45 protein-coding genes are annotated in these 52,430 nt (G+C 58.9%); 12 read left to right on the forward strand and 33 right to left on the reverse strand.

The genetic code is table 11. The features are described 5' to 3' along the window. Window positions 1-132: 132 nt before the first annotated feature. Window positions 133-2,499: a glycogen/starch/alpha-glucan phosphorylase gene (locus HMPREF2562_RS04250; protein WP_049172083.1), complete on the forward strand. Its 2,367-nt coding sequence runs from the start codon at window positions 133-135 to the stop codon at window positions 2,497-2,499. Between the two features lie 38 nt (window positions 2,500-2,537). Here the strand turns inward: HMPREF2562_RS04250 and ligA are convergent, their stop codons facing one another. Further along, window positions 2,538-4,658 carry an NAD-dependent DNA ligase LigA gene (gene ligA / locus HMPREF2562_RS04255; RefSeq protein WP_141744765.1) on the reverse strand — a complete coding sequence of 707 codons (2,121 nt, stop codon included), beginning with the start codon at window positions 4,656-4,658 and terminating at the stop codon, window positions 2,538-2,540. A gap of 96 nt (window positions 4,659-4,754) precedes the next feature. On the opposite strand from ligA, the gene HMPREF2562_RS04260 reads away from it, so the two are divergent. Both HMPREF2562_RS04260 and HMPREF2562_RS04265 read left to right on the forward strand, forming a co-directional pair. Beyond that, complete coding sequence (locus HMPREF2562_RS04260; RefSeq protein WP_048735295.1) at window positions 4,755-5,423, forward strand: 3'-5' exonuclease; 669 nt, start codon at window positions 4,755-4,757, stop codon at window positions 5,421-5,423. A 140-nt stretch (window positions 5,424-5,563) separates the two neighbouring features. Next, window positions 5,564-6,724 carry an ATP-binding protein gene (locus HMPREF2562_RS04265; RefSeq protein WP_070549670.1) on the forward strand — a complete coding sequence of 387 codons (1,161 nt, stop codon included), beginning with the start codon at window positions 5,564-5,566 and terminating at the stop codon, window positions 6,722-6,724. A 5-nt stretch (window positions 6,725-6,729) separates the two neighbouring features. On the opposite strand, the gene HMPREF2562_RS04270 is transcribed toward HMPREF2562_RS04265, so the two are convergent. The 8 genes from HMPREF2562_RS04270 to HMPREF2562_RS04305 all read right to left on the reverse strand — a co-directional run bounded on the left by HMPREF2562_RS04270 (window position 6,730) and on the right by HMPREF2562_RS04305 (window position 15,431). Then, on the reverse strand, window positions 6,730-7,782 hold the full coding sequence (locus HMPREF2562_RS04270) for a uroporphyrinogen decarboxylase/cobalamine-independent methonine synthase family protein (protein ID WP_070549671.1): 1,053 nt from the start codon (window positions 7,780-7,782) through the stop codon (window positions 6,730-6,732). After that, window positions 7,779-8,918: a tRNA 2-thiouridine(34) synthase MnmA gene (gene mnmA, locus HMPREF2562_RS04275; protein ID WP_049190095.1), complete on the reverse strand. Its 1,140-nt coding sequence runs from the start codon at window positions 8,916-8,918 to the stop codon at window positions 7,779-7,781. Before mnmA ends, HMPREF2562_RS04270 begins: the two co-directional genes overlap by 4 nt. Window positions 8,919-8,981: 63 nt before the next feature. Then, window positions 8,982-10,133, reverse strand: a complete 1,152-nt coding sequence (locus HMPREF2562_RS04280; protein WP_049190139.1) for a cysteine desulfurase family protein — start codon at window positions 10,131-10,133, stop codon at window positions 8,982-8,984. A gap of 254 nt (window positions 10,134-10,387) precedes the next feature. Next, window positions 10,388-11,332, reverse strand: coding sequence for an electron transfer flavoprotein subunit alpha/FixB family protein (locus HMPREF2562_RS04285; RefSeq protein WP_070549672.1), 945 nt, complete (start codon window positions 11,330-11,332; stop codon window positions 10,388-10,390). 54 nt (window positions 11,333-11,386) lie between these two features. Beyond that, window positions 11,387-12,172: an electron transfer flavoprotein subunit beta/FixA family protein gene (locus tag HMPREF2562_RS04290; protein WP_049194091.1), complete on the reverse strand. Its 786-nt coding sequence runs from the start codon at window positions 12,170-12,172 to the stop codon at window positions 11,387-11,389. 337 nt (window positions 12,173-12,509) lie between these two features. Beyond that, window positions 12,510-13,694 carry a THUMP-like domain-containing protein gene (locus tag HMPREF2562_RS04295; RefSeq protein ID WP_070549673.1) on the reverse strand — a complete coding sequence of 395 codons (1,185 nt, stop codon included), beginning with the start codon at window positions 13,692-13,694 and terminating at the stop codon, window positions 12,510-12,512. Window positions 13,695-13,748: 54 nt separating this feature from the next. Beyond that, window positions 13,749-14,588 carry an NUDIX hydrolase gene (locus HMPREF2562_RS04300; RefSeq protein WP_049172068.1) on the reverse strand — a complete coding sequence of 280 codons (840 nt, stop codon included), beginning with the start codon at window positions 14,586-14,588 and terminating at the stop codon, window positions 13,749-13,751. Window positions 14,589-14,594: 6 nt separating this feature from the next. Continuing rightward, window positions 14,595-15,431 carry an ABC transporter ATP-binding protein gene (locus HMPREF2562_RS04305; protein ID WP_048735276.1) on the reverse strand — a complete coding sequence of 279 codons (837 nt, stop codon included), beginning with the start codon at window positions 15,429-15,431 and terminating at the stop codon, window positions 14,595-14,597. Between the two features lie 140 nt (window positions 15,432-15,571). Between HMPREF2562_RS04305 and HMPREF2562_RS04310 the strand changes: the two genes are divergently transcribed. Together HMPREF2562_RS04310 and glgB are read left to right on the forward strand one after the other, a co-directional pair. Beyond that, on the forward strand, window positions 15,572-17,602 hold the full coding sequence (locus HMPREF2562_RS04310) for an alpha-1,4-glucan--maltose-1-phosphate maltosyltransferase (protein ID WP_049172064.1): 2,031 nt from the start codon (window positions 15,572-15,574) through the stop codon (window positions 17,600-17,602). 180 nt (window positions 17,603-17,782) lie between these two features. Further along, window positions 17,783-19,978, forward strand: coding sequence for a 1,4-alpha-glucan branching protein GlgB (glgB, locus tag HMPREF2562_RS04315; protein WP_049190093.1), 2,196 nt, complete (start codon window positions 17,783-17,785; stop codon window positions 19,976-19,978). A 128-nt stretch (window positions 19,979-20,106) separates the two neighbouring features. Here glgB and HMPREF2562_RS04320 read toward each other — a convergent pair whose 3' ends face one another. Next, window positions 20,107-21,279, reverse strand: coding sequence for a serine hydrolase (locus HMPREF2562_RS04320; protein WP_070549674.1), 1,173 nt, complete (start codon window positions 21,277-21,279; stop codon window positions 20,107-20,109). A 333-nt stretch (window positions 21,280-21,612) separates the two neighbouring features. Between HMPREF2562_RS04320 and HMPREF2562_RS04325 the strand changes: the two genes are divergently transcribed. Next, on the forward strand, window positions 21,613-22,008 hold the full coding sequence (locus HMPREF2562_RS04325) for a TIGR02611 family protein (protein ID WP_016422463.1): 396 nt from the start codon (window positions 21,613-21,615) through the stop codon (window positions 22,006-22,008). A 51-nt stretch (window positions 22,009-22,059) separates the two neighbouring features. On the opposite strand, the gene HMPREF2562_RS04330 is transcribed toward HMPREF2562_RS04325, so the two are convergent. Both HMPREF2562_RS04330 and HMPREF2562_RS04335 read right to left on the reverse strand, forming a co-directional pair. After that, window positions 22,060-23,109, reverse strand: a complete 1,050-nt coding sequence (locus HMPREF2562_RS04330; RefSeq protein ID WP_049172058.1) for a co-chaperone YbbN — start codon at window positions 23,107-23,109, stop codon at window positions 22,060-22,062. Between the two features lie 84 nt (window positions 23,110-23,193). Next, on the reverse strand, window positions 23,194-23,499 hold the full coding sequence (locus HMPREF2562_RS04335; protein ID WP_049172056.1) for a thiamine-binding protein: 306 nt from the start codon (window positions 23,497-23,499) through the stop codon (window positions 23,194-23,196). Between the two features lie 31 nt (window positions 23,500-23,530). Between HMPREF2562_RS04335 and mce the strand changes: the two genes are divergently transcribed. Further along, window positions 23,531-23,983, forward strand: a complete 453-nt coding sequence (mce, locus tag HMPREF2562_RS04340) for a methylmalonyl-CoA epimerase (RefSeq protein WP_005509354.1) — start codon at window positions 23,531-23,533, stop codon at window positions 23,981-23,983. 364 nt (window positions 23,984-24,347) lie between these two features. Here mce and nucS read toward each other — a convergent pair whose 3' ends face one another. From nucS to rho, 16 genes are all read right to left on the reverse strand, one after another. Further along, on the reverse strand, window positions 24,348-25,040 hold the full coding sequence (gene nucS, locus HMPREF2562_RS04345) for an endonuclease NucS (RefSeq protein WP_005509457.1): 693 nt from the start codon (window positions 25,038-25,040) through the stop codon (window positions 24,348-24,350). A 77-nt stretch (window positions 25,041-25,117) separates the two neighbouring features. After that, window positions 25,118-25,621: a DUF2550 domain-containing protein gene (locus tag HMPREF2562_RS04350; protein ID WP_016422460.1), complete on the reverse strand. Its 504-nt coding sequence runs from the start codon at window positions 25,619-25,621 to the stop codon at window positions 25,118-25,120. A gap of 217 nt (window positions 25,622-25,838) precedes the next feature. Next, window positions 25,839-26,210: a F0F1 ATP synthase subunit epsilon gene (locus HMPREF2562_RS04355; protein ID WP_049172054.1), complete on the reverse strand. Its 372-nt coding sequence runs from the start codon at window positions 26,208-26,210 to the stop codon at window positions 25,839-25,841. 11 nt (window positions 26,211-26,221) lie between these two features. Then, on the reverse strand, window positions 26,222-27,661 hold the full coding sequence (atpD, locus tag HMPREF2562_RS04360) for a F0F1 ATP synthase subunit beta (RefSeq protein WP_005509621.1): 1,440 nt from the start codon (window positions 27,659-27,661) through the stop codon (window positions 26,222-26,224). A 2-nt stretch (window positions 27,662-27,663) separates the two neighbouring features. Continuing rightward, on the reverse strand, window positions 27,664-28,644 hold the full coding sequence (locus tag HMPREF2562_RS04365; RefSeq protein ID WP_005509705.1) for a F0F1 ATP synthase subunit gamma: 981 nt from the start codon (window positions 28,642-28,644) through the stop codon (window positions 27,664-27,666). 53 nt (window positions 28,645-28,697) lie between these two features. After that, the gene (gene atpA, locus HMPREF2562_RS04370) at window positions 28,698-30,341 is read right to left on the reverse strand and encodes a F0F1 ATP synthase subunit alpha (protein ID WP_005509387.1); all 1,644 of its coding nucleotides are present in this window, start codon (window positions 30,339-30,341) and stop codon (window positions 28,698-28,700) included. Window positions 30,342-30,395: 54 nt separating this feature from the next. Next, window positions 30,396-31,214, reverse strand: coding sequence for a F0F1 ATP synthase subunit delta (locus HMPREF2562_RS04375; RefSeq protein WP_048735245.1), 819 nt, complete (start codon window positions 31,212-31,214; stop codon window positions 30,396-30,398). Between the two features lie 5 nt (window positions 31,215-31,219). Beyond that, window positions 31,220-31,783: a F0F1 ATP synthase subunit B gene (locus HMPREF2562_RS04380; RefSeq protein ID WP_005509352.1), complete on the reverse strand. Its 564-nt coding sequence runs from the start codon at window positions 31,781-31,783 to the stop codon at window positions 31,220-31,222. A gap of 32 nt (window positions 31,784-31,815) precedes the next feature. Then, window positions 31,816-32,067 (reverse strand): ATP synthase F0 subunit C, encoded by a 252-nt coding sequence (locus HMPREF2562_RS04385; RefSeq protein WP_016422456.1) that lies wholly within the window; start codon window positions 32,065-32,067, stop codon window positions 31,816-31,818. Window positions 32,068-32,208: 141 nt separating this feature from the next. Then, window positions 32,209-33,003: a F0F1 ATP synthase subunit A gene (gene atpB / locus HMPREF2562_RS04390; protein WP_016422455.1), complete on the reverse strand. Its 795-nt coding sequence runs from the start codon at window positions 33,001-33,003 to the stop codon at window positions 32,209-32,211. Between the two features lie 390 nt (window positions 33,004-33,393). After that, window positions 33,394-33,843 (reverse strand): Cg1360 family ATP-synthase-associated protein, encoded by a 450-nt coding sequence (locus HMPREF2562_RS04395; protein ID WP_005509564.1) that lies wholly within the window; start codon window positions 33,841-33,843, stop codon window positions 33,394-33,396. Then, window positions 33,840-35,072: a glycosyltransferase family 4 protein gene (locus HMPREF2562_RS04400; protein WP_224783720.1), complete on the reverse strand. Its 1,233-nt coding sequence runs from the start codon at window positions 35,070-35,072 to the stop codon at window positions 33,840-33,842. The genes HMPREF2562_RS04395 and HMPREF2562_RS04400 overlap by 4 nt, the downstream gene beginning before the upstream one ends. 82 nt (window positions 35,073-35,154) lie before the next feature. Further along, complete coding sequence (locus tag HMPREF2562_RS04405) at window positions 35,155-35,811, reverse strand: L-threonylcarbamoyladenylate synthase (RefSeq protein ID WP_005509411.1); 657 nt, start codon at window positions 35,809-35,811, stop codon at window positions 35,155-35,157. Between the two features lie 37 nt (window positions 35,812-35,848). Then, a complete protein-coding gene (gene prmC / locus HMPREF2562_RS04410; protein ID WP_049172049.1) occupies window positions 35,849-36,793 on the reverse strand; it encodes a peptide chain release factor N(5)-glutamine methyltransferase in 945 nt (314 codons plus the stop codon). Next, on the reverse strand, window positions 36,780-37,853 hold the full coding sequence (gene prfA / locus HMPREF2562_RS04415; RefSeq protein ID WP_005509382.1) for a peptide chain release factor 1: 1,074 nt from the start codon (window positions 37,851-37,853) through the stop codon (window positions 36,780-36,782). Before prfA ends, prmC begins: the two co-directional genes overlap by 14 nt. 66 nt (window positions 37,854-37,919) lie before the next feature. Further along, window positions 37,920-39,872 (reverse strand): transcription termination factor Rho, encoded by a 1,953-nt coding sequence (gene rho / locus HMPREF2562_RS04420; protein WP_049172046.1) that lies wholly within the window; start codon window positions 39,870-39,872, stop codon window positions 37,920-37,922. A 515-nt stretch (window positions 39,873-40,387) separates the two neighbouring features. Between rho and HMPREF2562_RS04425 the strand changes: the two genes are divergently transcribed. Next, window positions 40,388-42,106: a long-chain fatty-acid--CoA ligase gene (locus tag HMPREF2562_RS04425; protein WP_049172045.1), complete on the forward strand. Its 1,719-nt coding sequence runs from the start codon at window positions 40,388-40,390 to the stop codon at window positions 42,104-42,106. Window positions 42,107-42,151: 45 nt separating this feature from the next. On the opposite strand, the gene thrB is transcribed toward HMPREF2562_RS04425, so the two are convergent. The 4 genes from thrB to argS form a co-directional block, all read right to left on the reverse strand. Beyond that, a complete protein-coding gene (gene thrB / locus HMPREF2562_RS04430; RefSeq protein ID WP_049190091.1) occupies window positions 42,152-43,078 on the reverse strand; it encodes a homoserine kinase in 927 nt (308 codons plus the stop codon). After that, complete coding sequence (locus HMPREF2562_RS04435) at window positions 43,079-44,413, reverse strand: homoserine dehydrogenase (protein ID WP_016422448.1); 1,335 nt, start codon at window positions 44,411-44,413, stop codon at window positions 43,079-43,081. Beyond that, window positions 44,410-45,828 carry a diaminopimelate decarboxylase gene (gene lysA / locus HMPREF2562_RS04440; RefSeq protein ID WP_070549675.1) on the reverse strand — a complete coding sequence of 473 codons (1,419 nt, stop codon included), beginning with the start codon at window positions 45,826-45,828 and terminating at the stop codon, window positions 44,410-44,412. Before lysA ends, HMPREF2562_RS04435 begins: the two co-directional genes overlap by 4 nt. Before the next feature lie 65 nt (window positions 45,829-45,893). Further along, window positions 45,894-47,546 carry an arginine--tRNA ligase gene (gene argS / locus HMPREF2562_RS04445; RefSeq protein WP_049172039.1) on the reverse strand — a complete coding sequence of 551 codons (1,653 nt, stop codon included), beginning with the start codon at window positions 47,544-47,546 and terminating at the stop codon, window positions 45,894-45,896. A gap of 213 nt (window positions 47,547-47,759) precedes the next feature. Between argS and HMPREF2562_RS04450 the strand changes: the two genes are divergently transcribed. Genes HMPREF2562_RS04450 through HMPREF2562_RS04460 form a run of 3 tightly spaced genes read left to right on the forward strand, consistent with a single transcriptional unit; the run spans window position 47,760 to window position 50,814 of the window. Continuing rightward, the gene (locus tag HMPREF2562_RS04450; protein WP_042388597.1) at window positions 47,760-48,548 is read left to right on the forward strand and encodes a (Fe-S)-binding protein; all 789 of its coding nucleotides are present in this window, start codon (window positions 47,760-47,762) and stop codon (window positions 48,546-48,548) included. Further along, complete coding sequence (locus tag HMPREF2562_RS04455; RefSeq protein ID WP_070549676.1) at window positions 48,548-50,095, forward strand: LutB/LldF family L-lactate oxidation iron-sulfur protein; 1,548 nt, start codon at window positions 48,548-48,550, stop codon at window positions 50,093-50,095. Before HMPREF2562_RS04450 ends, HMPREF2562_RS04455 begins: the two co-directional genes overlap by 1 nt. Before the next feature lie 2 nt (window positions 50,096-50,097). Then, a complete protein-coding gene (locus HMPREF2562_RS04460; protein ID WP_016422443.1) occupies window positions 50,098-50,814 on the forward strand; it encodes a LutC/YkgG family protein in 717 nt (238 codons plus the stop codon). Window positions 50,815-50,830: 16 nt separating this feature from the next. On the opposite strand, the gene HMPREF2562_RS04465 is transcribed toward HMPREF2562_RS04460, so the two are convergent. Next, complete coding sequence (locus tag HMPREF2562_RS04465; protein ID WP_016422442.1) at window positions 50,831-51,235, reverse strand: hypothetical protein; 405 nt, start codon at window positions 51,233-51,235, stop codon at window positions 50,831-50,833. A 171-nt stretch (window positions 51,236-51,406) separates the two neighbouring features. Between HMPREF2562_RS04465 and HMPREF2562_RS04470 the strand changes: the two genes are divergently transcribed. Next, window positions 51,407-52,375 (forward strand): pirin family protein, encoded by a 969-nt coding sequence (locus HMPREF2562_RS04470; protein ID WP_070549677.1) that lies wholly within the window; start codon window positions 51,407-51,409, stop codon window positions 52,373-52,375. Window positions 52,376-52,430: the final 55 nt, after the last annotated feature.

Here is a 52,430-nt window from a genome sequence, read left to right on the forward strand (position 1 = left end):
GGCTGCTCCCTTCTGTGGGCTGCTCCCTTCTGCTCGAAGCTCTTACCCTATGGCTCCTCCCCTATGGAGCGCAGTGATTCACGCTTAGCGGTAAAGTCTGGAAATGATACCAGTCAATAAGGAGCTTCTTTGATGTCGAACTTGAGTGACCTCGTCGGATCCCACGTGCGTGCCGAATCCGGCCGTGTCCCCCAGTCGTCCACTGAGATGGAATTCTGGTCCGGTCTGTCACGGGTTGTTGTCGATGACCTAGCGGACAACTGGCAGCGCACCACGGAGGCATACGCTGCTACCCGCCAGCAGCACTACTTCTCCGCCGAGTTCCTCATGGGTCGCGCCCTGCTGAACAACCTGCTCAATGCAGGCCTCGTGGATGAGGCCTCCGCTGCGGTGGAAAAGTACGGCAAGAATCTGACAGACGTGCTCGAGGCCGAACACGACGCCGCTCTCGGTAACGGTGGCCTGGGGCGTCTGGCCGCCTGCTTCCTGGATTCCTGTGCCACGCAGAATCTGCCGGTGACCGGTTATGGCATCCTCTACCGCTACGGTCTGTTCAAGCAGAGCTTTGAAAACGGCTTCCAGGATGAGCACCCGGATCCGTGGATGGAAGAGGGCTACCCCTTCGTTATTCGTCGCGAGGAACTGTCCAAGATTGTCACCTTTGATGACCTGGTCGTGCGCGCTGTTCCATATGACATGCCAATTACCGGCTATGGCACCGATAACGTCGGCACGCTGCGCCTGTGGCACTCGGAGCCAATGCGTGAGTTCGACTATGACGCCTTCAACTCACAGCGTTTCACCGACGCCATTGTCGAACGGGAGCGCGTCCATGACCTGTGCCGCGTGCTCTACCCGAATGACTCGACCTATGACGGCAAGGTCCTGCGCGTTCGCCAGCAGTACTTCTTCGTCTCGGCTTCGCTGCAGACGATGATTGATTCTTACATCGAGAATCACGGCGAGGACCTGCGCGATTTCCACAAGTACAACTCCATTCAGCTCAATGACACCCACCCGGTGCTCGCGATCCCAGAGCTGATGCGTCTGCTCCTGGATGAGCACGATATGAGCTGGGACGACGCCTGGAACGTCGTGTCCAACACCTTCGCCTACACCAACCACACCGTTCTGGCAGAAGCGTTGGAGACCTGGGAATACTCCATTTTTGACCGTCTCTTCGGCCGCGTTCTGGAGATCACCCGTGAGATCGACCGCCGCTTCCGCGAAGACCTCGCGGAGCGCGGCTTCGACCAGGGCAAGATTGACTACATGGCGCCGATTTCCCACGGGCGTATCCACATGGCATGGATTGCCTGCTACGCCGCGTACTCCATCAACGGTGTTGCCGCTCTGCACACGGAAATCATTAAGCGCGAAACGTTGAAGGACTGGCACGATATCTGGCCGGAGCGCTTCAACAACAAGACCAACGGAGTCACCCCGCGCCGCTGGCTCAACCAGTGCAACCCGCGCCTGTCGGCACTGCTGACTCGCCTGTCGGGTTCGGACGCCTGGGTCACCGACCTGGACAAGCTCGCTGAGCTCGAAAAGTTTGCTGACGACGAGGCCGTGTTGCGTGAGATTCTCGACATCAAGCACGAGAACAAGAAGGACTTCGCCACCTGGCTGGAACACCGCCAGGGTATTTCGGTGAACCCGGACGCCATCTTCGATACCCAGATTAAGCGTCTGCACGAGTACAAGCGCCAGCTTCTCAACGCGCTCTACATCCTCGATCTCTACTACCGCATCAAGGAAGACCCAGCGCTGGACGTGCCACCGCGCGTGTTCATCTTCGGTGCCAAGGCCGCCCCAGGCTACGTTCGCGCGAAGGCCATCATTAAGTTCATCAACGCTATCGCGGACAAGGTCAATAACGATCCGGACATGGACGGTCGCCTGCAGGTCGCTTTCGTTGAGAATTACAACGTCACCCCGGCAGAGCACATCATCCCGGCCACCGACGTCTCCGAGCAGATTTCCACTGCCGGTAAGGAGGCTTCGGGTACCTCGAACATGAAGTTCATGATGAACGGCGCACTGACGCTGGGCACCATGGACGGCGCAAACGTCGAAATCGTCGACGCCGCCGGCGAAGAGAACGCCTACATCTTCGGTGCGCTGGAAGAGGAGCTGCCGGAGCTGCGTCGCACCTACAGCCCGCGTGGCACTTACGAAACGGTGCCGGGTCTCAAGCGCGCGGTCGATTCGCTTGTCGACGGCACTTTTGCTGACGGTGGCAGCGGAATGTTCCACGACCTGCACTTCTCGCTGCTGGAGTCCAACGGGTACGAGCCAGCCGATGTCTACTACGTCCTCGGCGACTTCGCTGACTACCGCGAGACCCGCGACCGCATGGCCGAGGACTACCGCGACGAGCTGGCGTGGGCCAAGAAGTGCTTCCTGAACATCATCCGTTCGGGCCGCTTCTCCTCCGACCGCACTATCCGCGATTACGCCAATGAGGTCTGGAAGCTGGAAGAGACCAAGATTTAGGCCCGGCTGGGTCAAATCCTGGCTGGGCCAAGCCCCAGCTAGGCCTGACCAGTTTCCAGCAACCGCTTGAACCCATCCTCGTCGAGGATGGGCAAGCCCAGTTCCTCGGCCTTTGTGGCCTTGGAACCGGCGTTTTCGCCAACCACCACGTAGTCGGTCTTCTTCGACACCGACCCTGCGGCCTTACCGCCACGGGAGATAATGGCTTCCTTCGCGCTGTCGCGAGTGAAGTCCTCCAAAGAGCCGGTGACTACCACGGTCAATCCCTCTAGCACCTGATCTGGACGATCGGCGACCTCATCGGCCATACGCACACCGGCAGCTTCCCAGCGCTCGACAACCTCGCGGTGCCAGTCCACCTCGAACCAGTCAGCCACGGAATCGCCGATGATCTCGCCAATGCCATCGATGGCCGAAATCTCCTCGCGGCTCGCAGCGCGCAGCGCCTCCATCGAGCCGAACTTCTGTGCCAAGGTCCGCGCCACTGTTGGACCCACATGACGAATGGACAGGCTGACCAATACGCGCCACAGCTCTTTATCCTTAGCTGCCTCGATGTTGGCCAACAGTTTCTTACCATTGGCGTTCAGGGTTTTCCGCGAAGCCGTAGTGTAGACCTCAGTGCCGAGCAAATCTTCCTCGGTGAGGTCGAAGAGGCGGGACTCGTCGGCAAGCACGCCGCGATGAATCAAATCGGCAGCGCCCCTCTCCCCCAGGTTTTCGATATCGAACCCGGAGCGGGAGGCGAGGAATTCAATTCGACGCCGCAGCTGACCTGGGCAGTAGCGGGTATTGGGGCAACGCCAATCGGCATCGCTGTCCTTTGCCGGAGCCAAACGAGTACCGCACTCGGGGCAGAGAGTCGGGTAAATGTACTTTCGCTCGCTACCATCTCGGAGATCGGCCACGGGGCCGAGTACCTCTGGAATCACGTCACCGGCCTTGCGGATGGTCACACGGTCCCCGATGAGCACACCCTTTCGGTGCACCTCGGAAGGGTTGTGTAGCGTCGCCATCTCGACAGTTGACCCGGCCACGAAGACCGGCTTCATCACGGCATATGGCGTCGCACGACCAGTTCGGCCGATGGAGACTCGAATGTCCAGCAGGTCCGTGGTGACCTCTTCTGGCGGATACTTGTAGGCAATCGCCCAGCGCGGCGCCCGCGAGGTCGCGCCCAACGCGCGCTGCTCGGAAAGGGAGTCAACCTTGACCACAAGCCCGTCCATCTCGTGGATGGCGTCGTGGCGGTGCTCGCCCCAGTACTGCATCTGCTTAACGACGTCATCCGCGGAATGAACCTGCTTTGTATACGGCGACACGTGGAAACCCCACTCGTCCAAGGCACGATATGCCTCGTGCTGGGACTGTGGACGCCAGCCCTCGATATGACCAATTCCATGGCAAATCATGGACAACCGGCGCTTGGCCACTTCTGCAACATCCTTCTGTCGCAGGGAACCGGCGGCGGCGTTACGGGGGTTGGCAAACGGCTTCTGACCCGCTTCGACGCGATCGGCGTTGATGCGTTCGAACTCTTCCAACGAGATAAAGACTTCACCACGCACCTCGAGCACGTCGGGGATGTTCTCGCCGCTGATTTCATGCGGAATATCTTCGATAGTGCGCGCATTGGCGGTGACGTTCTCCCCCACGCGGCCGTCTCCGCGGGTGGCCGCCCGGACAAGGCGGCCATTCTCATAGACCAGATCGATAGACAGGCCATCGATTTTCAGCTCGGTCAGATACGTGCTGGCCGGGGTGCGGGCCAGCCAGCCGCGCAACTCCTGCTCATCGAAAACATTGTCCAAGCTGTAAAGGCGTTCGAGGTGCTCAACAGGCTCGAACACTTCCCCGTCGGCAGGCGTGTCGACCTGCGCACCGACCTGCTGCGTGGGGCTGTCCGGCACCACCAGATCGGGCCACTGCTCCTCTAACCGCTGCAGTTGACGGAACATCTCGTCGTATTCAGCATCGGAGATAACCGGCTGCGCGGTGTAGTACAGCGCAGCGTTTTCACGAATGCGAGTTGCTAGATCTTGCCACTTCTCCCGGACGTCCGCCGGCGCTGGCTCGGAGGCGGGGGCGCTGGAAAACGAAGACAAATCGGAGGTTGACAGGTCGGAGTTCTCATCGGTCGAGGAAGTCACGTCGCTCATTCTATGTCATTGCCCGGATGCGCCGGAGGACACGGAAATTCTCTTGACCTTGTTCCTGCCCCTCAGCGAATCCGCACTCTCCGCTACAGTTGAGACATGCATAATTTCGATCCGCGACGCATGCTCGCGTTTGATCTGGAGACTACCGGCACGGATCCTCGCACCTGCAAGATTGTCACTTCCGCACTGGTCCGACTGACTGAGCAGGGCAAAGATTCCACCATCATGCTCGCTAATCCCGGTGTCGAAATTCCGCAAGCTGCGTCTGATGTGCATGGCATCACCACTGAAAAAGCTCGCGCGGAGGGACGCCCGCACGATGAAGTGCTAGCGGATACCATTGCCGGCCTTCGAGCTGCCTGGCGCGATGGTCTGACCGTAGTGGCCTATAACGCGGCCTATGATCTGACGGTACTGCGCTCGCAGGATCCCAGTTTTACCGTTGACGGCCTCGTCGTCGACCCCTTTGTGCTGGATAATTACTTCGACCCGGAACGTCGCGAAAAACGCACATTGACTGATGTCTCCCGCCATTATCAGGTGCGCCTGGACGGGGCACATGATGCCACCGAAGATGCTCTGGCGGCTGCGCGCATCGCATGGGTGATGGCGCGCCACTACCGGGAGCTAACCGAAAAATCGGGAGAAGAGCTGATGGAGCTGCAGGCCGTCGCGTACTACCAGTACAAGAAGAACCTGCAGCAGTACCTGACCGAAAAGGGTAAGGATACGTCGGACTTCACCTTTGGGTGGCCGATGGACTGAGCAGCGACCCCCTCACCCTCCCCGGCCCTCCCAATATCCAGAGTTTTGTGATTATCCAACGAAAACCGAATATCCAAAACATCGGCGGAATATCCAAGTTATCCAAGCCGATGTGGATTATCCATTGCTATGATTGATGCGTGACCACTCGCAGCGACAAGGCCATCTCCATCCCACGCAATCCTTTCCACCCCACATTCGGCCGATCCCCGGCCATCATCGGTGGGCGCGATGTCGAGCTGGACTCGTTTGAGCTGGCCCTGGCGGAAGGCCCCGGTAATCCCTGGCGAACCGCGCTAATTTCCGGTACCCGCGGAATCGGCAAGACGGTACTTCTCAACGAGTTTGAAACCGCAGCAAAGCAACTGGGATGGATTGTGCTGCGTGCTCACATCGGCTCTGAAATGATTTCTGAGCTCACCGATGTCACCATTCCGCGCGCTTTCAGTGCCATTGACAGTGCACCGACGGGCAAGGGCCGTCACCTCACCGGCCTGTCCATCGCCGGCATTGGCGGGTTTAAGACGGAAGTCAGCACTTCTCAGCCCGAGCCCGGCAGGAATCTGCTCAGCCAACTTCAGGATCTCTCGGCTCTCCTCATGCCGCAGGAATCCGGCATCTTGCTCACTCTCGACGAGGTGCAAAGTGCAGACCCCGCACAGCTCAACGAAATTGCCCATGCAATCCAGGACCTAAATCGCGACGATGCGGAGATTGCCTTTGTCGCAGCCGGGCTGCCCAGCGGTATCGAAGACTTGCTCCAGCTAGAGGGCGCAACATTCTTACGCCGTGCCGAGCGCGTGTCTCTGGGCCGATTGGACGTGGAGACCACCAAGGACATCATTCGCAGAACTGCAGAACTCGGCGAACGCGCGATGACTGAGGATGCCGTCGAGCTGGCCGCTGAACTCAGCCACGGCTACCCGTATCTCATACAGACCATTGGCTCAGTCGCTTGGGCTAAGGCCAGGTTGGCCCACTCGGACACCATTACCGCTCAGCATGTCTCGGATGCGGCAGCGGAATCCATCCGCCGCATCGGGCTGCAAGTTCATGCGCCCAGCCTGCGAAAAGTACCACCTCGCCAGATTGATTTTCTCAAAGCGATGGCGCGCCTCTCCCCCAATGGAAAGCCCGTGGCCACGAGCGCCATCGCAGAGACCATGGGACGCAAACTCTCTGGCATCTCACAGCTTCGCCATGACCTGATTTATCGCGAGCTGATTGTGTCAGCGTCGACCGGATACGTGGAATTCACACTTCCCTACTTCGCCGACTACCTCAATACGCTGGTGGAATAAGGTCGCTATTCGTCGCGAGCCAAGTCACCGGCTGCCCGACGAAGAAGCTCCGTGGCATTGCGGCCTGCGCCGAGTTGCGCCTGTGCTTCTTCATTGGAGCTGGCAGCAAAGCCGCCCATCGGCGCCAGATTCAGGCTCTCAGCAATCTGTAGGCGCGAATAGCCCAGCTCATCCCAGAACAGCGCTGCTTGCTCAGCGAGTGCTCGAGCCGGTGTCGCCACCGGGACGCCCGTGTGCTCTTCTCGCTCCGTGACCGTCACTGGCACAATACCCAGCTCCAGGGACATATCGGCACCGACCACGGCAGCCGCAAAATCCAGTTGCTGCGTGGTGGTCAGTTCTTTGCGAGGTAGCCACACTCCGGCCGCACCGGAATCCGCCAAGGCCTGAACAGCCAGGCCATCGGGGCTCGACAGCGCGATGGTCACTTCGATGTCGTCGTCACGCAGCGGCCCCGTGACCTCGAGGAAGATCTCCGCGATCTCGCGGTGCCCCTGGGCGGGGAGATAGCCCGCGTTGCCCATCAGCATGGACGGAGCCTTGATCTTGCCCTGTACGACTGCGCCGAGTGCGGGTTCTGCCAGAAGTACCTCGATGTCGCTGTCGAAACGCCGACGGACATCGGCGATGTGGGAAGCCAATCCCGCGGCCAGCGACTGCGCGAAGTACTTCACGGCGCCGCGGTCAACGGCGATGAGATGGCCTGCGGCATTTTCCACCGAAGTCGCCATCGTCCATGGGCCGAGAGCGGTCAGGCGAATCTTCTGCGGGGTGCGTCCCCACGCTTCCTCGCACGCGTCGATGTCTCGGTGGAGATAATCAGTGGCCAAGGCACTCGCGCGACCACGACGGTCGGCGACTTTCCAGGAGCGCGCTCCCCTGTCCACGACGAGGTCAGCCATGAGGGCGGCCGTGCGACCGACGGCATCGGCGCCGAACCCACGGGCGGGCAACGTCGGTAGCGTGACGTGACCTTCCAGGCATTCGCCAATGACAATCTCTGCCGCCTCGTGTGGATTGCGGCCCGGCATCGGGCCAAGGCCGACAAAGGAGGTCACGACAAGTCCTCTTCACGGGCGGTCGAGACAATCGTGCCGGAGCCCAGCACGTAGTCGCCCGCAGTGTCAGTGTGGTACAAAACAGCGGCCTGACCAGGAGCGACACCACGAAGCGGATCGCTCAGGCGCAGCCGGAAGGCGCCACCGCGTCCGGTGACGTCATCGTCAGGTCCTGCCAGCACTTCAATGCGGCAGTCGATGGGGCGACCGTGCGCACGCACCTGCACCTGCAGCTTGCCGGCCTCCGAGGCAGCGAGTACCTCATCCGGGTTGGCCAGCCAGATGGCACGGTCAGCCTCGAGCACGTTGACATTCAAGTCCGCAGCCGTGCCGATTGTCACCGTGCCGGTCTCTGCGTCAATGCCGGTGACATAGCGCGGCTTGCCATCAGGCATCGGCCCCGCCAGGCCAATCCCCTTGCGCTGACCAATGGTGAAACCGTAGACACCGTCGTGCTCAGCGACAGTGTCGCCAGTTTCCTTATCCACAATGGTGCCCGGGCGACGGCCAATCTTCGCGCCCAGGAACGCCTTGGTATTGCCATCCGGGATGAAGCAGATGTCGTAAGAGTCCGGCTTGTTGGCAGTGCCTAGTCCCATCCCGCGGGCTTCTTCACGAATCTCTGGCTTCTCGGTGTTTCCTACCGGGAACATCGAGCGCTGCAGCTGCTCGCGATCCAGCACGCCCAGGACATAGGACTGGTCCTTCTTCGCATCGCGGCCGCGGCGCAACAGGCCGTCGTCGCCAAGCAAAGCGTAGTGCCCCGTGACCACAGCGTCGAAGCCGAGCGCGATGCCACGCTCTAGTAGAGCGGCGAACTTGATGCGTTCATTGCAGCGCAGGCATGGGTTCGGCGTCTCGCCGCGCTCGTAGGAGTCGTAGAAGTCATCCATGACCTCTTCTTTGAAGCGCTCGGAGAAATCCCAGACGTAGAAAGGAATGCCCAGCTCATCGCAGACGCGGCGGGCATCGCCGGAGTCCTCTAGCGAACAGCAGCCGCGGGATCCAGCGCGAACGGACTGCGGATCTTTCGACAGCGCCAAGTGCACGCCGACGACCTCGTGACCTGCGGCCAATGCACGCGCCGCAGCCACGGAAGAATCCACACCACCGCTCATTGCTGCAAGAACTCGCATTGCGTTGCAACCTTTCCCCTCTAGATTTTGTGCACGTGTCACCGTACCACCACGGGGCAAAAACTAAGCCATGCCAGCACGCCGCGCCCGCTCGACCGTTTCCGGCAGCGCCGAAATGACGGCGTCGACATCCGCCTGCGTCGAGGTGTACCCCAGCGTAAAACGAATCGACGATCGCGCTTCCGGCTCCGAAACGCCCATCGCCATCAGCACGTGCGAGGGACGGTTAACGCCCGCGCTACATGCCGATCCCGTAGAGCAGTCAATTCCCGCCGCATCGAACAGCATGATCAAACTATCGGCCTCCGCGCCCGGGAAGCTAGCGTAGACGTGCCCCGGCAAAGCGAGCTCGCTGGTGTGGATAATCGCACCGTCGATGTGCACGATTGCCCTGATGAGCTGCTGCGTCAGACCGCGGATTCGCTCATTGTCCGCCGCCATCGCGTCCACCGCCGCGCGCAGTCCTGCCGCCATGCCCGCCGCCGACGCCACGTCCTGCGTGCCCGAACGCAGTCCGCGTTCCTGCCCGCCGCCGTTGTTATGCGGGGTAAGTTTCGCTTCACGACGAACAAGCAGCGCCCCAATCCCACGGGGACCGCCGAACTTGTGCGCGGAGATGGCCATTGTAGTGGCGCCACTTGCGTGGAAATCAATTGGCAGATGTCCGGCTGCCTGCACAGCATCGATATGGAAAGGCACGCGAGCCTCCTTCGCCCGCTTGGCAATCTCCTCCACCGGCTGGATAGTGCCGGTCTCATTGTTCGCCCACATGCACGTCACCAGCGCGGTGTTCTGCCGACTCATCGCCGGGAACTGCACCATGTCAACGCGACCATCAGCACCTACAGGAGCCTCAACAATCTTGGCCCAGTGTTCCTTTTCCAGATGGTGGCATGTCTTCAACACTGCATCGTGCTCGATTGGTGGAACCACAATGTCCGAGCCAGAGGCCTTGAAGTACAGGCCTGAAATCGCTAGATTGTCGGCCTCAGTTCCACCGGAAGTAAAAACTACCTCGATGGGATCGGCACCGAGCAGCTCTGCAATTTCCTCTCGGGACTCTTCCAGAACCTTTTTCGCAATGCGTGCGGTGGCGTACTGCCCCGAGGGGTTGGCCAGACCTAGGTTCTCGACCATTGCCGTGCGCGCTTCTGGGCGCAATGGTGTAGTCGCGGCATGATCCACAAAGTGACGGGTCTTCGCAGCAGACTTCATTTCACTCTTCTCGTCCGGAGCGGCAACGATGTGGTCATTAAGCATGCAGGCAGTATAACGCTGCGTGCGGCTTATGCTCACTATCCGCCATAGTTAAACCTCACTGTCTGCACGAACAGATGAGTAGGACCAAAAAATGCTCGGGGCGGGAGCAGACTTGAAAAATCTGCGCCCACCCCGAGCAGGTAGTTGCTAACCGAGTTGACTCTCGGCCAGCAGCCTTACGCAACTAGTAGCCTTAAGGCAAGTGCGTATTACTTCAGGTTCTCGATGGCCTGCGGGACAACGTCGAACAGGTCGCCGACGACACCGAAGTCAGCAATCTCGAACAGTGGAGCCTCTTCGTCCTTGTTGACCACAACGATGGTCTTGGAGGTCTGCATACCTGCCTTGTGCTGGATAGCACCGGAAATACCCAGAGCAACGTAGAGGTCCGGGGAAACGGTCTTACCGGTCTGGCCAACCTGGAACTGACCCGGGTAGTAACCAGCGTCAACAGCAGCACGGGAAGCACCAACAGCTGCGCCGAGAACGTCTGCCAGCGGCTCAACAACGTTCTTGAAGCCATCCTCGGATGCGACACCGCGGCCACCGGAAACAACCAGCTTAGCCTCGGTCAGCTCCGGACGGTCGCCGCCCTCAGCCGGTGCGAAGGAAACGATCTCGACAGCGTTGTTGCCGATCTCTGGGAATGCAATCTCGGTAACGTCAGCGGAACCGGACTTCTCCTCCGGGTCAACGGAGCCCGGACGCAGAGCGTAGACCGGGGATGCGCCGTAGCCGACACCGTCAACGATGTACTCGCCACCGAAGATGGAGTACTTAACGGAAGCGTCATCGTTGATAGCAACAACGTCGGACAGCAGACCGGAACCGGTCAGCGCAGCGACGCGGCCAGCGATTTCCTTGCCGGTTGCGGAAGCGGAAACCAGCACCGGAACCTCACGCTCGGAGGCCAGGCCGACGAGAACGTCAACCTCAGGGGTGATCAGGTACTTGTCGGCATCGTCGGACTCAGCAGCGAGAATCTCGCCAGCGCCGTAGGAGGCCAGGGTGTCTGCGAAGCTAGCAGCGGTACCCGGGGTACCCACGACAACTGCGGCCGGGGTGCCGAATGCGGAAGCAGCGGTCAGCAGTTCAGCGGTGGTGTTCTTCAGCTCGCCATTTGCGTGCTCGACGAGAACGAGGACGTCGGTCATAGTGATCTTTCTCCTACTTGTATCTCTATTTGTCTTCTATTCGCGTCAAGCGCCTTAGATGAACTTCTGGGCCTTGAGGTACTCGGCCAGCTTGGCGCCGCCGTCTCCCTCATCGTTAATGCGCTCACCAGCGGTCTTAGCCGGCTTCGGAGTGGAGCCAGTGACACCGGTAGCAGCGTTTTCGAGACCAACCTGCTCTGCCTCAGCAGCAACATCGTCCAGAGTCAGCTCGGTGACCGGCTTCTTCTTAGCGGCCATGATGCCCTTGAAGGATGCGAAGCGCGGGCTATTAGCCTTCTCAGTGACGGAGACGACTGCCGGCAGGGATGCCTTGAGCTGGTAGATGCCGTCTTCGACCTCGCGCTCACCGGTGATGGAGTCACCGTCGATAGCGACGGAACGCAGGTGAGTCAGAACCGGGAGGTCGCGGTAAACACCGAGGATAGCCGGGACGGAAGCGGTGCCACCGTCGGTGGAGGCGTTACCGGTGACGATGAGGTCAACATCTTCGAGGGTGTCAATGACGTTGGACAGAGCCCATGCGGTCTGAACAGCGTCGGAACCTTCAAGTGCGTCGTCCGAAAGAATGACGGCGTCGTCTGCGCCCATGGACAGAGCCTTGCGCAGTGCCTCGATGGCACGATCCGGGCCAACAGTTGCGACGGTAACGTTTCCGCCGTGCTCTTCCTTCAGCTGCAGGGCAGCCTCAACAGCGTTCTCATTAATTTCGTCGAGAACTGCGTCTGCAGACTCACGATCGAGGACAAACTTGTCATCGGTGAGCTTACGCTCGGACCAGGTGTCCGGAACCTGCTTGACCAGAACCACGATGTTCGGCATTTTTCTGTCGTCCTTACTGGTTGATTACTGGTGAACGTTTATCTGACCTTACTTCGCAAGCCGCCTCACAATAAAGTGAACCAGGCCACGCTCTAGGTCGTCTGTGTTGAAGATAACAGAACCTATCGCCAATGCGAAGGTGATCCAGATAACAATGTCGTTATTTTTTTAAATTTTTTTCTACACCACGAGCACAGCCCGCCCGCCAACATGCCATTTCCGCATGTCAGAGGTTAATAATACGCAACCGATCGCAGTTGCCTCCGTGGTATTCGCCAACAGCAAACACCGATCCCCAACGGGCTACCCCCACCAATTTTCCGTCGTAAAGCGGTCCTCAACCGATCTCCCGGGGCTGACAGATAAACGCCGTCGCGCTCCGTCCGATGCGCGTGACCACCACCGCCAACGCCCTGGAGCCCTTAAGCTTCCACTGCTTGCGCAACGCGTCGGGGTTGACGTCTACGCCGCGCACGAGAATCTCCACCGATCCGCAATCCAACGCTGCCAGTGCCTTGCGAACCTGCTTCAAATTCACTTGCTCAATAACTTCAAACCCGGCAATGCCCTGTGGCAACGCATCACCGCTAAGATGCGCAATCCGTTCATCGAGCTGCCACAGCCCATGTGCCGCCGCAAAATGCCGCACCAGCCCGGCGCGCACGATTGCTCCGTCCGGGTCAATGATGTACCGACCGGCCGCCCGTACGTCGATGTCGTCAGGCATGGTGTCGTCGTATGTCTGCACGTTCACCGCCGACAACTCTAATGGCCTGTGCTTATCGACGGTCTGGACAACCATCGCCGACCGCGTTACGGATTGCCCCTCGGTAACTCTGACCAGCCCCGGCGTATATAGACACGCCTCCTTGACCGCACCGTCGACCGAAGTGACAGCTACTTCCCCGCTCCACTCGCTGAAGTCGAGGCCCGGCGCACATTTGATAGCTAGTTCTTTGTCGGGCCAGGCGGCTATGAGCGCCGACAGTGGCGGAAGCAGGTCCTCCGGGTTGGTGATCCTACGCCCACCGGAACGGCGTGCAGGGTCAGCGACAATGACAGGTGCGTCAAAGGCCGGTTGCAAAGCATCGGCCTGCGCGAAGATGTTCTTGCCGACGTTATGCCGCGCCATGGCCAGCCGTGCAAGGTCGAGATCAGACCCGACGACGGTCAGGCCCTCGTGGTCAATTGCTGCCACTTCAGTACCAATGGAGCAGGTCACATCGGCCACTGCTTCGACACCGAGATCCGCAAGCCTACGGGCGCGAGCCATCGCGACGACAAAGGGCGTGGCCTGTTGCGCTGCTTCGGAAGAGAAGATCCAGTCCCCTGGCAGTTTGCTGACCGCCGAACGCCGAGCTGCCGCAACTTCAATGACCGCGCGACCAAACTCGCCACAGTGTTGGCGTAGATGCGCGGAGTCTGCAATCAGAGACTTTTTAGTGAGCGCGAGCTGGTCGGCCTCATCTAGCCACTCCGGGTGAGCAGCAACAGCGGCCACCTCTGCAGCGGACAGGGACACTCGTTATCTCCTTCCAACTAGGGATCAGCCGGTTAACGGGGGTTGAGTAGTCGGCTAACGGTTCATACGTTTGCGCAAATGCCCCATGTGGGTGGCAACGGCAAAGTACTCATCCATAAAAGGTTCCCCGAGGAAGTCACTACTGGTGCGTCGCACCGGAGTGTTTCTGGCCGCCTCGAGAGCCTCGGCCACAGTACTGACGCCGTCCAAGCGAGTTAGTTGCGCCCAGGTCGGAGGCATGAGGCCAAGTAGCCCACGGCGCCATCCATCCAAAATCGTAGTCGGTCGGAACCAACCTGAAGATGATGCCTCAGAGGTGTCACCGTCGGCCCTTTGACCGTCGGGAAGCGCGGCGAGGAAGAAATAGGTGTCGTAGCGAATGGGGTTGGATTCGGGTGTCACCCAGTTAGCCCAAGGACTGACGAGTTCGGCATCGAGCGCCAGATTTTCATTGCTAAGGAAATCCGTCAATGACAACTCGTGGGCTTCCAACTGTCGTCGCTGACGGTGGAAGCGGTGACCATCTGCGACAATCTCACCGCCAGCATCGCGAACCAACAGAGTGCCTGTTTCCTCAAAGGTCTCACGCACGGCCGCGCAGGTGAGCGCGTGCGCCCGCGCGCAGTCGACGTTAAAAGCCTGCGCGATCCGCGACTCGGGGTCGGCCTCCAACAGCTCGGTCACGGCCATGACCTCATTCGCGACAGCGGGGAAATCACGCTGGTCTACTCCACCGCCGGGGAACACGGTCATGTTGGCCGCAAAACGCATTGAGGATACGCGTTCTTGAACGTAGACCTCGAGCCCGCAGTGGGTGTCGCGGAGCAGCAACACAGTCGCAGCCAGTTTCGGCGACGCGGGTGTATTCGGGGTTTCAGGTGTCGGAACCGCCATGAGCGTCTACTTCTTCCGGTGCTTTCCAGCAGGCCGTGCCCGGCGCGCAAAGTAGCGATCATCGATGCGATCGACGACGATTTCCTGGTGGAAAGCCTTGGTCAGGTTCTCACTGGTCAGGACGTCGTCAATAAGCCCCTGTGCGATGACATTGCCTTCGTCGAGGAGCATCGCATGGGTGAAGCCGTACGGAATTTCTTCCGGGTGGTGCGTAATCATCACCATCGCCGGCGCATCCGGGTCGAGTGCGAGTTCGCCTAAGTAACCGACGAGGTCCTCGCGACCGCCGAGGTCGAGTCCGGCTCCCGGCTCGTCGAGAAGCAGCAATTCGGGGTTGACCATCATGGCTCGTGCGATGAGTACGCGCTTGCGCTCTCCCTCACTGAGAGTGCCCCAGGTGCGGTCTGCAAGATGCTCAGCACCCATGCGCTCGAGAATCTCGGAGAGCTGTTCGAAATCCATCTCTTCATAGGTCTCACGCCAGCGCCCCAGGACGGAGTAACTGGCGGAAATAACAAGGTCCGCGACCTTTTCGTCATTGGGAATGCGGTGAGCAATCGACGATGATGTCAAACCAATCATGGTGCGCAGATCACGCATGTCGGTGCGCCCAATCTGCTCGCCCATCACATGGGCCACCCCTGAAGACGGGAACTCCTCCGCTGCAGCAATGCGCATCAAAGAAGTTTTGCCTGCACCGTTCGGCCCCATGATGACCCAGCGTTCGTCAAGTTCTACTTGCCAATCGACCGGCCCGACCAGCGTACGGCCACCACGGATGAGGTTTACGTCGCGAAAGTCGAGTAGCAAATCTTCGTTAAAGTCTTCTTCCAATTCAGCCACACATCCATGGTGCCCTAACTTTGCCCAAATGTGCGCTTGGACATTCTCATCTATCCTCGGTAGAGAGCAAATCGAGTTCACTCGAGATGGTTTTGCTTCGATTTTCACCTAGCTCGCCGACAATTAGGAGAACGTCTTTTATGACTGGTCGAATCGGTATTGATGACATCCGTCCTCAAATCAACGGTGGTGCAACTCCATCGAAGGCCGTAGTGGGTGAAGTCGTCCCAACCTTTGCCGTCATTTGGCGAGAAGGCCACGACGCGATGAACGCCACGCTCAACGTCAAGGGGCCGAAGGAATCAGCTTTTGCTTCCCGCTCACAGCGCATCCCAATGCACTTTTCTGACCATGATCCAAATCAGGTCAATGCCACCTTCGTCCCAGATGTTCCCGGGCTGTGGACCATTCGCATTGATGCCTGGTCCGACCCGATGGCAACGTGGCGCAACGCTATCACCAAGAAGTTCGAGGCCGGTCAGAGCGAAGCTGAACTCGCTAATGATCTAGAAATTGGCGCCGCTCTCTTCGACCGCGCCGCCGCTGGTGCCGCTGCTATCCACCGCAACCACCTACGCTCCATCGCCGCAGGTCTGCGCGGCGACGGCGATCTTCGCGCCCGCATTGCAGCCGCGCTTTCCGACGAGACCCGCGCCATTTTGCAGGCGCACCCGGTGCGCGACCTTTTGACCCGCGGAAAGACCCGCAAGATCAAGGTTGACCGCCGCGAAGCCCTGTACTCCTCTTGGTATGAGTTCTTCCCTCGTTCCAACGGTGGTTACGGCGAAAATGGCGAGCTGCTGCACGGCACATTCAAGACTGCGGTTGCACAGCTTGATCGCGCTCAGCGCATGGGCTTCGACACGGTCTATCTGCCCCCGATTCACCCAATCGGTGAAATCAATCGCAAGGGTCGCAACAACACCCTGACCCCGGAACCGGGCGATGTCGGATCTCCGTGGGCTATCGGCTCCGCAGAAGGTGGCCACGACGCCATCCACCCGAGCCTCGGTGACGAAAAGGACTTCAAGGAATTCATCAAGGCTGCTAAGGAGCGCGACCTCGAGGTCGCTATCGACCTAGCGCTCCAGTGTGCACCGGACCACCCCTGGGCTAAGGCTCACCCGGAGTGGTTCACCGTGCTGCCGGACGGCACCATTGCCTACGCCGAGAATCCGCCGAAGAAGTACCAGGACATCTACCCGCTGAATTTCGACAACGATGCCAAGGGCCTGTACGCAGAGGTTCTGCGTGTAGTGAAGTTTTGGGTCAAGCGTGGAGTCAAGGTCTTCCGCGTGGATAACCCCCACACCAAGCCGGGCAACTTCTGGGAATGGCTGATTGAAACCGTTCACGAAACCAACCCGGAGGTCATCTTCCTCGCCGAGGCCTTCACCGCCCCAGCCCGTCTCTACGGTCTGGCCAAGGCTGGCTTCACTCAGTCCTACATCTACTTCCCGTGGAAGACTACGAAGGAAGAGCTGACCGAATTCGGCGAGGAGATTACCCGCCATGCGGACATCGCTCGCCCATCCCTATGGGTCAATACCCCAGATATTCTGCATGACTTCCTGGTCAAGGGCGGCCGTGGAGCCTTCGCCATCCGCGCCGCGCTGGCTTCCACCCTATCTCCGCTGTGGGGCATGTACTCCGGCTTCGAGCTGTTTGAAAACGTTCCGGTCAAGGAGGGCTCCGAGGAGTACCTCGACAGCGAGAAGTACCAGCTCCGCAGCCGCGATTACGACCAGGCACTGGCCACCGGCAACTCGCTGGAGCCGTTCATTGCCACGCTGAACAAGATTCGCCGCGAGCACCCGGCTCTGCAGCAGCTGCGCAACCTGCACTTCCACGACATCGACAATGACAACCTGCTGGCTTACTCGAAGCTCGATCCGGTCACCGGCGATGCCATCCTCGTTGTTCTCAACCTCGATCCGTGGAATGCCCAGGAAGCTACCGTGCACCTCGACATGGATCGCATTGGGCTCCGCAACCACGACCGCATGGATGTCACTGACCTGATTACCGGCAACCAGTTCAACTGGGGCAAGGACAACTACGTCCGCCTGGCACCGTGGGAAAACGTCGCGCACATCATCAAGCTGCCGGAAATCGATGTCAAGCTCCGCCACAAGTTGGCTTGGCGCGACGTCCCCGACTACGAGGGCTAGAACGCTTGCTGGGAACTTTCGGGGTTAGTGGGCCGCTGACCTGACCACTGTCGCAACGATTCGTCGTTAGGCTGGCGGGTGAGTTAGCAGCCCACTGTCCCCTACCTCCCTCTATTTCTTTAAAACTGAACTCAACAACTTCACATTCACCTACCTAGAAACGCTTCGGAAGGACCTTCCATGGGAGCCCACACAGATCCCCGCCTCGCAATTGATTCCGGCGATATGGATCGCCTGCGCTACTGCACCCATCACGATCCGCACAGCATCTACGGCGCACACGTCGTGGACGGTGACACGGTTATTCGCACGAGGGTCTTCGGCGCTCAGGCAGTTACTGTCGTCAGCACGCGCGGCGAGTTTGAAGCGGAGAACCTGGGCGACGGTTTCTTCACCGCCCTCGTCCCAGGCGGCGATGACTTCGACTACCGCCTGCGCATTACGTGGGACTCCGGCGAAACCGTAGAGCGTGCCGACGGCTACCGTTTCCTCCCCACTATTGGCGCTGGTGACCTGCACCTAATCGGCGAAGGACGTCATGAGGAACTGTGGAAGGTTCTCGGTGCTCACCTTCGCAGTTACGACACAGAGCTGGGTACGGTCGAAGGCACCTCGTTTACGGTCTGGGCTCCGAACGCACGTGGCGTAGCCGTGGTCGGTGACTTCTGTATGTGGAACGGCGCGCAGTACCCAATGCGCTCTATGGGTGGTGCAGGTATCTGGGAGCTGTTCATCCCGGGTGTGGGTGAGGGCGAAGTCTACAAGTTCGCCATCACGACACCGGAGGGACAGCGCCGCGATAAGGCCGACCCGATGGCGCGTGCTGCTGAGCTCCCACCGGCTACCGGGTCGATTGTCGCGACCTCCGACTACACCTGGGGTGACCAAGCGTGGATGGAAAAGCGCGCCAACACAGACTGGACCGAAGAGCCCATCTCTATCTACGAGGTCCACTTGGGTTCCTGGAAGCAGGGCCTGAGCTACGAAGTTATGGCGGAGAAGCTGGTGCGCTACGTGGTCGACATGGGCTACACCCACGTGGAGTTCATGCCAGTATGTGAGCACCCGTTCACCGGTTCCTGGGGTTATCAGGTTTCCGGCTACTACGCTCCGACCAGTCGCTTCGGCACCCCAGACCAGTTTCGCGGTCTAGTTGATGCCTTCCACGCCGCTGGCATCGGTGTCATCATGGACTGGGTTCCGGGGCACTTCCCGAAGGACGAGTTCGCACTTGCCCGCTTCGATGGCACGGCTTGCTACGAGCACCCGGACTGGCGTCGCGGCGAGCAGCGCGACTGGGGCACCTACGTTTTCGACTTCGGCCGCAACGAGGTACGCAACTTCCTCTACGCCAACGCACTGTACTGGGCAGAAGAGTTCCACATCGACGGTCTGCGCGTCGACGCAGTGGCTTCCATGCTGTACCTGGACTACTCCCGCAATGAAGGCGAGTGGCTGCCGAACCAGTACGGTGGCCGTGAAAACCTCGATGCTGTTCAGTTCCTGCAGGAATTCAACGCCACTGTACACAAGCACAACCCGGGCTTCCTCACCGTGGCCGAAGAATCCACTTCTTGGCCGGGAGTGACCGCACCTACCGAACACGGTGGCTTGGGCTTCTCTATGAAGTGGAACATGGGCTGGATGAATGACACGCTGGAGTACTTCAGCAAGGAGCCGATTTACCGCTCCTACCACCACCATGAGCTCACTTTCGCTATGGTCTACGCCTACTCGGAAGAGTTCATTCTGCCGATTAGCCACGACGAGGTCGTGCACGGCAAGGGCTCGCTGTGGGAGCGCATGCCGGGCGGCGATTGGGATAAGGCCGCAGGCCTACGTACTTTCCTGACCTTCATGTGGGCGCACCCGGGCAAGCAGCTTCTATTCCAGGGTCAGGATCTTGGCCAGAACCACGAGTGGAACCACGATGAGTCCGTGGCTTGGGACAACCTCGAAGGTTGGAGCGGCGAATTCCACCGCGGCATTCAACTGCTGGTTAAGGACATCAACGCCATCTACAAGGAAAACCCAGCGTTCTACACCCAGGATGACCGCCCAGAGGGCTTCCAGTGGATTAACGCGGATGATTCCACAAACAATGTTGTGTCCTTTGTCCGTTACGGCACCGATGGCTCGGTCGTCGCCTGCGTCTATAACCTGTCGGGAACCACGCAGGAAATCTACAAGATTGGCGTACCGCGCGGTGGCCAATGGACGGAGATTCTGAACACAAACGCATCGCGTTACGAGGGCTCCGGCTACGGTGAAAACGGTACTGTGACCGCGGTCGAGCACGGTTGGAACGGCCAGGCTCACTCGATTGATTTGGTGCTGCCGGCCAACACCGCCGTTTGGCTGAAGTGGCAGGGCTAGTCCCGAATCCAGCCAAACAAAAGACAATCACATAGGAATTGCCCGTGCTGCACGGTTTTCAGTGATCTGAGTTTCAGCCTGAAAACCTGACACACGGGCAATTTTGTTTTGGGGAGCGTATCCAGGTCCTATCCACGGAACGGATTGAACCAGTCAGGTTCCAAAGATTCGTTGTAATTCGCAGAATCTGAATCATCGATGTACCCGGATCCATCCATGCTGTCGGTTCCGATACGATCAGGAATGCCGTCGCCATCCTCATCCGCGCTCCACGTCGCAGCCTGCTTAGCAGTCAGTGGCTTGCCATCCTTACCAAGGCGATTGTAATCCGGCAGAAGCTGGGCTATTTGGGAACCCAGCTGGCCGAGCAGGCCGTCGGTAAGCTCATTGAGCGGCACCTCATCAAAGCGCGTCGTAATGGCGTAAGCGATGGGGCCGGCTGCGGTGTACAAAATACCGTGGTCATTAACGCCCTCGGCAGTGTCACCGGTCTTCTGGACTGCGGAGCCGACGTACATCACAAACTTCTGCGAACCACCGTAAGTGAGGTAGGTCAATGCAGTTTGTGCCGTGTCCTTGGTAATGAAGTTGTGCTTTGAGGTGCCATCGGCCACTTCCTGGAGACGTGCCATGAACAGCGCAGCTTGAGAGGGAGTAAACCAGGACCGATCACCGCTGGGATTGGGGATGTTGAACTTGTTGCCCAGGTGGTAGCGCTTGTCATCAACACCGGCTTCCTTGATGGTTTTGTTGACCTCGTCGAAACCAGCGACAGCGTCAATCAACCCATTCGCCGCGGTGTTGTCCGAATACCGCATCACGTACTGCAACAGCCCGTCGAGCGTGTATTGGCCAGGGCCAATCACGCTTCCGCCAACACCATTGTCCCAATCGACCGTCACCGTCTTGTCTAGGTCATCGCCGAATTTCTTCAGCGCAGTAACCACTAACGGAGCCTTGATGGTCGATGCGGAGTACTCCTTCGTATCCTCGCCTACCGACGCCGTGAGCCCTTTGTATGGACCGTCAATGACACGCAAATAGACACCTAAATCAATGCCATAGTTGTCGGAGAAACTCTTAGCCGCAGTATCGAGGACGTCCTGTGCATCAGACCAGGTGACTTCCTCGGAAGCATCCCAACCGTTATCTGGAGCATTAGGTTTTGTGGTAGCAGTGGTGGCCTTGGACCCGGTGGTGCTTGGGACATCGATGGTGCACCCCGCCAACAGAGTCGAGGCCGAAAGCGCAACAATGACCGAGGCGGAAGTAGCGCGAAGGGCTTTGGGGCGAAGTCGCATGCAAAACTCCTGGCTGCAGAAAACTGAAGACCAAAGGCACCTAGCGCAGTATGAACTGTCTGAGGTGAACAGGTGGATGAGATGCAGTGGTAACTGCTGTAAACCACTGAGAACTGTTGGAAGATTACCACCTTCCGAAAAATCTCGTTGCACTGGGGCGCAGCTTTTGTGCAACAATGGATTAAATATAGACATGATTAAAAGAATCAATGTCCAACGGTGCACCCAGGCAGTTGAGCTGCACATTTGATGCTTAATGCTTCAACGATGCCTCGTCCGAGACCGCTGCTAGAAATAGCGCACGGCACCGAAAATCGGAGGAAGTGAATCGCAATGAAGGAAAAGGTACATCGCTTGATGGACCGCATGCAGATTCGCCATGCCCATATGCGCAACACCTGGTATGGGCCGGTACTCTCCCCGGTTCTTCTCGTCGCAGGCTTCGTATTGCTCATTGTTGGCATTATCATTTTGCCAACTCCTGCTCCCGGATGGCTCTGCATCTTTGTTGCACTGGGAATTCTCTCGTTGGTGCATCCGCCGACACGTCGCCTGAACATCTGGTTGGCAGCAAAATTGGACGCCTTTTACGCCTGGTATGCGGAGCGTCATGTGGCAATGAAAGCAACACTTTTCCTGTTGCTAATGGCGTTTATGGCCGCTGTAATGGGCAGCGTCTACTACTTCATGGCTCCGGATGACTGGCCATACACCGACGCTTCAAGCTAGGAGCCTGAGCGCTTTCCAGGCTCCTAGTACAGTGCCCCTAGTCCAGTACTCCTAGTACAGTGCGCTAGCCATCCTCCGGCGTGCATCCAATGCCACTGGATCTGCGGTATCGAATAGCACAAGCAGCTCTAGTAGACGCGACTTGATGGCCTCACGGTCATCGCCAAACACCTGCGGGAGCAACTTCAACAAACGATCGAGCGCCTTCGCTGGATCGTCGACAAGCATCGTGACATCCGCGGCATCGAGGGCGAGCGCGACGTCCTTCGGCGCAGCGTCGGCCTTTGCAATTGGATCTGCGCTGCGATCGATTTTGGCAGCGCGGGCGAAGAAGGACACATTCGCGTGAGCGCGCTTCAGCCCCTGATTTGCGGGCTCGGACTGCAGCATAGCGTCATACAGCTCCAACGCTCCGTCGAAATCGCCCTCCTCGAGCAACTCTTCAGCCTGCTCCAAACGCGGGTCATCGGTGGGTACGGGATTGCCGAAGAAGTCAGTCGGCTCCGGAGCCTCCGGCCCGCTGCCCTCCCCAGCCATACGAGTTCCCGCCGGCAACCCCTTGAGACGACCCCGAGTGGCCTTCATAACCTGCGCCAGCCACTGCTCCAGCCAATCCCTGGTTTTCTCGCCGACAAACATGCCAATGGGACTGCCCATAGCCACAGCCGTGACTGTCGGCACTGCCTGCACACCGAATGCCTGGGCCAGCTGCGGATGCTCCTCAGCATCTGCCCACGCCAGGATCCAGTTCAAATTAGCCTCACGGGCCATGCCTTCTAGCTCAGCCCGAAGACGCAACGAATCAGCTGCTCCAGCCATGCCGATCAAGACAATAACCGGGACCTGCTCCGAGCGCAGAACGACTTCTGCCTCAAGGGTCTGCGGGACAATCTCAACTACAGGAGGAAGCCCATTTCCCTGATCACTGGTTGCCCGCTCGATCTCCTCTCGGCGCTTACGTTCGGCTTCGGCGCGCTGGTGGAGCTGCTCCAAATCAACCGTGCCGGGTGGTGGCGGCGGAGTCGAGCACTCGCGGTGACCGTGTGCTCCATGCGAGTGACCATGAGAATGGCCATGTGCGTGACCATGTCCAGCTGGCATCGTCAAAGGGGTTCCTCTCCAGTGTCGTCGTAAAGCCTATGTAAAGACCTATGTAGAGCCTACGTGTCCAATCCGAACAAGAGACTAGTCGGTGGCTTTCAGCGCATCCTCGACCGCATCCACTTTCGCACGCAGCTGCCCGGTGTATCCGTTGCGAATGTCCGCTTTGATGACCAGAGAAGTACGCGGACTGACACGGCTGACTGCTTCCGTGGCTCGCTTAATGACATCCATCACCTCATCCCATTCGCCTTCAACAAGGGTGAACATGGCATTGGTCTCGTTGGGCAGGCCAGATTCGCGCACAACACGCACGGCTTCAGCAACGGCCTCAGCCATTCCCTGCTCAGGATCGGAGAAAGTGGGGGCAACAGAAAATGCGACAATCATGGCGCCGATAATAGCGAGTACCCTGGAAACTATGAGTGAGACACAGATTCCCGTTCCCCATAAGTACGTAGTCGCTGTTGATCACGTCGGCGTCGCAGTCCCGGATTTTGATGCCGCTATTGAGTGGTACCGCGCAAACCTTGGTTTCATCAACTACCACGATGAAGTCAATGAAGAGCAGGGTGTCCACGAGGCCATGGTCGGCCCGGCCGACAAGGTTGAAGGTGGCACTCTGGTTCAGATTCTCGCGCCACTGAATGACCAGTCCACGATTGCAAAGTACCTGGACAAGAAGGGTCCAGGAATCCAGCAGTACGCAGTTCGTGTCACTGATCTGGAGGCGCTGATGGCGCACCTGAAGGAGCAGGGCACCCGGGTGCTGTACCCGGAGCCGAAGATCGGTACCGCAGGTTCGCGCATCAACTTCATCCACCCGAAGGATGCCGGCGGCGTCCTGCTGGAGCTCGTTGAGCCGGCTAAGTAAATCTATCCCCAGCGGCGCGTGATAGTGCGGTGAGCTCTATTGCGCCAGCAGTTAGTGTGCCAATGGCGCCGGTCATCGGCGCCTGCACCATAATCCTGCGGCCAAGCTACGATGTGCGAGGTCCCGGGCATGATTTCCTGGTCGCACCCTGGACAGCGATAAACCTTGTTCGACTGTCCAGCGCTGATGTTACGCACCGCAAAGTCCACGTCCTGCCAACCGGCAGGCCCAGATTCAGTGCGGGTGTTTTGGAAAGAACTGCCAAATGTGGGCAGGCTGCCGCGATTCTGGCCGTGGTTATTACGCCCGCCGCGTTGGTTGCCTCGTTGATTACCGCGCCGCTTGTGGTTTCGCCTAGGCATGGCTAGAACAACCGCAATTCATTGGACTCCAGGCCACGCAGGGCGTCGTAATCCACGGTCACACAGCGAATCCCACGATCCTCTGCCAGAGTCTTGGCCTGTGGCTTAATCTCCTGGGCAGCAAAAATCCCTTCCACCGGTGCCAGCAGCTCATCGCGGTTCAGCATCTCCAAGTAACGGGTTAGCTGCTCAACGCCATCGATACCGCCCCGACGCTTAACCTCGACTGCAACGGTGGCGCCGTTTTCATCGCGGCCAAGCAGGTCCACCGGTCCGATCGGGGTTGGGTATTCGCGCCTAATCAGGGTGTAGCCCTCGCCAAACGTTGTGAACTGATCTGCAAGCAGTTCCTGTAGATGCGCTTCTACCCCGTCCTTCTCCAGGCCAGGGTCCTCTCCCAGTTCGTACGTGCTATCAGCCAGCACCTTGCCGATAGTTATACGAAGCTGCTCGCCCTTCTTATTCTCGACGACCCAGAGCTTTTCACCAGTGTCTTCACCCGACTCGTCGAGAATATCCTTCTCCGTCAGCGTGCACGGCGGTGTCATCCAGTTTAGAGGCTTATATGCACGGTCGTCGGCATGCACAGAAACAGACCCATCGGCTTTCACCAACAGCAAGCGCGGGGCATGAGGCAGATGGGCATTCAAGCGACCGACATAGTCAACGGTGCATTCAGCAATCACAAGGCGCATTCCCCTACCCTAACGTGACTGCCGCGCGGGAGAAAACAATACCCACTAGAGCCTTAGCAATAGCCTGTCGTCCGAGGCTAATACTGACTTCCTCGGCCACGGTTATAAGCCGAACGGAAACGGCGCTCAATGTCTGTAGGAAACTCACGAGTCTGGCGTGACGACGGCTTCGACTCCACCCACGCCACCAGCGCAGTGTCCGAGGACGAGTCCACAGCAAACTCCCATTCGGTATTTTTCCCCGTTTTAATCCTGACTACCCGAAGCCCGGGCGCGAAAAAACCCGCCTCGATGTCAGTCGGATCTCGGCGATCCACAATAGTGACATCGTGACGGGCAAATTCGGCATCACAGCCAGGACGCAGCGAACGTAGCTTGTACATCTTCAACGTCGACTCGGAATAAACAATGACACCATGGCGCCAATGACTGCCATCACCTGCAGGAAGGCGACGAGCAATAACAGGAGTACCTTTTGCATGCAGGCTGGCGAAACGCCACAGGGCAAGGACCCCGCCGACGATCAACATCGCACCGATAATCATGAACATGATTGACATCATGGTTACGCTTGAAAACACTATCTGCCAGCCTCGCATCCGGGTGAATAGACGACGAACCTTGGTTCAAAAGCGCATTAGAGGCTTTTTACAAACCCTACCCGATTGTTGCACTGACATGAAAAATAACTAAGAAAAACGGGGCGGGAAGCTGGCAAGATTTCTCTTGCGAGCTCCCCGCCCCGTTTAAAGAAGCAGGAAGAATACGGTCGTGCGACCGGATGTTCAGGCGAACAGACTAGTTGGTGGAAGCGCGACGAGCCGCGCGGACCTCCGACTCAGCCTGAGCCTTTACTGCAGGGTCATCCGAAGTCAGGTTGGACTCGGCCTCGGAGAGGTTAACCTCGTCAGCCCAGACTGCCTTATCCGCGAGGATCGAAACCTTCGAGGTAGACACGGAAATGAACCCACCCTGTACCGAAGCGACAAGAACCTTGCCGTCTGCGGTCTTGATGGTCACCGTGCCGTTGTTGACCAGCTGGCCAAGCAACGGCTGGTGTCCGGGCAGCACGCCGATCTCACCCTCGGTGGTCTGGGCAGAGACCAAAGTGGCCTTGCCCTTCCAGAGCGGTCGCTCAACGGCAACCAGTTCAGCGGTGATTTCAGCCATGAGGATGCCCCTTACTTCTTCTGCATTTCAGCGTACTTCTTCTCGACATCGTCGAGGCCACCCAGGCCGTCGAAGGCCATCTCCGGGTAGTTGTCGAAGTCGCCCTTGCAGATGCGGTCGAAGGCAACGATGGTGTCCTTCAGCGGGACGTACGAACCAGGCAGACCCGTGAACTTCTCAGCAACGAAGAAGTTCTGACCCAAGAATCGCTGGATACGACGTGCACGCTGCACGGTCACCTTGTCCTCCTCAGACAGCTCGTCCATACCGAGGATGGCGATGATGTCCTGGAGTTCCTTGTTCTTCTGCAGGATGTTAATAACCTGCTGAGCAACTCGGTAGTGCTCCTCACCGACGATCGACGGCTCGAGGATACGAGAAGTCGAAGTCAGCGGGTTCACTGCCGGGTAAATACCCTTCGATGCAATCGAGCGGTCGAGCTCGGTGGTTGCATCGAGGTGGGCGAAGGTCGTTGCCGGAGCCGGGTCGGTGTAGTCATCGGCAGGCACGTAGACGGCCTGCAGAGAGGTAATCGAACGGCCCTTGGTGGACGTAATGCGCTCCTGCAGAACACCCATCTCGTCAGCCAGGGTCGGCTGGTAACCCACGGCGGAAGGCATACGACCCAGCAGGGTCGAAACCTCAGAACCGGCCTGGGTGAAACGGAAGATGTTGTCAATGAAGAGCAGCACGTCCTGGTGCTGAACATCGCGGAAGTACTCCGCCATGGTCAGACCCGACAGCGCGACACGCATACGGACTCCCGGCGGCTCGTCCATCTGGCCGAAGACGAGGGCGGTGTCCTGGAGAACGCCCATCTCTTCCATTTCCAGGAAGAGGTCGGTGCCCTCACGGGTACGCTCACCAACACCGGCGAAGACCGAAGTACCGGAGAACTCGCGTGCAATACGAGTAATCATCTCCTGGATCAGAACGGTCTTACCGACACCGGCACCACCGAACAGACCAATCTTGCCGCCCTTAACGTACGGGGTCAGCAGGTCGATGACCTTAATACCGGTTTCCAGAATCTCGGTCTTGCCCTCGAGCTGATCGAAGGCCGGCGGCTCACGGTGGATGCCCCACTGCTCGCCATCGCGACCCAGGCCCGGCTCGTCCAGGCAGTCGCCCATTGCGTTAAAGACGTGACCCTTGACGACGTCACCAACCGGAACCGAAATCGGCTTACCGGTGTCCTTGACCTCTGCACCGCGGACCAGGCCGTCGGTCGGGGCCATAGCAATGGTACGAACCATGTTGTCGCCGAGGTGCTGTGCAGTCTCGAGGACAATGGTCTTGGCGACCGAAGGAAGGGTAACTTCCACGGTCAGCGCGTTGTAAAGTGCCGGCAGTTCGTTACGCGGGAACTCCACGTCGACGACGGCACCGATGACACGCACAACACGGCCCACAGCCGTGGTGGTGTTCTGCTCACTTAGAGCTGTGCTCATATCTAGTCACTTTCTCCGCTGTCGTCGAGCGCACCGGCGCCACCGACGATTTCTGTGATTTCCTGGGTAATCTGTGCCTGACGTGCCTGGTTAGCAACACGCGAGAGGTCCTTGACCAGCTCGGTAGCGTTGTCCGTCGCGGACTTCATAGCGTTACGACGGGCAGCGGACTCAGAGGCAGCGGCCTCGAGCATCACTGCGAACAGGGTACGGGACACGTACTGCGGCAGAAGCTCTGCCAACAGGGTGTCTGCATCAGGCTCGAATTCGTAGTCCGGCTTGAGGTCATCTGATCCATCGGACAGCATGTCCTCGCCCTGAGCAATCTCGACATCCTCGTACACAGGCTCAATCGGGAGCATCTGGTGTGCACGCGGAATCTGAGAAAGCATGGACACGAATTCCGTGTAGACAACGTGGACCTGGTCGAAGCCCTGAACGGCCTCGCCGTTGGTGCCACGCAGGCCTTCGCGGTACTTGGCAGTGCCCTCGGCCGTAGCGTTGAAACCATCAATGAGGTGACGACGCACGTCGTGGGTTGCGGCGTAGTCCGGATCCTGGGAGAAGCCCTCCCACGTACCGGCGAGCTCGACACCACGGAAGTCGTAGTAGTCGGTGCCCTTACGGCCAGTCACGTAGAGAACGACCTCATGCCCCTGCTCTTCCAGAGCGGTACGCAGCTCTGCAGCCTTCTTCAGGACGTTGTGGTTGTAGCCGCCACACATGCCGCGGTCACTGGTGACAACCAGGACTGCAACACGCTGGTTACCCTCACGCTTTACGAGCATCGGGTGATCCAACGACGAAGCCGATGCGAGACGTCCGATGACCTTCTCGATTTCGTCGGCGTACGGCTGGGAGTCTGCTACGCGACGCTGCGCCTTGGTAATGCGCGAGGTTGCGATAAGCTCCTGGGCCTTGGTGATCTTCTTGGTCGAGTTCACCGACTTGATTCGGGCTCGAAGTTCACGAAGATTCGCCATGTCCTATTCCCTCCCTTCAATTGCGAAAACGGTCATTGAGTAGCTCAACCTGCCTAGTTCTGGGCAGTCTTGCGGGAGACCGTAATCTGCTGCTTCTTGAGCTCGCCCTCGTCGAGTGCCTCGACCGGAGCCTCGGAAGCCAGCGGTGCGCCCTCAGAAGTCTGGAAGGACTTCTTGAAGTTAGCGGTAGCGGACTTCAGAGCAGCCTTGGACTCGTCAGAGAAGGCGACGCCGCCGTCAATCTGCTCGAAGACTGCAGGCTGAGTGTCCTGCAGGTGCTCAAGCAGCTCGGCCTCGAAGCGACGGACGTCCTCAACCGGGACATCGTCGAATTCGCCCTCACCAGCGAGGTAGATGGAGGTCATCTGGTACTCGACCGGCTGCGGGTGGTTTTCCTTCTGCTTCAGCAGCTCAACCAGACGCTGACCGCGCTCCAGCTGACGCTTGGAGGCATCGTCCAGGTCGGATGCGAACATTGCGAATGCTTCCAGGTCGCGGTAGGACGCGAGGTCCAGACGCAGGTTACCGGAAACCTTCTTCATGCCCTTGGTCTGTGCGGCACCACCAACACGGGAAACCGACACACCGACGTTAATAGCCGGGCGGACACCCTGGTTGAACAGGTCGGACTCGAGGAAGACCTGGCCATCGGTAATGGAAATGACGTTGGTCGGAATGAAGGCCGACACGTCGTTTGCCTTGGTCTCGATGATCGGCAGTGCGGTCAGCGAGCCTGCACCCATGTCGTCGGAGAGCTTCGCAGCACGCTCCAGCAGACGGGAGTGGAGGTAGAAGACGTCACCCGGGTAAGCTTCGCGTCCCGGCGGGCGACGCAGCAGCAGCGAGATGGCACGGTATGCCTCTGCCTGCTTAGTCAGATCATCGTAAATGACCAGGACGTGCTTGCCCTGGTACATCCAGTGCTGACCCAGTGCGGCGCCTGCGAATGGTGCAAGCCACTTGAAGCCTGCGGCATCCGACGCCGGGGCAGCAACGATGGTGGTGTACTCGAGTGCGCCCTGCTCCTCGAGGGTCTGGCGCACACCAGCAATGGTGGAGCCCTTCTGACCGATAGCAACGTAGATGCATCGCACCTGCTTGCTCGGGTCACCGGACTCCCAGTTAGCCTTCTGGTTCAAAATGGTGTCCAGGCAGACCGCGGTCTTACCGGTCTTACGGTCACCAATGATCAGCTGACGCTGACCACGACCAATTGGGGTCATTGCGTCGATGGCCTTAATACCAGTAGCCATCGGCTCTTCAACCGGCTGACGCTGCAGCACGGTCGGTGCCTGCAGCTCGAGGACGCGGTCCTCTTCAGCCTCAATGTCGCCCAGGCCGTCAATCGGCTGGCCCAGGGGGTTAATTACGCGACCGAGGAACTTGTCCCCGACCGGAATCGAAAGGACGTCACCCGTCCGCTTTACCTCGTCACCCTCTTTAAGCGACTCGAAGTTACCCAGCACCACAACGCCGACCTTGTCGGTGTCAAGGTTCTGAGCGACGCCAATAACGCCGCCCGGGAACTCCAGAAGCTCATTCGTCATGACCGACGGCATTCCCGAAACCTGGGCGATACCATCAGCTGCACTGATAACAACGCCAACCTCCTCACGGGAGGCCTCCGGGGAGTAGCTCGAGGTGTAGTTCGCAATCGCGCTACGGATCTCGTCGGAGGAGATCGTCAGCTCCGCCATGTTCTTCCTGCTCTCGGTAATATTCTTCCAGTGATTAATCGTCTAAACCATCCGTCAGCCGAGGCCGACGCGCAGCTTCTCAAGCTTTGTTGAAAGGCTACCGTCGATGACCTCGTCGCCAACCCGGATGACCAGTCCACCGAGAATCGACTTGTCGATCACGGTGTGGATGGACATCGCCTTGCCGTAGACTCGGCCGAGCTTGTCCGCCAGTGCTCGCTCTTGCTCGTCAGAGACGGCCGTGGCACTGGTCACGCGAGCGACGACGTGGTTCCGCAGGCCGGCGGCTAGCCGGGACAGGGAGTCAATGTCGTCCGCGGGGCGCTTGGATGGGCGGCCAACAGCCTGCAGTGCCAGGGTTTCGGTCACGGAAGTGACCTTGCCGTACAGCACAGAGGCGAGGAGCCCACGCTTGGCTTCGGGGGTTGCGGCCTTGTCGGCCAGCAGCTGTTCAAGCTGCGACTGCTCAGCCAGGATGTGTCCCAGTTGGAACAGCTCAGACTCAACAGTCTCAAGCTGTCCCTGGCCTTCGGCAGAGCGAAGGAGGGCTCGACGGCCCAGCTCTACCAAACCCTCACGCATTTCACGCGGGGTGGACCATACCTGCGCGGCAGCATCCACGACGAGGTTAAGAGTCGTCTCAGATACCTTGCCCGCGAACAGGCTCCGGACAAGGCCGGAACGCTGTTCCGCAGTCGCCGAGGTGTCGGCGACAGCGACACGCAGGCCGCGGTCGGAGTCCAGGACCTCGACGATGTCGAAAAGCTCGGAACCAGTCTGAGCAGCCTGAGCAACAGCGACATTGTCGCCACCGATAGCGGCGTCCAGTCGCTGGCTAAGGGCTGCCAGGGATTCGCGGCTTGCTGCGTGCATGTCGCCTACTTTCCGGCCGGGGCCACGGTGTCAAGGTTGGACAAGAAGTTGTCAATCGTCGACGAGTTACGAACGTCGTCGGAAAGCTGCTCGCCCAGAAGGCGCTCAGCGAGATTGATGGAGTTCTGGCCCATTTCCTTACGCAGCTCTGCGACTACCTGCTCACGCTGGGCAGCGAGCTGCTTCTCACCGGACTCGATGATTCGTGCGCTCTCGTCATTAGCCTTGGTCGTAGCGTCTGCAATGATGCGCTGACCCTGTGCACGGGCTTCGTCGCGAATCTTTGCTGCTTCAGTACGGGCCTCTGCGAGCTGACTGTTGTACTTTTCCAGAGCGGCCTTGGCTTCAGCCTGTGCAGCTTCAGCGCGTTCAATGCCGCCCTCAATCCGGTCCTCCCGCTCGGTCAGGACCTCCTGGAACTTCGGAAGAACGAGCTTCCAGAAGAGAACCAGGATAACTACCAGCGGGACAACGGACCAGACGATGTCATAGGTCTTTGGCAGCAGCGGGTTAATGGACTCTCCCATCGGGAGGTCACCCGCCGCTAGCAAAAAGGTGAAATCTGTCATGGTTTACGTGTTCTCCGCTTGAAGGTCCGGACTTAGAAAACGAAGCCTGCGACCAGGCCGATCAGGGCGAGAGCCTCAGTGAAGGCGATACCCAGGAACATGGTGGTACGCAGCTGGCCGGCCATCTCAGGCTGGCGTGCCATACCCTCAACGGTCTTGCCGGCGACGATACCGATACCGAGGCCCGGGCCCAGGGTGGACAGACCGTAACCGATGGTCTTCAGGCCAGCGTTGGTGTCGACAGCCTGGACAGCGTCCTGGGCGGAGAGGATGACGTCGTTCATTATGAACCGTTCCCTTTCTTAAAGGATGGCCCCGGATTAAAGATTGTTCTAAGTAGGCCCGGGGCTTTTGTGGGTCAAGTGGGTCTTGCTATTAAATTTGCGAGGCCTTGTTGCCGAAGTTGCGGCCTCATTAGTTATGGGTTAGTGCTCGTCTGCGTGCAGCGACAGTTCGATGTAGACGGCGCTCAGCAGGGCAAAGATGTATGCCTGCAGGAAAATCACCAGCATCTCGAACAGCGTGAATGCTACCGCAGCGACAAGGGTCAACCCGGACAGGGCGGTCCAACCATTCAGCTGCCAGAAGAAGAAGTTCGTGGCACCGAAAAGCAGGACTAGAACCATGTGGCCCGCCAGCATGTTGGCCATCAGACGGATGGTCAGCGTAACTGGGCGGAGAACGAAGTTGGAGAAAATCTCGATCGGCACCACGATGAGGTGGAGTACCGGTGGCAAGTTCGGAATAACGACTGCCGACTTCACAAACTTGAAGAAGCCCATCTTCTTCGAGCCCGCGTAAATGAAGGCAACGTATGCGAACAGGGCCAGAACCAGTGGCATACCGATTCGGGCGTTCGGCGAAATATTGAGGCCAGGAATAATAGCCGCAATATTCATCGAGATAACAAGGAAGAAGATGGTGGCCAGAACCGGAAGGAAACGACGCCCCTCCTTCTTACCCAGAATCTCCTCCGCGATGTGGATGCGGACGAAGTCCAGCATCAACTCCGCAACGTTCTGCAGACCAGTCGGCACGAGCTTCGGACGACGCATTGCGACGACGAAGAACACGGCGACGATCACGGCCATCAAAAGACGAACAATCATCAGGCGGTCCATGGCGTACCAGTCGCCACTGCCACCTAAAATGAAGTCGCCAAATTGTTCACCCGGGAAATACTCCTCCTGCAAGTTGGGTGAGTGAAACTCACCCCGCATCTCGGCAAGTGTTGTAACGCTCAGCGTTCTCTCCCGTGATTGGGCCGCTAGAACTATTGTCAAGCGGTGCGAAGGACGTCATTTAACGTGTCGCGCCGCGGATTCCATTCGCTCATCAGCACGGCGCTCACGGGGACCGTACCTGTGGAAATGATAGTTATTTCGCTACAGGCCGTCTTACCCGAAACTCAGGATAACAGTTCTGACTCATTTTCCCCACCCGGTACACCCCCGCGTTTCCGACCCCGAAACCAACAAAGAGGCCGACCCCCGCTGTGGGTTTCGGCCTCTATTTGTGGCATCTTCTGCACAAACTGGACAATATGCTTATTACCTGCGGTTTTAGAGGCGCATTGCAGCCTCTCAGCAGGTCAACAAGTTATTAACGAGCTATTCGTCCTTCATTGGTTGCACATAAGTGAGGTTAGATTGCGACATTCCCCACACTTCTGCACCCAGCGTCACCATCAGCGTGAGTACAACAGTGACGAAGAAAGTCATGTTGTCATAAAACTCAAGATTTCTAATAACAACCAGGACACCGATCAATACGACAATCTTCAACAACCAGCCACCCAGTACAACGGCAAGCGTGACGGACGGCGAAGTTCGAGCAGTAAAGAGGATGCCTAGAACGGTAAGCAATACGAAGCTTCCGCTAATGCCCGCACCAAGGAGTACGCCCCAGACACCGGGCATACCGTTTTTGCCACCCCAGACCAGCAGCGAAAGCACGGTAATCACAGCGAGCGCGATTGCGCCCGAGCGAGCAGCAGCCAGCAGCGGTCGCCGCGAATCGTCGTATTTAGACTCGGGCTCCGGAGTTGTTTTTTCAGTCACGGTCGAAGATTGTACCTTCTGCGTCCACGTCGACGTCTTATAACCTGCCGGACCCCACTTCCACTTCTGGGACGCGCTCCCGTTGAACGGTCGTCGGCAAGCGCATTGCGACGGCGGAGGGTGAAGACAACCGCGATGATAAGCAGGATCCCGAAGGTGAGAGCGACAAATTCAAAGGGGAAAATGGTGGTGGCAACGGCGGCGTACGCGACGACCGACACCCATAGGTAAAGCACTAGCACCACGCGGCGATGACTGTGTCCCATCGACAGGAGGCGGTGGTGAATATGCATTTTGTCGGGTGAGAAGGGTGACTTGCCCTGGCTGACGCGGCGAACGACAGCAAGCAGCAAGTCGAGCATTGGCACGCTAATTGCTGCGATGACGACCACAACCGGCGAGATTAGAGCGATGACGTCAGCGGTGCCGTACATGGAGGGCGCGATGCGTCCCGACGCCGACACCGATGCCGCTGCGAGCAGCAAGCCGATCATCATGGCACCGGAATCGCCCATGAAAATGCGTGCGGGCTCGAAGTTGTGCGGCAAGAAGCCCAGGCAAGCGCCGAGGAGGCACGCGGAAATCATCGCGGGTGGATAGGCAGACACGGTTCCGCCTTGGTCGTGAAGCATGACCATCGAATAGACAAGGATTGCAGCTGCGGCGATCATGCCGAGTCCAGCTGCGAGACCATCGATGCCGTCAACAAAGTTGAAGGCGTTAATCAATGCCACAGTAAATAGGACAGTCAAGACTGTGGACATGATTGGATCGAGAATGAGCGTGGCGCCGCCACTGAACGGGATATAGAGCAGATACCAATTGACGCCCATAAATGACATCAAAAGTGCCGCCGCGACCTGCCCCACCAACTTCGTGAGGGCATCTAAGTCAAAGAGGTCATCCCAAATACCGACGATTAGCAAGAGCGACGCGGCCGCCACAACTGCCCTCATATCTGGAGTCATGGGCGGAAAACCACGGTTGAGAGCCGGCATCACCGAGGCAAGGGCGATAGCTGCGACCACCCCGGAGTACATCGCCACGCCTCCGAGCCTGGGCTTCGGAATATCGTGGACATCGCGCGTGCGGGGCGCATCCAACCAGCCCGAGCGGACCAGCACATAACGCACCACTCCAGTGAGCAAATAACTGACAGCAGCGGAAACTAAAACGAGCATGGCGAGCTCGCGGATGGGCACACCTGCCCCACCCGACTGGGCTGCCAATAAGCTCATGTCCGCCACTAGGTACTACTCACCCACACAATCGCTGCAGATACTAAACAGGAAAAGCCTTAGGTAGACAAGACTACTGCCCCAGCAGTCGCTCGGGCGTAGTACTCAAAACCTCGGCAACCGCCGCTGCTGACACAGCGCCTTCGCGCAGAATCCGCGGCACTGGAGTCGAGATATCGACAATCGTCGATGGGGTGCCAATCGTGGCTTCGCCGCCGTCGACGTAGACAGCCGCTTCCCCACCCAACATCTGCTTGGCACGCACGGCATTGGTGGCCGGTGCCTGGCCGGAGATGTTCGCACTGGACACGGCCATCGGACCGGTGCGGCGCAGAATCTCGATAGCAATTGGGTGCAGCGGCATGCGCAGCATGACCGTACCCGCGGTATCACCAAGGTTCCACGGCAAGCTCGGCGCCTGGTTCACAACCAGCGACAGTCCGCCCGGCCAGAAAGCCTCCACCAGCGTGCGAGCAGCTGGCGAGTATTCGCGGACGAGCCCCTCAATCGTGTTCCAGGAACCCACGAGCACCGGTACCGGCATATCCGGGCCGCGGTGCTTGGCACGCAGCAAGGAGGCAACGGCCTGGTTATCAAAGGCATCGCAGCCAAGGCCGTAGACGGTATCGGTAGGCATAACGACCAGCCGTCCTGCCTTCACTGCATCTACTGCTGCTGCAATTGCGCGTTCGCGGTTTTCATCTGTGCTGCAGTCCATAATCCTGCTCATCAGATTTGTGCTCCTGCTTCAAAGTTTGCTTTTAAGATCAATTTTTGCGTCCCACCGTAAAACGGTCACGGCCCGCAAAGTCACGGTGGACCTCTACATCAGCGTAATCCCAGGTGTCCTTTAGCAGTGAACTGACATCGTCTCCTGAAGAGTCATCGTGCTCGATGCCGATGACTCCACCCGGCCGCACCAGCGCATCCACTAGGTTCATCATAGGTCGAATGACATCTAGCCCATCGTCGCCGCCGAAGACCGCAGAGTGCGGATCAGCTCTCACTTCGGGGTCAACTTCGGTGTCTTCGGGCACATATGGAGGGTTGGACACAACAATGTCGGTCTCGCCTACCCATTCTGCGAGCTCAGCGCCATCATCAATCAGCTGAACATCCGTGACATCGCCAGCAATCAGACGCACACGCCCATCGCCGTACGTCTCGATATTCTTCGCAGCCCACGCCCGTGCCCGCTCAGAGAGCTCCACAGCCACCACGTCCGCTTCGGGTACGGCATCGGCGATCGCCAACGCCAACGCACCGGATCCAGTACACAAGTCAACGATTTTCGGCTTGACGACGCCACTTGCGACCAGTTCACGGGCTCGATCGATTGCCCACTGCGCGAGCAGTTCCGTCTCCGGCCGGGGTACAAAAACACCGGGCCCGACCTGTAGTTCCAGGCTCATCATCGGCGCCGTACCGAGGATGTGCTGCAGTGGCTCACGAGCCACTCTGCGGGCCAGTATCTCGGCCAGATACTTGCGACCGTCCTCATCGGTGTACGGTTCGTCTCCGCGGAAGATAATGTCTGCCGATCCCGCATCGACTGCGGCTGCAAATAGCGCCCGTGCGTCGGCATCCGGAGAAGCCAGCGCCGCGTCGTCAAGCGTGCGACGCGCATAGCGAAACAGCTCGCCGAGAGTACGGACGGAATCCGGTAACGTCGGCGAGCTATTTTCTGCGGGCGTGGGGCTACTCGGCTTCAAGACGCTCAGCGCGCTCCGCGTCGTGGAGGGCCTTGAGCAGGTCATCCATGTCGCCGCCCAGCACCGAGTCCAGGTTGTGAGCCTTGTAACCGATGCGGTGATCGGAAACGCGGTTCTCCGGGAAGTTGTAAGTGCGGATGCGCTCGGAGCGATCCATGTTGCGCACCTGAGACTTACGCTGGTCAGAGGCAGCCTCGGCGATCTCCTCTTCCTTCATCTGCTGCAGTCGAGCAGCAAGGACCTGCATAGCGCGGGCCTTGTTCTGAATCTGCGAGCGTTCCTTCTGACAGGTAACAACGAGACCAGTCGGAAGGTGCGTCAGGCGAACGGCGGAGTCAGTCGTGTTAACACCCTGACCGCCCTTACCGGAGGAGCGGTAGACGTCGACACGCAGATCCTTTTCATCAATCTGGATGTCTTCGACCTCGTCGGGCTCCGGGTAGACCAGCACACCAGCGGCGGACGTTTGAATACGGCCCTGAGATTCGGTAACCGGCACGCGCTGCACGCGGTGGACGCCACCTTCAAACTTGAACACGCTCCACGCACCGTCGCGGGACGGAGTCTTGGCTCGGATGGACATAGTCATGTCCTTCACGCCGCCGAGATCAGACTCGGACAGACCGAGAATCTCGGTGGTAAAGCCGTGCTTTTCTGCATAGCGCTGGTACATGCGAGCGAGCTCACCTGCGAAGAGCGCAGCCTCCTCACCGCCGGCACCGGACTTGAGCTCCATAACGATGTCATCGCTGTCGTGCGGATCGCGCGGAGCCAGCAGGTCGGCGAGCTTCTCCTCGAGTTCCTCTGCCTCGGCAGCGAGACGCTCAGCCTCAGCTGCGAACTCGGAGTCCTCGTATGCCATCTCGCGAGCTGCCTCCAGGTCATCCTGGACCTCAGTCAGCTTCTTGTGAGTCTGAATGACCGGCTGCAGCTCATTGAAGCGCTTGCCGACCTTACGGGCAGCCTTCGGGTCGTTGTGCAGCTCGGGGTCAGCCAGCTGCGCCTCGAGCCCGTGGTATTCGGAGAGGATGTCGTCAACTGCGGAAACCTGATTAGCCATTGAATATTCCTTCAGATTGTGATGGGTGAAATGCTGGTTGGTGCTGTGGTTTGCGGCTAACCCCAGCTAAAGCATGTCGTCCACATCAACGTCGGCGGCCATTGGTGCAGAAGAAGCCACCTGCATCAGGAATTCCTTGTTATTCCGGGTCTTCTTCAGCTGCTTAATCAACAGGTCAATAGCAGCCTGCGACTCCAGCGCGGAGAGGATGCGGCGCAGCTTGTGCATAATGCGAGCCTCCTCCGTGCTGAGCAGTAGCTCATCCTTACGAGTACCCGACGGGTTGACATCCACTGCCGGGAACACGCGGCGCTCGGAGATTTTACGGTCGAGCTTCAGCTCGGCGTTACCGGTGCCCTTGAACTCCTCGAAGATAACAGTGTCGCCTGCGGAACCGGTCTCCACCATCGCGGTGGCGATGATGGTGAGGCTGCCGCCTTCTTCGATGTTTCGGGCAGCACCCAAGAAGCGCTTCGGCGGGTACAGAGCGTTGGAGTCCACACCACCGGAGAGGATTCGTCCCGATGCCGGCGAAGAGTTGTTGTACGCACGGCCAAGGCGGGTAATGGAGTCCAGCAGTACGACGACGTCCTGCCCCTGTTCCACCAGACGCTTTGCACGCTCAATAGCCAACTCGGCCACTGCCGTGTGATCTGACGGCGGGCGGTCGAAGGTAGAAGCAATAACCTCGCCACGGACACTGCGCTGCATGTCGGTGACTTCCTCCGGGCGCTCGTCGACAAGCACGACCATCATGTAGCACTCGGGGTTGTTCGTCGCGATAGCGTTCGCAATGTTCTGCAGGATCGTGGTCTTACCGGCCTTCGGCGGCGAAACGATGAGCGCACGCTGACCCTTACCAATCGGCATAATCAGGTCGATGACGCGAGTGGTGAGAATCTTCTGCTCGGTCTCCAGGCGCAGGCGACGGTTCGGGTACAGCGGGGTGAGCTTAGCGAAGTTCGGCCGCTGCTTTGCCTGCTCCGGATCGATGCCGTTTACAGTTTCGACCTTGACCAGCGGGTTGTACTTGCGGCGATTACGGCCGTTGCCATGAGTGACCTGGCCCGAGCCATTCTCACGCGGCATGCGGACCTGACCAGTGACGGCGTCGCCCTTGCGCAGACCGTATTTACGAACCATTTGCGCGGACACCAGCACATCGTTAGAGCCCGGCAGGTATCCGGACGTGCGCACGAATGCGGTCTTGTTATCTAGCACATCGACGATGCCAGCCACCGGCTGGAGAACGTCATCCTCGCGGATCTCGTCCTGACCGCCGTGTCCCCCACCGTTGTTATCGCGTCCGCGACGGTCGCGGCGATTGCGACGGTTGCGGCGGTTACGGTTGCCACGACCGTCATCGTCATGGTTATTGCGGTCGTTATTGCGATTGTTGTTGCGACCGCGGCGGTTGTTGCGGTTGCCGCGGCCTTCATCGTCGTTGTCTCGATCGTGGTTGTTGCGATCGTTGCGGTTATTACGGTCGTTGCGATCACCGCGGTCATTACGATCATTACGATCGTTGCGATTGTCGTTGCGATCACCGCGGTCGTTGCCGTTATCGGAATCGTCGCGGCTATCGTTGCTGCGATCGTCCTGATTCTCCTGCTCGCGCTGACGAGCACGGTTACGACGATTTCGACGCTGCTGAGAACGGGACATCTCCTCGCGACCATCCGCGTTGGCGTCGTCTCGCTTGTCGTTGCCCTTGTCGCTCTTGTCGGCGCTCTTACTGGAACCCTTATCCGCGCTTTCCGACGGCGATTCCTTGGCATCCTTCGCCTTGGAGCCGGTATCCGCAGCCCCAGCCGCAGCCTTCTTCGCGCGAGATTTCCGAGCTGGAGCGGAACCAGCAGCCGGGGCACCATTCTTAATGGCCTCAATCAGCTCATGCTTGCGCATGGCGGAGATGCCGCGAATGCCCTTGCTGGAAGCGATTTCACGCAGTTCTGCCATTCGGAGGGCCGCAAGATTCTCTGGGCCGCCTGCCGTGGCAGTGGTGTCCGTATCGGTCACGGATGTCCTTTCATCGACCTTCCCTGCAGTCACTCTCTACAGGGGGCTATGTCATTGACACTTTTTCGCTCTTACTGCCCGCCACCGCGTGTGCTCCGTCGTCGAACCTTTACCACGTGCGGAAAAGTAGCCGCAGCTGACGGGAAACTATCGAAAAAGCCAGGCAAAAGACCTCGACGTTGAAACTAAACCGAGGCATCTTGCCTACATTATTTCCGCATCTCAAACCCGAGCGTCCGGGCTGAAGATGGTTAGGAAATTTTAGGTCCACAGCACCGCAAGACTATGTAGTCGCACTACTGATTTATGTGTTTTCAATGTCACGTTGCGCCATCGCGTTGTGTGAACAACTGCGAAGGTCAACGGCATGCGGAGTACATGAAGAAGTACGTATCTAGCCGCGTATTGAAAACGACCTATTGCCCAAGGATAGTCACCAAATAGTCAGGTAGCAACACTAGTTCTCACCTGCGTTTCGCTAGGTCGCGGGGCTGTGAGTCGGTACTGTAGAGCTCATGCGCAGTACGATGCCTCATATTCCTCTCAATATCGCTCAGATTGTGGAATACGGTCGCACCATTCACGGTCGGACTCCGGTGACCTCCTGGAACAGTGACGGCCCCGAGACCACCACTTTTGCCGCCATCGCCGCACGCGCTAGTGCGCTGGCACATGCACTTCGCGATGAGCTCGGCATCGACGGGGATCAGCGCATCGCTACCCTGATGTACAACTGCGCCGAACACTTCGAGGTCTTCCTCGGCGTCGCCTCCATGGGCGCGGTATTCCAGCCGCTGAACAAGCAGCTCATGCCGGATCAGATTGTGCACATTATCAATCACGCCGATGACCAGGTCATCATCGCGGACCCGACCGAGATCGAACTACTCGCCGAGGTTCTTCCGCACTGCCCGCGCGTCCGCGCTGTCATCATTATCGGTATCGGTGATCTGTCTGACGTGGCTGAGCAACTGCCGGATGGTATCCCGTGGTACTCCTACGAATCGCTCATCGACGGACGCCCCAGCCGCTTCGACTGGCCTGAGCTCGATGAAAACTCCGGTGCAGCCATGTGCTATTCGACGGGCACCGAGGGCGCACCTAAAGGTGTCGTCTACAGCCACCGTTCGCTGTACTTGCACAGCCTGAATATGCGCACCACTGACTCCTTTGCCATCTCGCATGGAAACCCGTGGCTTTGCTGTGTGCCCATTTATCACGTCCTGTCCTGGGGCGTGCCGCTGGCCTCCTTCATGTGCGGGGCGTCGCTAATCTTCCCCGGCGCGGACCTGTCCGCACCGCGTCTGGCAGAAATCATCGAAACCTCAATGCCGCGCGTAGCTCAGGGCGTGCCGACGCTGTGGATTAACCTCATGGCACACTACCTCAGCAATCCTCCGAAGCGCATGAGTCTGCAGGAGATTTTCTCGGGCGGTTCTCCTGTCCCACCTGCATTGATTCGGCTATGGGAAGAGCGCTACGGTGTCGATGTCATCCACTTCTGGGGCATGACCGAGACTTCGCCTATCGGTACCGTGGCACGACCTCCGTACGGCGCCTCCGGTGAGGCCCGCGAACGCTACCGTGTCAGCCAAGGACGTTTCCCGGACATCATGCAGTTCCGCATTGTTGATGACAACGACCGCGTGCTCGACCTGCATGACCGCAACCAGGGTGAGCTGCAGGTGCGCGGCAACACGGTCACCGGAGGCTACTACAGCTCTCCGGAGGCTCAAGATGGAGGCACCGCGCACTTCTTCCGCGGTGCGGAGGTCGACGAGGCTAGCGAACAGTTCACCGAGGACGGGTGGCTCCGCACTGGCGATGTCGGCTCGATTACTCACGACGGCTACCTGACTATTCATGACCGTGCTCGCGATGTCATTCGTTCCGGTGGCGAGTGGATCTACTCCGCTCAGCTGGAAAACTTCGTAATGGAAAGCCCACAGGTACTCGAGTGCGCGATTATCGGCATGCCAGATAAAAAGTGGGGTGAGCGCCCACTGGCCATTACGGTGCTGATGCCGGAAGTTGAACAGAGCAAGGAGACCGCTGAAATGCTCCGCGATGAACTGCGGCCAAAGCTGCCAAAGTGGATGCTGCCGGAGTACTGGGCCTTCGTGGACTCAATCGATAAGACCTCAGTGGGCAAGTTCGACAAGAAAGACCTGCGCTCGCACTTGAGCGCAGGTCAGTACAGCATCGTGAAACTGAAGGGGCCGGGCGAAAAGTAGGTAGCAGGCTAAGCCACTGGCCCGGCACCTGGCCGCAGCTGCGGCTTAGCCGTCGACCACGACCTTAACCGGCTCACCGATTCCCAGCTCCATGACCTTGATGCCAGCCTCGCGGGCATCGTCCAAGATCTTCTCATCTACTGCAGTAGTTCCCAGAACCATACAGGTCGGACCAGCACCCGAGAGGAATGCCGCGTAGCCACGGTTGCGCAGGCGGTTGACCCACTCTGCGGTCACCGGCAGCACGTCGGAGCGGTACGGCTGGTGCAGGCGATCTCGCGTTCCCTCCCACAGCAGTTCCGGGTGGGACTGCAGCGCTGCGGTCATAACCGCAGTACGAGAGACATTGAAACGAGCGTCGACATGCGAAACATCGCTCGGCAGCACCTGACGAACTGCATTCGTGGAGGCGTGGAATGCCGGTACGAGTGCGGTCGCCTGAATGGACTCATGCACCGGAATGCTCACTGCTCGGTACTGGGGCGCGGTGCGACCATCGACAGGCTTGTCGGTCCAGCTGACCACTGCCCCGCCGAGGACGGATGCACCAGCGTTATCCGGGTGGCCTTCGAATACCGAGGATTCTTGGATTACCTGGTCGTCGGTAAGCGGGAAGCCCGCCAGACCGTTAGCGGCAGCGACACCAGCAACGGCGGCGGCTGCGGAAGAGCCTAGACCGCGCGACTGCGGAATGGTGTTGTGGCAAATAACCTTCAGCCCCGGTGCCTCGACACCTGCGGCGCGAAGGCCCGCGCGAATCGCGCGCAAAACCAGATTAGATTCGTTGCGCGGCAGGTCGACTTCGCCCTCGCCGTGAATTTCAACGACGACACCGGACTCGATGACCTCGACCTCGACGATGTCGTAGAGCGCAACTGCCAACCCCAGGGTGTCGAAGCCCGGGCCCAAGTTCGCTGACGAACCTGCAACCGTGACGGTGACCTTCTGACCCGGGAAAAGCTCCTGTGCCATTTAGATATCCATTCCTTCGATACGAATGACGTTGTTGACGGCCAAAACCGCGTCGTTGGCGCGCAATTCGTCGACCGTTGCTTCCAAATCCTTCTCCAGTGCCTTGTGGGTCACGATGACCAGGCGAGCGCCGTTGGCGCCCTCTTCCTGGCGGACGGTGCGCAGGGAGATGTTGTGATCAGAGAAGGTACGAGCGACATCGGCAAGCACTCCGACACGATCGTCGACGTGCAGGTCGATGTGGTAGCGGGTGCGAACGTCACCGAAGTCGAGAATCGGCAGGTTAGCGTAGGTGGAATCTCCCGGTGCGCGACCACCGTGGACAATGTTGCGAGCAGCTGCAACGAGGTCACCGAGCACTGCGGAGGCGGTCGGATTACCACCAGCGCCGTTGCCGTAGAACATCAGGCGACCAGCGGCCTCGGCCTCAATGAAGACAGCGTTGAAAGACTCACGCACAGTTGCCAGCGGGTGACGACGTGGAATCAGCGCTGGGTACACGCGGGCGGAAATGGACTCCTTGCCATTTTCGTCCGTAACCCGCTCACAGGTAGCCAGCAGCTTAATGGTGCAGTCTGCGCTCTTGGCGGCTGCGATGTCGTCAGCGGTGATCTCGGTAATACCCTCGCAGTGAACATCATCAGCAGTCACGCGGGTGTGGAATGCCAGGCTGGCCAGAATAGCTGCCTTGGAAGCGGCATCGTGGCCCTCGACGTCTGCAGTCGGGTCGGCCTCGGCGTAACCCAGGCGGGTGGCCTCTGCCAGCATCTCGTCGTAGTCCGCACCAGTGGAGTCCATCGCATCAAGGATGAAGTTGGTAGTGCCGTTGACAATACCCATGACCTTATTGACAGTGTCACCGGCCAGCGAACGGCGCAGCGGCCCGACGACCGGGATAGCTGCAGCCACAGCTGCCTCAAAGAACAGGTCGACACCCGAGGAATCGGCAGCCTCAGAGAGCTCCTCGCCGTGAGCGGCGACGAGTGCCTTGTTGGCGGTCACGACCGACTTGCCGGCACGCAGTGCCTCCAGCACAACGCGACGTGGGTAATCAATGCCGCCGATGACCTCGACTACCAGGTCAACGTCATCGCGCTGAACCAGCGAAAAAGCATCATCGGTAAGAAGATCCTGATCCACATTCGGACGCGGCTTGGTCTTGTCGCTCACAGCAATACCAACGACCTCGACCGGGCCGCCGATGCGGCGCTCGAAGTCCTCAGCCTTCTCGTTGAGCAGGCGGTAAACCTCAGTACCGACTGTGCCAAGACCTAAAATAGCGACACCAACTTTGTGGCCCTCGCCCTTTCCAGGATTATTCGTTGCGGCAGTCATCGTGGCGTTTCACACTCCAGGCTTAGTAAGTCTTGTACGGTTTCTCGTCTTAATATTTGGGTCACTTGACCATCGCATACCGACACTACTGGTGGTCGCGTCAGCATGTTGTAGCGGCTGGCCATTGCGTAACAGTATGCCCCAGTAGCAGCGAGCGCGAACAGATCACCCTCGACAATGTCGTTCGGGTAGTTCGCATCGTTAATCAGAATGTCTCCCGATTCACAGTGCTTTCCGACGACGCGGGTGGGAATCCTGGAACCGGACACCTCGCGATTAACAACGCGACCATCATAGTTCGAGCCGTAAAGCGCCGGACGAATATTGTCGCTCATGCCGCCATCGACCGATACGTAACGACGGGTCATGCCGTCATCGATGGTCACATCCTTCAAAGTGCCCACTTCGTACACCGTGACCATGGACGGGCCAACGATGGCACGACCTGGTTCAACAGCCACTGCCGGAGTCGCAATGCCGATATGCTGCGCAAGCTTGTCCACAGCAGTGAGGATCTCGTCGGCAAGCGGAGCAACGTCGAGGGGCTGCTCGCCTGCGGTGTAGGCGATTCCGAAACCGCCACCGAGGTCGAGGGTGTTGAAGTGTTCCGAGATTTCAGTGCCGTGACGTTCGACCAGCTTTTCCACCAGTGAGAACACGCGCTCGGCGGCGAGAATGAAACCGTCGGAATCGACAATCTGGGAGCCGATGTGGCAGTGCAGACCAACTAGGCGCAGATTGTCGTCCTCTTCTACGAGGTTGGCAGCTTCCAGCGCCGAACCGGACGCGAGGGAAAAGCCGAACTTTTGATCTTCATGCGCAGTAGCAATGAACTCGTGGGTGTGCGCTTCCACACCGGGCTTCACGCGAACGAGCACGTCCTGCACCACGCCTGCTTCAGCCGCTACCTCGGACAGGCGACGTAGCTCCGAACGGGAGTCAAGCACAATCTTGCCCACGCCGGCGGAAATAGCATCACGCAGCTCAGCGGTGGACTTGTTGTTGCCGTGGAAGGTCATGTCCTTGGCTGGGAATCCCGCAGCCAGAGCGATAGCCATCTCGTTGCCCGAGGCGACATCGAGATGCAGCCCCTCCTCCATTACCCAGCGGGCGATGGTCTTCGACAGGAAAGCCTTGGATGCGTAGTGGACATTCTCCGCGCCGCGGAAGGCCTTGGCCATCGAGCGGCAGCGGGAGCGGAAGTCCTGCTCATCGACGACAAAAACCGGAGTGCCAAATTCCTTGGCAATGTCGACCAGGCTCACGCCGCCAATTTCCACCGAGCCGGGGTTATCTTCGTCATCGCCCCGACGACGGGCGGTAGTTGGCCAGACATGCGCTGGTAGTTCATTAAATTGGGTGGAATCGGGTCGAGTGTAGCCACCCAGTTCGAAACCATTGCCGTCGATAGGCACGAAACAGCTCTCTTTCTCCGTTACCCGGGCGGAGCAACGGGGTGTAGTTTTACGGGCGCGTTCGACTACATGCGCTCAGGTGCGGTAACACCGAGCAGCTGCAGAGCATTGGCCAGCGTCTGGCGGGTAGCCTCAGCCAGGCCGAGACGAGCACGGTGTAGCTCAGATACCTCTTCGTCTGCCTTTGGCAGAATCTGGCAGGTGTCGTAGAAGCGGTGGAAGACACCGGCGAGCTGCTCAGAGTAACGGGCAATGCGGTGTGGTTCCCGCAGGTCAGCAGCAGACTTGATGATGGCCGGGAACTCACCGATAGTGCGGATGAGCTCACCTTCACGGTCCTCTACCAGCAGGGAGAAGTCAGCGCCTTCGCTGGTCACACCGGCCTCTTCGGCACGGCGGCCGATTGAGCACAAACGAGCGTGGCCGTACTGGACGTAGTAGACCGGGTTGTCGCTGGACTGCGAAGCCCACAGCCCCAGGTCGATATCCAGGCTGGAGTCCACAGAGGAACGGATTAGCGAGTAGCGAGCAGCATCGACGCCGATTGCCTCAACCAGGTCGTCCAAGGTGACCACTGTGCCCGCACGCTTCGACATCCGGACAGCCTTGCCGTCGCGAAGCAAGTTGACCATCTGACCGATGAGCACCTCGACGCCATCGGCGTTGTAGCCGAGCGCTGCAGCGGCCGCGCGCAGACGCGCGATGTAGCCGTGGTGATCGGCACCCAGCATGTAGATGCACAGGTTGTGGCCGCGGTCGAACTTGTTCTTAACGTATGCGATGTCACCTGCGATGTAGGCTGCGTCGCCGTCGGACTTGATGACCACGCGGTCCTTGTCGTCACCGTAATCGGTGGACTTCAGCCACCATGCGCCGTCAGCTTCGTAGAGCTTGCCGTTTTCCTTCAGGGAATTGACAGCTGCTTCTACCTGACCGGACTCGAACAGCGAGTTTTCGTGGAAGTAAACGTCGAAATCGGTGCCGAACTCGTGCAGAGACTTCTTGATGTGCTCGAACATCATGTCCACGCCGATGGCGCGGAAGTGCTCCTGGACCTCTTCCTCAGAGCCCTCGAGTGCCTGCGGGTTCTTCTCCAGCACAGCAGCGGCGATGTCCTGGATGTACTCTCCGCCGTAGCCATCTTCCGGAGTCGGCTCGTTGCGAGCGGCTGCAACCAAGGAGTCGGAGAAGCGGTCAATCTGGCGACCGTGGTCATTGAAGTAGTACTCGCGAGTGACCTTGGCACCGGTGGCGGACAGGACACGACCGAGAGCGTCACCGACTGCTGCCCAGCGAGTACCGCCCAGGTGGATCGGCCCGGTCGGATTCGCGGAGACGAACTCCAGGTTCACGTCGAGGTTGGAGTTGAAGTCGGCATGACCCCACTTCTCCCCCGCTGCCAGGACGTCCTCGACGATCTTGCCCTGGGCATCGGAGGCCAGGCGGATGTTAATAAAGCCCGGGCCTGCGATGGTTGCTTCATCGATGCCCTCAGAAGCGCCGAGCGCTGTGGCAATTTCAGTTGCCAAGTCACGCGGCACCATGCCGACGCGCTTGCCCAGCTGCATGGCGATATTGGTTGCATAGTCGCCGTGCTCAGGGTTACGCGGACGCTCGACGGTCGGGTTTTCCGGCACGATAGAGACATCGGCATCGTGGGCAGTCAAAACCTCGACGGTGACTTTTCGGACTAGTACAGCAAGATCAGCAGGATTCACGATTGCCTATCCTATTAGGTCAATCGCAGTCGTGGAAACATCAGCCACCAAAAGATTGATTTGAGGGGTATCTGCAGGCCACCGCGTCCGGCTGTCCTACACCGCTTTCACGGTCCAGCCGAATTCAGGTTGAGAACAGATTTAATCCGGGGCTAGGCGTAGCATTCAGGTAGGAAATTATTGCCTTACCCCTCAACCCTTTTTGGAGCGACCGTGAAAGTAGCACTTTTCGCGACCTGCATCGGGGACATGATGTTTCCAGATGCAGTGAGTGCGACCGCCAGAGTTCTCACGCGCCTAGGATGCGATGTGGTCTTTCCACCACAACAAACCTGCTGCGGCCAAATGCACGTCAACACCGGGTACCAAAAGGAAGTCCTTCCTCAGCTGGACACCTACGCTGATGCTTTTGCAGATTCCTCGATTGACTACGTTGTCGCCCCGTCCGGTTCCTGCGCCGGCGCCGTTCGCCACCAGCATCCGATGATCGCGGGCCGCTACGGTACCCGTGCCCAAGTCCACGCGGCACAGGCCTGCGCGAACAAGACGCTGGATCTCTCCGAGTTCATCACCGATGTCGCTGGCGTGACTGACGTCGGTGCTTACTTCCCCCACTCAGTGACCTACCACTCCACCTGCCACAGCTTGCGGGTACTCAAGGTGGGCGACCGTCCGTGGCGGCTGCTCAGCGCAGTCGATGGAATCGATCTGCGCGAGCTGCCCGGCGCGGCGGAGTGCTGCGGTTTTGGCGGCACCTTCTCGGTGAAGAATGCGGAGACCTCCGCTGCAATGGTTGCCGACAAGACAGCCAATATCCGCGCTACGGAAGCGGAGTTCGTCACCGCTGGCGATGCTTCCTGCTTGCTCAATATCGGTGGCGCGTTGCGTCGCCAGGACTCTGGCGTGCACGCCATCCATATGGCCGAGATTCTGGCCTCCACCAAGGAGACCCCGTTTGATGTGCACAACCGCCAAGAGGCTTCCCTGCGAGGTGAACAGTAATGGTCGCAATTAACGTCGGCATGCCAGCCCTTCCTCCCCGCGCGCCGCACAACGTCGGGCATCTGCGCGGTACGCGCGGGTTCACGGCCGCAGCGCACGAGGAACTCAAGAACACTCGCATGCGCGAAAATGTCGGTCATGCCACGCGTTCGATTCGTCAGAAGCGCGCGCATGTCGTAGCCGAGAAGAATGACTGGGAGCAGCTGCGGCTCGCGGGCAGCCACATCAAGCGCGATGTTATGGCGCGTCTGCCGGAACTGCTGGAGCAGTTTGAAGAGTCAATTACGAACGCCGGCGGTCACGTCCACTGGGCGCGCGATGCCGCCGAGGCAAACCGCATCATCACGGACTTGGTGAAAGAGACCGGCGAAGAAAAGGTCGTCAAGATTAAGTCGATGGCCACACAGGAAATCGGCTTGAACGAAGCACTTGCCGACGCCGGCATCACCGCCCGCGAAACCGACCTGGCGGAACTCATCGTTCAGCTTGCCGACGACATGCCGAGCCACATCCTGGTTCCTGCTATCCACCGCAATCGCGAGGATATCCGCGAGATCTTCCTCAATGGAATCCCAGGAGTCGACCCGGACCTGAAAGCCAATCCGGCCGATCTCGCCGAGGCATCCCGTAAGTTCCTGCGCGAGCAGTTTATGGAGGCCAAGGTTGCGATTTCCGGCGCCAACTTCGGTGTAGCCGAAACCGGCACGGTAGCCGTCGTCGAATCTGAGGGCAACGGCCGTATGTGTCTCACACTGCCGGAAACACTGATTTCGGTGATGGGTATTGAGAAGCTGCTTCCCACCTTCCAGGATCTGGAAGTCTTCTTGCAGCTACTGCCACGGTCGTCGACAGGCGAGCGTATGAATCCCTACACCTCTCTGTGGACGGGAACGACTGACGGCGACGGCCCGAAGAATTTCCACATTGTGTTGCTGGACAATGGGCGCTCGGCCACTCTTGCAGATCCGATTGGGCGTGAAGCGCTGAAGTGCATTCGCTGCTCGGCATGCCTGAATATCTGCCCTGTTTATGAACACGTGGGCGGGCACGCTTACGGTTCGGTCTACCCGGGCCCGATTGGTGCGATTTTGTCCCCGCAGCTCACTGGCATGGATTCCTACGATGATCCGAATGCTTCGCTGCCCTATGCGTCTTCGCTGTGCGGGGCTTGCTTTGAGGTCTGCCCGGTGCGAATTGACATCCCTGCGGCACTGCTGGAGCTGCGCCACCGTAAGGTCACGGAACACCGCCCGCCGGTGGAGGGCAAGCTGTTTGCCACGCTCGGGTTCATCATGGGCAATCAGAAGCTCTGGAATATGAGCGCAAAGATGGCCTCCCTCGCCCGCGTGCTGGGCCTCAAGGACGGCGAAATTCACGCCCTGCCGCTGTTCCTCAGCGGTTGGTCCGATGTGCGTGACACGCCGGTGCCGCCGCAGAAGCCCTTCCGCTCCGTGTGGGGTTCGGAGGATCTCTCCGCTCAGTTGGCGCGTGAATCGGCGCATCAGGTACCGACCAAGATCAATGGCCAAAGCGAAAAGGAGTCCTAGCGATGACCAACTCTGGCGCCAAAAACGACATTCTCGGCCGCATCCGCAACGCGCAGAAGATTGCCTTTGAGGGCCGCGATTTAGCCTCTGACGTGGGCATTATCACCGGCGAGCCCGGCGCGCACTTCTCCGTTCCACGCGACTATGAACGAAGCTCGGAGCTGCCCCACAAGGACATCGTTTCGCTTGCCGACGAACGCATCGCCGATTACAAAGCCGATGTGCGCCGTTGTGGCAGCTCGGCAACTGAAATCAATGACGCAGTGAAGAAGGCTATTGCGGATGTTGGGGCCTCGCTGATTGGTATCCCCGAGGGCTTGGACCGCGACTGGGTTGCGGGGCTTGGCTCTGGCGAGACTGCTGAAGGGGCGACCGAAATCCGCGTCGATACCGGTTTCAACGCCCGCGAACTGGACGAACTCGATGCCATTGTCACCAGCTCTGCGGTTACCTGCGCGGAGACCGGCACCATTTTCCTGGACGGCTCCGCTACCTCCGGGCGCCGAGCCCTGACCTTGGTGCCGGATAAGCATATTTGTGTCGTCCCAGCAGAAACGATTGTCTCTGGCATTCCGGAGGCCATTTCCCGCCTGCGAGAGGTTGACCCCACGGCTCCAATCACTATGATTTCCGGGCCTTCTGCGACCTCGGATATCGAGCTTTCCCGCGTCGAAGGTGTCCACGGCCCGCGCACCTTGATTGTGATTATTGCTGGGTAGGGGCGAATACTCCCTGTTATCGCCCTGGCCAGTACCTTTTGACTGACACGAATAGCATCACCGCTACCGCCACGATTGTCACCGCAGCGGTAGCGCCAACATGGTGCCGCGGCACATTTGATGCAACTACCAGCACAATAACCAGCGCAAGGACTGCAGCCCAACCTTGTCGCGCCCTTTTATCCCATTTGAAGGCATTGTCCTCCCAGTCCGGGTCAAAGACCCCTTCCCTATTGCGGTAATCAAAAACGAACTGAACCGCGATTAGTAGCAACACACCGGGAAAAATCCACTTAGTTGTCAATCCCGCCCATGCAATGACTCCGATTAAGAACCCGAAAATGGCAGCATAGATAACTGCTTGTCCCCATACTGCACTAGGGCTTTTGGGTCTTTTCAGCGCAACTTCGGTTTCCGTCATAGATTCCAGGCTAAACCTCAAATCGAAGCTCCACAGCGGTTTCAACCAAACCTCGGAATATTGACATGACAACAATGCGTTATGGAAAATGAAACAACCTAGCTAAAGGAGCCTTCCATGAGCGCAATCATTCAAAAGTTCTCAGTAGCCGACAACCCATAGCTCCCCGGCATGGATCCCTTCCTGTTCGCGGTCCACCATTACGACCTATACCCGCAGGCCAAGGGCACAACCATGACACCAGATGCCTCGCTGCTCGGCCGTAATATCGGCATGGACTTTTCCGGCAAGGACGGCTGGTCCATGTACCACGGCACAACCGTCCCCGGCTTCCCCTCCCACCCACACCGCGGCTTTGAAACTATCTCGATTGTCGAGGAAGGTTACGTCGACCACACCGACTCCGAAGGTGCACAGGCTCGTTACGGCGACGGCGACACGCAGTGGCTGACCACCGGCGCAGGCACTGCGCATGCTGAAATGTTCCCGCTTCTGCATAACGACGGCCCCAATCCTCACCACATGTTTCAGATTTGGCTGAACCTGCCGCCCGAAGGCAAGGAGGCAAAGCCGCACTTCCAGATGTTCTGGGCAGAAGACACTCCGCATGTCACCGGCACTGATGACAATGGCCACGGCTACGACGTAAAGGTCATCGCGGGCGCATTCGGCGATACTCAGCCGCTTGCTCCGCCACCGGAATCCTGGGCCGCTGCACCAGATTCCGATGTAGCCGTGTGGGTGCTGCGCCTGCAGCCGGGCGCACAGCTAACGTTGCCACCAACCAATTATGCCGAGACAATTCGGACTCTCTACTCTCTACGCGGCAGCCTCACTATCGAGGGCGAAACGCTTGAGCAAGAGGGCGCAGTGCTACGCTCAACCGAGACACTGGACATTTCTGCAGGTGACGAAGGGGCCTTCGCACTCATTCTCCAAGGCCGACCGATTGGCGCTCCCGTGTATCAGCATGGCCCGTTTGTCGCGAATAGCCGCGAAGAGCTCGTTGAGGCATTCGATGCCTACCAGCGTGGCGAGTTCGGCGCATGGCGGTTTGATTCCAACGATCCGGTTGCCCCCTTTGAAGAGGGGCGCTTTGCCCGCTATCCGGACGGTACGGTTCGCCGCCCGGTCAATTAACCGGGATCTCCGACGGGCTGCACATGTGAAACTGTGTGAGTTTATGACACTTTCA

Origin of the sequence: Corynebacterium sp. HMSC077G07 (assembly GCF_001809225.1) — a bacterium.
Classification (GTDB): Bacteria; Actinomycetota; Actinomycetes; order Mycobacteriales; family Mycobacteriaceae; genus Corynebacterium; species Corynebacterium jeikeium_D.

Excerpts from the sequence above, each read along its gene's own strand:
- HMPREF2562_RS04320 (WP_070549674.1), bottom strand. The coding sequence starts at position 21,279 with ATGCGACTTCGCCCCAAAGCCCTTCGCGCTACTTCCGCCTCGGTCATT.
- nucS (WP_005509457.1), bottom strand. The coding sequence starts at position 25,040 with ATGCGCCTTGTGATTGCTGAATGCACCGTTGACTATGTCGGTCGCTTG.
- HMPREF2562_RS04325 (WP_016422463.1), top strand. The coding sequence starts at position 21,613 with ATGAAGGAAAAGGTACATCGCTTGATGGACCGCATGCAGATTCGCCAT.
- thrB (WP_049190091.1), bottom strand. The coding sequence starts at position 43,078 with ATGGCACAGGAGCTTTTCCCGGGTCAGAAGGTCACCGTCACGGTTGCA.
- HMPREF2562_RS04470 (WP_070549677.1), top strand. The coding sequence starts at position 51,407 with ATGGATCCCTTCCTGTTCGCGGTCCACCATTACGACCTATACCCGCAG.
- HMPREF2562_RS04460 (WP_016422443.1), top strand. The coding sequence starts at position 50,098 with ATGACCAACTCTGGCGCCAAAAACGACATTCTCGGCCGCATCCGCAAC.
- mnmA (WP_049190095.1), bottom strand. The coding sequence starts at position 8,918 with ATGCGAGTTCTTGCAGCAATGAGCGGTGGTGTGGATTCTTCCGTGGCT.
- HMPREF2562_RS04465 (WP_016422442.1), bottom strand. The coding sequence starts at position 51,235 with ATGACGGAAACCGAAGTTGCGCTGAAAAGACCCAAAAGCCCTAGTGCA.
- HMPREF2562_RS04355 (WP_049172054.1), bottom strand. The coding sequence starts at position 26,210 with ATGGCTGAAATCACCGCTGAACTGGTTGCCGTTGAGCGACCGCTCTGG.
- HMPREF2562_RS04250 (WP_049172083.1), top strand. The coding sequence starts at position 133 with ATGTCGAACTTGAGTGACCTCGTCGGATCCCACGTGCGTGCCGAATCC.
- HMPREF2562_RS04280 (WP_049190139.1), bottom strand. The coding sequence starts at position 10,133 with ATGAAGTCTGCTGCGAAGACCCGTCACTTTGTGGATCATGCCGCGACT.
- HMPREF2562_RS04335 (WP_049172056.1), bottom strand. The coding sequence starts at position 23,499 with ATGATTGTCGCATTTTCTGTTGCCCCCACTTTCTCCGATCCTGAGCAG.
- HMPREF2562_RS04330 (WP_049172058.1), bottom strand. The coding sequence starts at position 23,109 with ATGCCAGCTGGACATGGTCACGCACATGGCCATTCTCATGGTCACTCG.
- mce (WP_005509354.1), top strand. The coding sequence starts at position 23,531 with ATGAGTGAGACACAGATTCCCGTTCCCCATAAGTACGTAGTCGCTGTT.
- atpB (WP_016422455.1), bottom strand. The coding sequence starts at position 33,003 with ATGCGGGGTGAGTTTCACTCACCCAACTTGCAGGAGGAGTATTTCCCG.
- HMPREF2562_RS04425 (WP_049172045.1), top strand. The coding sequence starts at position 40,388 with ATGCGCAGTACGATGCCTCATATTCCTCTCAATATCGCTCAGATTGTG.
- HMPREF2562_RS04375 (WP_048735245.1), bottom strand. The coding sequence starts at position 31,214 with ATGCACGCAGCAAGCCGCGAATCCCTGGCAGCCCTTAGCCAGCGACTG.
- HMPREF2562_RS04405 (WP_005509411.1), bottom strand. The coding sequence starts at position 35,811 with ATGAGCAGGATTATGGACTGCAGCACAGATGAAAACCGCGAACGCGCA.
- HMPREF2562_RS04435 (WP_016422448.1), bottom strand. The coding sequence starts at position 44,413 with ATGACTGCCGCAACGAATAATCCTGGAAAGGGCGAGGGCCACAAAGTT.
- HMPREF2562_RS04455 (WP_070549676.1), top strand. The coding sequence starts at position 48,548 with ATGGTCGCAATTAACGTCGGCATGCCAGCCCTTCCTCCCCGCGCGCCG.
- HMPREF2562_RS04300 (WP_049172068.1), bottom strand. The coding sequence starts at position 14,588 with ATGGCGGTTCCGACACCTGAAACCCCGAATACACCCGCGTCGCCGAAA.
- HMPREF2562_RS04385 (WP_016422456.1), bottom strand. The coding sequence starts at position 32,067 with ATGAACGACGTCATCCTCTCCGCCCAGGACGCTGTCCAGGCTGTCGAC.
- atpD (WP_005509621.1), bottom strand. The coding sequence starts at position 27,661 with ATGAGCACAGCTCTAAGTGAGCAGAACACCACCACGGCTGTGGGCCGT.
- HMPREF2562_RS04365 (WP_005509705.1), bottom strand. The coding sequence starts at position 28,644 with ATGGCGAATCTTCGTGAACTTCGAGCCCGAATCAAGTCGGTGAACTCG.
- ligA (WP_141744765.1), bottom strand. The coding sequence starts at position 4,658 with ATGAGCGACGTGACTTCCTCGACCGATGAGAACTCCGACCTGTCAACC.
- glgB (WP_049190093.1), top strand. The coding sequence starts at position 17,783 with ATGGGAGCCCACACAGATCCCCGCCTCGCAATTGATTCCGGCGATATG.
- prfA (WP_005509382.1), bottom strand. The coding sequence starts at position 37,853 with ATGGCTAATCAGGTTTCCGCAGTTGACGACATCCTCTCCGAATACCAC.
- HMPREF2562_RS04260 (WP_048735295.1), top strand. The coding sequence starts at position 4,755 with ATGCATAATTTCGATCCGCGACGCATGCTCGCGTTTGATCTGGAGACT.
- atpA (WP_005509387.1), bottom strand. The coding sequence starts at position 30,341 with ATGGCGGAGCTGACGATCTCCTCCGACGAGATCCGTAGCGCGATTGCG.
- HMPREF2562_RS04285 (WP_070549672.1), bottom strand. The coding sequence starts at position 11,332 with ATGACCGACGTCCTCGTTCTCGTCGAGCACGCAAATGGCGAGCTGAAG.
- HMPREF2562_RS04290 (WP_049194091.1), bottom strand. The coding sequence starts at position 12,172 with ATGCCGAACATCGTGGTTCTGGTCAAGCAGGTTCCGGACACCTGGTCC.
- HMPREF2562_RS04380 (WP_005509352.1), bottom strand. The coding sequence starts at position 31,783 with ATGACAGATTTCACCTTTTTGCTAGCGGCGGGTGACCTCCCGATGGGA.
- HMPREF2562_RS04310 (WP_049172064.1), top strand. The coding sequence starts at position 15,572 with ATGACTGGTCGAATCGGTATTGATGACATCCGTCCTCAAATCAACGGT.